53 protein-coding genes are annotated in these 56,300 nt (G+C 72.5%); 29 read left to right on the top strand and 24 right to left on the bottom strand.

The features are described 5' to 3' along the window. Positions 1-689: 689 nt before the first annotated feature. Positions 690-2,165: a glycoside hydrolase family 3 protein gene (locus QSK10_RS03075; RefSeq protein ID WP_285661033.1), complete on the bottom strand. Its 1,476-nt coding sequence runs from the start codon at positions 2,163-2,165 to the stop codon at positions 690-692. 145 nt (positions 2,166-2,310) lie between these two features. On the opposite strand from QSK10_RS03075, the gene QSK10_RS03070 reads away from it, so the two are divergent. After that, complete coding sequence (locus QSK10_RS03070) at positions 2,311-3,483, top strand: ROK family transcriptional regulator (RefSeq protein ID WP_285661032.1); 1,173 nt, start codon at positions 2,311-2,313, stop codon at positions 3,481-3,483. A gap of 64 nt (positions 3,484-3,547) precedes the next feature. Beyond that, a complete protein-coding gene (locus QSK10_RS03065) occupies positions 3,548-4,846 on the top strand; it encodes a golvesin C-terminal-like domain-containing protein (RefSeq protein WP_285661031.1) in 1,299 nt (432 codons plus the stop codon). 596 nt (positions 4,847-5,442) lie between these two features. Here the strand turns inward: QSK10_RS03065 and QSK10_RS03060 are convergent. Together QSK10_RS03060 and QSK10_RS03055 are read right to left on the bottom strand one after the other, a co-directional pair. After that, positions 5,443-6,456 (bottom strand): ABC transporter permease subunit, encoded by a 1,014-nt coding sequence (locus QSK10_RS03060; RefSeq protein ID WP_285661030.1) that lies wholly within the window; start codon positions 6,454-6,456, stop codon positions 5,443-5,445. Beyond that, entirely contained in the window at positions 6,456-7,487 is a 1,032-nt protein-coding gene (locus QSK10_RS03055) for an ABC transporter ATP-binding protein (protein ID WP_285661029.1), read from the bottom strand. The genes QSK10_RS03060 and QSK10_RS03055 overlap by 1 nt, the downstream gene beginning before the upstream one ends. An 80-nt stretch (positions 7,488-7,567) precedes the next feature. On the opposite strand from QSK10_RS03055, the gene QSK10_RS03050 reads away from it, so the two are divergent. Next, a complete protein-coding gene (locus QSK10_RS03050) occupies positions 7,568-8,362 on the top strand; it encodes an ABC transporter ATP-binding protein (RefSeq protein WP_285661028.1) in 795 nt (264 codons plus the stop codon). 54 nt (positions 8,363-8,416) lie between these two features. Beyond that, positions 8,417-9,808: an alpha/beta hydrolase gene (locus QSK10_RS03045; RefSeq protein WP_285661027.1), complete on the top strand. Its 1,392-nt coding sequence runs from the start codon at positions 8,417-8,419 to the stop codon at positions 9,806-9,808. 4 nt (positions 9,809-9,812) lie between these two features. Here QSK10_RS03045 and QSK10_RS03040 read toward each other — a convergent pair whose 3' ends face one another. From QSK10_RS03040 to QSK10_RS03030, 3 genes are read right to left on the bottom strand one after another with little or no spacing between them, the layout of a single operon-like run. Further along, positions 9,813-10,352: a Uma2 family endonuclease gene (locus QSK10_RS03040; RefSeq protein ID WP_285661026.1), complete on the bottom strand. Its 540-nt coding sequence runs from the start codon at positions 10,350-10,352 to the stop codon at positions 9,813-9,815. After that, positions 10,349-10,537: a hypothetical protein gene (locus QSK10_RS03035; RefSeq protein ID WP_285661025.1), complete on the bottom strand. Its 189-nt coding sequence runs from the start codon at positions 10,535-10,537 to the stop codon at positions 10,349-10,351. The genes QSK10_RS03040 and QSK10_RS03035 overlap by 4 nt, the downstream gene beginning before the upstream one ends. A 56-nt stretch (positions 10,538-10,593) precedes the next feature. Continuing rightward, positions 10,594-11,709: a serine hydrolase domain-containing protein gene (locus tag QSK10_RS03030; RefSeq protein ID WP_285661024.1), complete on the bottom strand. Its 1,116-nt coding sequence runs from the start codon at positions 11,707-11,709 to the stop codon at positions 10,594-10,596. Positions 11,710-11,907: 198 nt separating this feature from the next. Here QSK10_RS03030 and QSK10_RS03025 point away from each other — a divergent pair, with 198 nt between their 5' ends. The 6 genes from QSK10_RS03025 to QSK10_RS03000 all read left to right on the top strand — a co-directional run bounded on the left by QSK10_RS03025 (position 11,908) and on the right by QSK10_RS03000 (position 17,154). Further along, a complete protein-coding gene (locus QSK10_RS03025) occupies positions 11,908-12,681 on the top strand; it encodes an enoyl-CoA hydratase/isomerase family protein (RefSeq protein ID WP_285661023.1) in 774 nt (257 codons plus the stop codon). Beyond that, complete coding sequence (locus QSK10_RS03020) at positions 12,678-13,595, top strand: class I SAM-dependent methyltransferase (RefSeq protein ID WP_285661022.1); 918 nt, start codon at positions 12,678-12,680, stop codon at positions 13,593-13,595. The genes QSK10_RS03025 and QSK10_RS03020 overlap by 4 nt, the downstream gene beginning before the upstream one ends. Beyond that, positions 13,592-14,152: an acyltransferase gene (locus QSK10_RS03015; RefSeq protein ID WP_285661021.1), complete on the top strand. Its 561-nt coding sequence runs from the start codon at positions 13,592-13,594 to the stop codon at positions 14,150-14,152. Before QSK10_RS03020 ends, QSK10_RS03015 begins: the two co-directional genes overlap by 4 nt. Positions 14,153-14,161: 9 nt before the next feature. Beyond that, entirely contained in the window at positions 14,162-15,772 is a 1,611-nt protein-coding gene (locus tag QSK10_RS03010; protein WP_285661020.1) for an acetolactate synthase, read from the top strand. Between the two features lie 90 nt (positions 15,773-15,862). Then, positions 15,863-16,633, top strand: a complete 771-nt coding sequence (gene map / locus QSK10_RS03005) for a type I methionyl aminopeptidase (RefSeq protein WP_285661019.1) — start codon at positions 15,863-15,865, stop codon at positions 16,631-16,633. A 17-nt stretch (positions 16,634-16,650) separates the two neighbouring features. Next, the gene (locus QSK10_RS03000) at positions 16,651-17,154 is read left to right on the top strand and encodes a GNAT family N-acetyltransferase (protein ID WP_285661018.1); all 504 of its coding nucleotides are present in this window, start codon (positions 16,651-16,653) and stop codon (positions 17,152-17,154) included. 579 nt (positions 17,155-17,733) lie between these two features. Here the strand turns inward: QSK10_RS03000 and QSK10_RS02995 are convergent. Further along, complete coding sequence (locus QSK10_RS02995) at positions 17,734-18,612, bottom strand: LacI family DNA-binding transcriptional regulator (RefSeq protein WP_285661017.1); 879 nt, start codon at positions 18,610-18,612, stop codon at positions 17,734-17,736. A gap of 117 nt (positions 18,613-18,729) precedes the next feature. Here QSK10_RS02995 and QSK10_RS02990 point away from each other — a divergent pair, with 117 nt between their 5' ends. Both QSK10_RS02990 and QSK10_RS02985 read left to right on the top strand, forming a co-directional pair. Next, entirely contained in the window at positions 18,730-19,656 is a 927-nt protein-coding gene (locus QSK10_RS02990; RefSeq protein ID WP_285661016.1) for an acetylxylan esterase, read from the top strand. A gap of 54 nt (positions 19,657-19,710) precedes the next feature. After that, positions 19,711-21,189 (top strand): MFS transporter, encoded by a 1,479-nt coding sequence (locus tag QSK10_RS02985; protein WP_285661015.1) that lies wholly within the window; start codon positions 19,711-19,713, stop codon positions 21,187-21,189. Between the two features lie 49 nt (positions 21,190-21,238). Here QSK10_RS02985 and QSK10_RS02980 read toward each other — a convergent pair whose 3' ends face one another. Further along, positions 21,239-21,676 (bottom strand): VOC family protein, encoded by a 438-nt coding sequence (locus QSK10_RS02980; protein ID WP_285661014.1) that lies wholly within the window; start codon positions 21,674-21,676, stop codon positions 21,239-21,241. Between the two features lie 112 nt (positions 21,677-21,788). Here QSK10_RS02980 and QSK10_RS02975 point away from each other — a divergent pair, with 112 nt between their 5' ends. Then, a complete protein-coding gene (locus QSK10_RS02975; RefSeq protein WP_285661013.1) occupies positions 21,789-22,838 on the top strand; it encodes a DUF4037 domain-containing protein in 1,050 nt (349 codons plus the stop codon). A gap of 17 nt (positions 22,839-22,855) precedes the next feature. Then, positions 22,856-23,089: a hypothetical protein gene (locus QSK10_RS02970; RefSeq protein ID WP_285661012.1), complete on the top strand. Its 234-nt coding sequence runs from the start codon at positions 22,856-22,858 to the stop codon at positions 23,087-23,089. Here QSK10_RS02970 and QSK10_RS02965 read toward each other — a convergent pair. After that, positions 23,082-24,434: a sensor histidine kinase gene (locus QSK10_RS02965; RefSeq protein WP_285661011.1), complete on the bottom strand. Its 1,353-nt coding sequence runs from the start codon at positions 24,432-24,434 to the stop codon at positions 23,082-23,084. The genes QSK10_RS02970 and QSK10_RS02965 overlap by 8 nt on opposite strands. A gap of 5 nt (positions 24,435-24,439) precedes the next feature. Continuing rightward, positions 24,440-25,126, bottom strand: coding sequence for a response regulator transcription factor (locus QSK10_RS02960; protein ID WP_285661010.1), 687 nt, complete (start codon positions 25,124-25,126; stop codon positions 24,440-24,442). A gap of 185 nt (positions 25,127-25,311) precedes the next feature. Here QSK10_RS02960 and QSK10_RS02955 point away from each other — a divergent pair, with 185 nt between their 5' ends. Genes QSK10_RS02955 through QSK10_RS02945 form a run of 3 tightly spaced genes read left to right on the top strand, consistent with a single transcriptional unit; the run spans position 25,312 to position 28,251 of the window. Further along, a complete protein-coding gene (locus QSK10_RS02955; RefSeq protein ID WP_285661009.1) occupies positions 25,312-26,445 on the top strand; it encodes a LolA family protein in 1,134 nt (377 codons plus the stop codon). After that, the gene (locus tag QSK10_RS02950) at positions 26,442-27,413 is read left to right on the top strand and encodes an ABC transporter ATP-binding protein (protein ID WP_285661008.1); all 972 of its coding nucleotides are present in this window, start codon (positions 26,442-26,444) and stop codon (positions 27,411-27,413) included. The genes QSK10_RS02955 and QSK10_RS02950 overlap by 4 nt, the downstream gene beginning before the upstream one ends. Beyond that, on the top strand, positions 27,400-28,251 hold the full coding sequence (locus tag QSK10_RS02945) for an ABC transporter permease (protein WP_285661007.1): 852 nt from the start codon (positions 27,400-27,402) through the stop codon (positions 28,249-28,251). Before QSK10_RS02950 ends, QSK10_RS02945 begins: the two co-directional genes overlap by 14 nt. Positions 28,252-28,290: 39 nt before the next feature. On the opposite strand, the gene QSK10_RS02940 is transcribed toward QSK10_RS02945, so the two are convergent. The 6 genes from QSK10_RS02940 to QSK10_RS02915 all read right to left on the bottom strand — a co-directional run bounded on the left by QSK10_RS02940 (position 28,291) and on the right by QSK10_RS02915 (position 34,776). Then, complete coding sequence (locus QSK10_RS02940; RefSeq protein WP_285661006.1) at positions 28,291-30,369, bottom strand: right-handed parallel beta-helix repeat-containing protein; 2,079 nt, start codon at positions 30,367-30,369, stop codon at positions 28,291-28,293. 47 nt (positions 30,370-30,416) lie between these two features. Beyond that, a complete protein-coding gene (locus QSK10_RS02935; RefSeq protein WP_285661005.1) occupies positions 30,417-31,706 on the bottom strand; it encodes a glycosyltransferase family 4 protein in 1,290 nt (429 codons plus the stop codon). A gap of 58 nt (positions 31,707-31,764) precedes the next feature. Next, the gene (locus QSK10_RS02930; protein ID WP_285661004.1) at positions 31,765-32,637 is read right to left on the bottom strand and encodes an RpnC/YadD family protein; all 873 of its coding nucleotides are present in this window, start codon (positions 32,635-32,637) and stop codon (positions 31,765-31,767) included. Positions 32,638-32,727: 90 nt separating this feature from the next. After that, positions 32,728-33,795: a protein kinase family protein gene (locus QSK10_RS02925; protein WP_285661003.1), complete on the bottom strand. Its 1,068-nt coding sequence runs from the start codon at positions 33,793-33,795 to the stop codon at positions 32,728-32,730. A 39-nt stretch (positions 33,796-33,834) separates the two neighbouring features. Beyond that, positions 33,835-34,134, bottom strand: a complete 300-nt coding sequence (locus QSK10_RS02920) for a PLD nuclease N-terminal domain-containing protein (RefSeq protein ID WP_285661002.1) — start codon at positions 34,132-34,134, stop codon at positions 33,835-33,837. 6 nt (positions 34,135-34,140) lie between these two features. Next, a complete protein-coding gene (locus QSK10_RS02915) occupies positions 34,141-34,776 on the bottom strand; it encodes a dTMP kinase (RefSeq protein ID WP_285661001.1) in 636 nt (211 codons plus the stop codon). A 140-nt stretch (positions 34,777-34,916) separates the two neighbouring features. Between QSK10_RS02915 and QSK10_RS02910 the strand changes: the two genes are divergently transcribed. From QSK10_RS02910 to QSK10_RS02900, 3 genes are all read left to right on the top strand, one after another. Beyond that, entirely contained in the window at positions 34,917-35,696 is a 780-nt protein-coding gene (locus QSK10_RS02910) for an electron transfer flavoprotein subunit beta/FixA family protein (RefSeq protein WP_285661000.1), read from the top strand. Between the two features lie 17 nt (positions 35,697-35,713). Then, on the top strand, positions 35,714-36,670 hold the full coding sequence (locus tag QSK10_RS02905; RefSeq protein WP_285660999.1) for an electron transfer flavoprotein subunit alpha/FixB family protein: 957 nt from the start codon (positions 35,714-35,716) through the stop codon (positions 36,668-36,670). A 100-nt stretch (positions 36,671-36,770) separates the two neighbouring features. Next, positions 36,771-37,373, top strand: coding sequence for a biotin transporter BioY (locus QSK10_RS02900; protein WP_285660998.1), 603 nt, complete (start codon positions 36,771-36,773; stop codon positions 37,371-37,373). A 96-nt stretch (positions 37,374-37,469) separates the two neighbouring features. Here QSK10_RS02900 and QSK10_RS02895 read toward each other — a convergent pair whose 3' ends face one another. Then, a complete protein-coding gene (locus tag QSK10_RS02895; RefSeq protein ID WP_285660997.1) occupies positions 37,470-38,666 on the bottom strand; it encodes a peptidoglycan DD-metalloendopeptidase family protein in 1,197 nt (398 codons plus the stop codon). A gap of 402 nt (positions 38,667-39,068) precedes the next feature. Beyond that, positions 39,069-39,938: a hypothetical protein gene (locus QSK10_RS02890; RefSeq protein ID WP_285660996.1), complete on the bottom strand. Its 870-nt coding sequence runs from the start codon at positions 39,936-39,938 to the stop codon at positions 39,069-39,071. A gap of 174 nt (positions 39,939-40,112) precedes the next feature. On the opposite strand from QSK10_RS02890, the gene QSK10_RS02885 reads away from it, so the two are divergent. From QSK10_RS02885 to QSK10_RS02875, 3 genes are read left to right on the top strand one after another with little or no spacing between them, the layout of a single operon-like run. Continuing rightward, positions 40,113-41,276, top strand: coding sequence for a cysteine desulfurase family protein (locus QSK10_RS02885; RefSeq protein WP_285660995.1), 1,164 nt, complete (start codon positions 40,113-40,115; stop codon positions 41,274-41,276). A gap of 15 nt (positions 41,277-41,291) precedes the next feature. After that, the gene (gene mnmA, locus QSK10_RS02880; RefSeq protein ID WP_285662903.1) at positions 41,292-42,374 is read left to right on the top strand and encodes a tRNA 2-thiouridine(34) synthase MnmA; all 1,083 of its coding nucleotides are present in this window, start codon (positions 41,292-41,294) and stop codon (positions 42,372-42,374) included. Beyond that, positions 42,367-43,347: a methionine synthase gene (locus QSK10_RS02875; protein WP_285660994.1), complete on the top strand. Its 981-nt coding sequence runs from the start codon at positions 42,367-42,369 to the stop codon at positions 43,345-43,347. Before mnmA ends, QSK10_RS02875 begins: the two co-directional genes overlap by 8 nt. A gap of 247 nt (positions 43,348-43,594) precedes the next feature. Here QSK10_RS02875 and QSK10_RS02870 read toward each other — a convergent pair whose 3' ends face one another. The 4 genes from QSK10_RS02870 to QSK10_RS02855 form a co-directional block, all read right to left on the bottom strand. Next, positions 43,595-44,122 carry a GNAT family N-acetyltransferase gene (locus QSK10_RS02870; protein WP_285660993.1) on the bottom strand — a complete coding sequence of 176 codons (528 nt, stop codon included), beginning with the start codon at positions 44,120-44,122 and terminating at the stop codon, positions 43,595-43,597. Positions 44,123-44,205: 83 nt separating this feature from the next. Then, positions 44,206-45,405, bottom strand: a complete 1,200-nt coding sequence (locus QSK10_RS02865) for a winged helix DNA-binding domain-containing protein (protein WP_285660992.1) — start codon at positions 45,403-45,405, stop codon at positions 44,206-44,208. 133 nt (positions 45,406-45,538) lie between these two features. Beyond that, positions 45,539-46,963: a nitrilase-related carbon-nitrogen hydrolase gene (locus QSK10_RS02860; RefSeq protein WP_285660991.1), complete on the bottom strand. Its 1,425-nt coding sequence runs from the start codon at positions 46,961-46,963 to the stop codon at positions 45,539-45,541. Continuing rightward, complete coding sequence (locus tag QSK10_RS02855) at positions 46,947-47,510, bottom strand: TetR/AcrR family transcriptional regulator (RefSeq protein WP_285660990.1); 564 nt, start codon at positions 47,508-47,510, stop codon at positions 46,947-46,949. The genes QSK10_RS02860 and QSK10_RS02855 overlap by 17 nt, the downstream gene beginning before the upstream one ends. Positions 47,511-47,790: 280 nt before the next feature. On the opposite strand from QSK10_RS02855, the gene QSK10_RS02850 reads away from it, so the two are divergent. The 3 genes from QSK10_RS02850 to QSK10_RS02840 are packed head-to-tail and all read left to right on the top strand — an operon-like array spanning position 47,791 to position 50,520. Then, the gene (locus tag QSK10_RS02850) at positions 47,791-48,648 is read left to right on the top strand and encodes a DMT family transporter (RefSeq protein ID WP_285660989.1); all 858 of its coding nucleotides are present in this window, start codon (positions 47,791-47,793) and stop codon (positions 48,646-48,648) included. Continuing rightward, positions 48,629-49,843, top strand: a complete 1,215-nt coding sequence (locus QSK10_RS02845; RefSeq protein ID WP_285660988.1) for a glycosyltransferase — start codon at positions 48,629-48,631, stop codon at positions 49,841-49,843. Before QSK10_RS02850 ends, QSK10_RS02845 begins: the two co-directional genes overlap by 20 nt. Continuing rightward, positions 49,840-50,520: a DUF998 domain-containing protein gene (locus QSK10_RS02840; protein ID WP_285660987.1), complete on the top strand. Its 681-nt coding sequence runs from the start codon at positions 49,840-49,842 to the stop codon at positions 50,518-50,520. Before QSK10_RS02845 ends, QSK10_RS02840 begins: the two co-directional genes overlap by 4 nt. On the opposite strand, the gene QSK10_RS02835 is transcribed toward QSK10_RS02840, so the two are convergent. Continuing rightward, positions 50,507-52,357: an RNB domain-containing ribonuclease gene (locus tag QSK10_RS02835; RefSeq protein ID WP_285660986.1), complete on the bottom strand. Its 1,851-nt coding sequence runs from the start codon at positions 52,355-52,357 to the stop codon at positions 50,507-50,509. The two genes, QSK10_RS02840 and QSK10_RS02835, sit on opposite strands and share 14 nt — an antisense overlap. Before the next feature lie 122 nt (positions 52,358-52,479). On the opposite strand from QSK10_RS02835, the gene QSK10_RS02830 reads away from it, so the two are divergent. Beyond that, positions 52,480-53,304 (top strand): metallophosphoesterase, encoded by an 825-nt coding sequence (locus tag QSK10_RS02830; protein WP_285660985.1) that lies wholly within the window; start codon positions 52,480-52,482, stop codon positions 53,302-53,304. A 9-nt stretch (positions 53,305-53,313) separates the two neighbouring features. Here QSK10_RS02830 and QSK10_RS02825 read toward each other — a convergent pair whose 3' ends face one another. Next, entirely contained in the window at positions 53,314-53,523 is a 210-nt protein-coding gene (locus tag QSK10_RS02825; protein WP_285660984.1) for a hypothetical protein, read from the bottom strand. Between the two features lie 564 nt (positions 53,524-54,087). On the opposite strand from QSK10_RS02825, the gene QSK10_RS02820 reads away from it, so the two are divergent. Both QSK10_RS02820 and QSK10_RS02815 read left to right on the top strand, forming a co-directional pair. Continuing rightward, complete coding sequence (locus QSK10_RS02820; protein ID WP_285660983.1) at positions 54,088-55,320, top strand: helix-turn-helix domain-containing protein; 1,233 nt, start codon at positions 54,088-54,090, stop codon at positions 55,318-55,320. After that, entirely contained in the window at positions 55,317-55,889 is a 573-nt protein-coding gene (locus QSK10_RS02815; RefSeq protein ID WP_285660982.1) for a flavoprotein, read from the top strand. Before QSK10_RS02820 ends, QSK10_RS02815 begins: the two co-directional genes overlap by 4 nt. The last annotated feature ends 411 nt before the right edge of the window (positions 55,890-56,300 follow it).

Raw genomic sequence — 56,300 nt, 5'->3', positions numbered from 1 at the left:
AAGTACCCACGCAGCCGAGAAGAGAAGCCGGGGTGGGGCGACGCGGGGCGGGGCCGGGACAGGGCAAGGCCGGAGCCGGGCTGGAGCGGGGCGAGGCCGGGGCGACGCAGGGCCGGGACGGTTCGGGGCCGGGGCGGCGCCCCGCTCTCCTTTTTCAAGCGAGTGACACCTGCGGTGCCATCTCGCCTCAGGGCCGTTTTGGTCGGGGTAGCAGGCGCTTCGCCCTGCACCAGACCAGGGCCTTGCCCTGGACCCACCAGGGAACTCCGTCCCCTGGACCCCGGAATCCCACAACATTTCTCCCGAGCCGATGGAAGCCTCCGCTCTTTGGCACACGGTTGCGTCGTGGCCGACCGGGTTGGTTGCGCCGCTGCACGCGCGCGTCTTTCTTAAACACGCGGTCAAGACACTTCTTCTCGCGTGGGTGCTCACCCTCGCGCCTCGGCCTGCGCCTCAGCACTCGCGTCGGCGTGCGCCTCGGCCTGCGGCCTCGCCACGCCCGCCGCCGAATGCGCCGCTCCGCGCGCATCCACCCCCGCCTCCGCATCCGCCTCCGACCCCGCGTCCACCCCCGCCTCCGGCTCGTCCGCTCCCGCCCTCTCCCGTCCTCTCCCGCCTCCGGCGGCAAACCAAAACCCCCGCGCAGGTGTCCGGGTCCACGCGGGGGTCTGGTCAGTGCTCTTCCAGTGCTAGTGCCCCAGCAACGCCTCCGTCGCCGCCTCCGCGTTCACCGGGGCGGCACCGTACGTCGCCACGTACGCCGCGGCTCCCGCCGGGCGCCAGGCCGCCGGCCAGCCCATCTCCACCAGGACCGTGGGGACGCCCGAGGCGGCCACGCCCTCCACCAGGCTGCGGGAGCGCTGGTGGCGGTGGGTGTCGCGGGCTACGACGACCACGGAGCGGCCGTCGGCGCGGGCGGTGACGGCGGTGACGTCGGCGGAGTCGTGGTCGACGTACATGGTCTCGGCGTCGGCGAGGCGCTTGGCGAGGAGCGGGGTGACGCCCCACGGGACGTCGCCGACGGCGATGTTTCCGGGGGTGTCGACCTGGACGATGAGGGCATCGCTCAGGTTGGGCAGGGTGCCTTCGACGTGGACGGCGCGGCGGGCCGCGCCCGCGCCGACACCGGCGGCCTCGGCCGCCGTCACGTCGCCGACGCCGGACAGCCAGCCGCGCAGCTCGTCGCCGCGCTTGGCCGCCTCGTACAGGCGCTCCTCGGGCAGCTCACCGGAGCGCACGGCGGCGACGATCGCGTCCACCGTCGCGTGCACCAGGTCCACCATCGGGCCGTTCTTCTGCTGCTCGCCACCGAAGCACACCAGGTCGCAGCCGGCGGCCAGGGCCAGGGCGACCGAGGCGGGGATGCCGCGCTCGCCGGAGACGCCGCGCATCTCCACCGCGTCGGTCATGACCGCGCCGGTGTAGCCCATCTCGCCGCGGAGCAGGTCGGTGAGGGCGGCGGGGGAGAGGGTCGCCGGGAGGTCCCCGGTGAGGACGGGGACGCGGATGTGGCCGGTCATGATGACCTTGGTCCCGGCCTCGATGGCCGCGGTGAAGGGGACCAGCTCGCGTTCCCGCAGGACGTCGAGGGGCACGTCCACGGTGGGGAGGGTGTGGTGGGAGTCGTCGACGGTGGCGCCGTGGCCGGGGAAGTGCTTGGCGCAGGCGGCCACGCCGGCGTCCTGGAGTCCGGCCACGGCCGCCGCGGCGTGCCGGGCGACGAGCCGCGGGTCGCGGCCGAAGGAGCGGGTGCCGATGACGGGGTTGTCGTCGGCGACGTTGATGTCGACGGCCGGAGCGCAGTTGACCGTCACGCCGACCGCGCGCAGCTCGTCGCCGATGGCGCGGTGGACCTTGCGGGTGAGTTCGACGTCGTCGACCGCGCCGAGCGCGGCGTTGCCGGGGTAGGGGCTGCCGGCGGCGTGGTGCAGGCGGGTGACGTCCCCGCCTTCCTCGTCGGCGCCGATGAGGGCGTCGGGCCGGACCGCGCGCAGCTGCGAGGTCAGCTCGGCGACCTGCGCGGGGTGGGCGATGTTGTACCCGAACAGGATGTAGCCGCCGAGACCTTCATCGAGAAGCTCCAGCGCCCACTTGGGGGCGCTGGTACCGGCGAAACCCGGCAAAAGCGTGCGGAGCGCGAGAGCGCGCAGGTCCACATCGGTCATAAGGGACACCAATCGCGAGCGGTACTAGCAGGAAAGTTGCCTATAAGAATAGTCGGTCCACGCCACCTATCGCCGCCCTCGACGCAATAGGCAAAGATGCAGGTTAGAAACCCAGCCCCCTGACCATGACGAAGGGCGACCACCTATGGCGACTCGCCGATCTCCGGGCATCCCCAGCCTGCTGCGTGTGCTCAATGACCGGGCCGCGCTCGAACTGCTGCTCCACAACGGCCCGATGACCAGGGCCGAGCTGGCCGCGGAGACCTCGCTGTCCAAGGTGACCGCCTCCCAGATGGTCGAGCGGCTCGAAGCGAGGGGCCTGGTCACCGTCGTCGGCAGCCGCCCCGGCGGACGGGGACCCAACGCGACGGTCTACTCGGTCGTGCCCGGCTACGCCTACGTTGTCGGCGTGGACGTCGGCCCGCGCAGCGTGACCGCCGCGATCGCCGACCTCACCGGCAGCGTGTGCGGGCGCGTCCGCATCGACACCGGCGAGGGCGACGACCCCGTGCAGGTCGTGCACCGCGCGGTCTTCGACGTCGTGGCCGCCGCCGACGTGCCGCCCGAGCGGATCCGCCGCATCGTGTGCGGCACGCCCGGCCTGGTCGAGCCCGACTCCGGCGACCTCGGCTTCTCCTGGGAACTGCCCTCCTGGCACCACGGGCTGCGCGCGGCGCTCACCGAGGACCTGAAGCGGCCGGTGACCTTCGAGAACGACGTGAACCTGGCCGCCGTCGCCGAGCACCGCGACGGCGCGGCCACCGGCGTCGACGACTTCGTCTACGTCTGGTTCAGCCGCGGCCTCGGCGTCGGCGTCATCCTGAACGGCCGCCTCCACCGCGGCGCCACCGGCGGCGCCGGCGAGATCGGCTACCTCCCCGTCCCCGGCGGCCCTCTCCCCGCCGGGTCGGTCGCGCGCCGCGCGAAGGGCTCCTTCCAGCAGCTCGTCGGCGCCGACATCGTCCGCAACCTGGCACGCGAGCACGGTTTCGAGCGCGTCAACGTGGCCAAGTCCGTCCGCGCCGCCGTCGCGGCCGGAGCCGAGGGCGAGGCCTTCCTCGACGAGCTCGCCGCCCGCATGGCCCTCGGCGTGGCCTCGGTCAGCGTCGTGCTCGACCCGGGCCTGGTCGTGCTCGGCGGCGCGGTCGGCTACGCCGGCGGCGACGTCCTCTCGGCCCGCGTGGCCGAGCAGGTCACCCGCCTGGCGCCGGTGCGCCCGCGGGTCGTGGTCGGCACCGTGTCGGAGGACCCGGTGATGCGCGGGGCGATGTTCATCGGGCTGGACGCCGTCCGCGAGGAGATCTTCGACGAGGAGTGAGTCCATTTTGGGTGAACGGTCCGAATGGTGAAAAATGGACGGGTACTCGCATATCGTGTCCGATATGCGACTCGTCACACGTGCGGCCGCGGCGGCCATCGCCGCGGCCCTCCTCTTCACCGCGACGCCCGCAAACGCCGATCAGCACCGTGACGGCGGTTCCGGCCTCGCCGATCCGCCCGCCGCGACGCCCGGCGCGCGCCCCGACCCCGAGGCGTCCTCGGTGGACTACGGGGGCGCCGACTGGGCCGCGGCGAGCACGAAGAACTACACGGTGGCCGACCGGCCCCGCGACCACAAGATCAAACAGGTCGTCATCCACGTCATGCAGGGCACCTACGAGGGCACCAAGTCCTGGTTCCAGAACCCGAAGGCCCAGGTCACCACGCACTACATCATGCGCGCCAAGGACGGCCACGTGACGCAGATGGTGCGCGAGAAGAACATCGCCTGGCACGCCGGGAACTGGGACGTCAACACCGAGTCGATCGGCATCGAGCACGAGGGCTGGATCAGTGAGTCCAAGTGGTTCACCGACACCGTGTACAAGTCCTCGGCGGCCCTGGTGCGCGACATCTGCGACCGCTACGGCATCCCCCTCGACCGCGACCACATCATCGGCCATGTCGAAGTGCCCGGCGCCGACCACACCGACCCCGGCAAGTACTGGGACTGGGACCGCTACATGTCCTTCGTCCGCGCCGCCGGTGACGACGGCGGCAGCGGCGGCGACGACGGCGTGATCGTCGACGACGCCACCACCGGCCGCATCACCGCCTCGGCGACGTGGAAGTCGGCGACCATGAGCGGCCAGTACGGCAGCGGCGTCCACGTCGCCGACCCCGTGAAGGCCTCCGACCCCCTGTGGTTCAAGGCCGCCCTGCCCACCACCGGGAAGTACCGCGTCTACGCCTGGCACCCGGCCGACGCGGGCAACAACGACAAGACGCCCTACATCGTGCACACCACGGGCGGGAACGTGTCGGTGTACCTGGACCAGAGCGTGTCGGGCGGAACCTGGCGGCTGCTGGGTGAGTTCGCGATGGCGGCGGGGGATTACGACGCGGTCGCGGTGAGCCGGTGGACCGGCGGGAGCGGGAGGATCGTGGCGGACGCGGTGAGGTTCGTGGGGGTGTTAGGGGCGGTGGAGAGGGACGCGAGGGCCCGGCGGAAGCCGGGCCTTTCGTGTTTGTGGGCACGCGGCGGTATGGCCGAGGGGCGAAGGCCGAAGGCCGAAGGCGCGAGGGGGACCACCCACGCGGGGGAGGGGGAGGGTTTTGATCGCGTGTCGAAGAATGGCGCGCGCGTGCAGCGGCGCAACCAACCCGGTCGGCCACGAAGCAGCGGGTGCCGAAAAACATAGCCCGCCTCCGGCTCGGGGGAAGTGTTGTGAGTTCCCGGGGTCCAGGGGACGGAGTTCCCTGGTGGGGGTCCAGGGGGCAAAGCCCCTTGGGCACCACGCGGAGAAGACGACAGGCCACGGCCGCAAGCCCCACGCACCCGAGAAGAGAAGCCGGGGTGGAGCGGGGCCAGGGTGACGCGGGACGGAGCAGGGCCGGGGCGGGGCGAGGCCGGGGCGGCGCCCCGGCCCTCCCTTTGAGCGAGTGACACCTGCGGTGTCACCTCGCCTCACGACCGTTCGGATCGAGGTAGCAGGCGCTTCGCCCTGCACCAGACCAGGGCCTTGCCCTGGACCCACCAGGGAACTCCGTCCCCTGGACCCCGGAAGTCAAAACACTTCCCCCGAGCCGGAGGCGGCCTTTGTTCCTCGGCACACGGTGCGTCGTGGCCAACCGGGCTGGTTGCGCCGCTGCACGCGCGCGCCCAGCTTCACCACCCGATCAAGACACTTCTCTCCCGCTGGGTGGTCACCCTCGCGCCTCGGCACGCGCCTCGGCACGCGCCTCGCCGTGCGCGTCGGCGTGCACCCCGCCCTGCCGCCTCGTCTCGTCCGTGGTGTTAGCCGTTCGCCACATCCCGCCGCTTGAACACCCAAGCCGCCGCCCCCACCAGCACCAGCGTGAACAGCAGCAGCACGATCGATCCGCCGACGCGGTCGATGGTGATCGTCGTGGGTTCGACGTAGTCGCCGTAGTTGGAGTAGCTCGACCCGTAGTCCACGATCTCGTACCTGCCGATCAGCCAGCCGATCACGTACGGCGACAGGGTGAACAGCTCCAGGAAGTACAGCCCGGGGATGAACTGGCCGATGATGCGCAGCCCGAACTCGAAGACCACGGCGTAGGCGGCCAGCGCGCCCAGGGCGGCGGCGGTGCGGCGGCCGAGCATCGCGATGGAGAAGCCGACGACGGTCAGCATGACCGGGAGGGCCGCCATGCGCAGGACCTGCTCCACGAACTCGCCCAGCCAGGTCGAGTTGACGTCGCCGACGTAGCCGCCCACCGAGGTGATCACCCACATCAGCAGCAGGAACACGCCGGTCAGACCGAAGGCGCCGGCGGTGATGGTGATCAGCGAGGCCCCGAGCTTGGAGAAGAAGACCTCCATCCGGCGCGGTTTCCACAGCAGCAGGTTCGTCATGCCGCCGGTGGGCCACTCGGCGCCCACGAAGGAGGCGGCGGTGACCATGCCCGCCATCGCGATCAGGCAGCCGAAGACGTACATGAGCGGCGGGACGTCCTGGGTGAAGGACACCGAGCCGTACAGGTAGTTCGCCGCGTCGATGAGGTCCGGGTCGTACTGGGCGCAGTCCTGCCCGGACAGCCAGTTCTCCTCACCGTCGACGACGGCGGGCAGCGGCGACATGCGCTGGCACTCGTCGAAGCGGGGAGCCATGTCGATGCGGGCGGCGGCGGCCTCCGACTCGGCGTAGGCGATCTCGTCGGCGCTCGGCTTGTGCGAGTTGGCCATCGCGATGATCAGGATGACGGCCATCGCCGCCACCGTCGCCAGGGACATGACCATCCCGAAGCGGCGGGTGAAGAAACGGCGCAGCTCGACCTTGAGCAGCATCAGGCCGGACCTCCGGACTCGGGCGTGACCGTGATCGTCTCGGCGACCGGCGCGGACACGGGAAGGGGCGGGGGCGGGACGCGCACCGAGTCGTCCACCTGCGGGTAGCGCCCGGCGACCGGCGCGGTGCCGGTGAGCTGGAGGAACACCGTCTCCAGGTCCGGCTTGAGCTGCACCAGCTCGGACACCCAGATGTCCTTCTCGCCGAGGGTCCTGGTGACGAACGCCGGATCGTTCATGCGCGGGACGACGATGTGCTCGTTGACGCGGTGGGCCTCCAGGCCCGCCTCGGCCAGCACCGGCAGCGCGGCCTCCGGGTCGGCCACCAGCACCCGCACGTCCCCGGTCGACTGGGACGCGATCACGTCGGCCACCTTGCCGGTGTGCACGCGGCGGCCCCGCGACACGATCGTCACCGTGTCGCACAGCTGCTCGACCTCGCCCAGCAGATGCGAGGACACCAGCACCGTCACGCCGTTGGCCGCCAGGCTCTGCATCAGCTCGCGCATTTCGCGGATGCCGGCCGGGTCCAGCCCGTTGGCCGGCTCGTCCAGGATCAGCAGCTCCGGCTTCTTCAGCAGCGCCGAGGCCACCGCCAGCCGCTGCCGCATGCCCAGCGAGTACGCCTTCACGTTCTGCCGCGCGCGGTCGCGCAGGCCCACGATCTCCAGGACCTCGTGCACGCGCGCGTCGGGGATCCCCACCGACGACGCCAGCAGCCGCAAGGTCTGGAACCCGGTGAAGTTGCCGAAGAAGTTCGGCGCCTCCACGATCGCCCCGACCCGGTTCACCACATGCGGCAACCGCTCCGGCAGCGGTTCACCGAACACGCGCATGATCCCCGCGTCGGCCCGGACCAGCCCCAGCAACGCCCGCAGCGTCGTGGTCTTGCCGCAGCCGTTCGGGCCGAGGAACCCGTGCACCTCACCCCGGTGGACCACCAGGTCGAGACCGTCCACGGCGACCACGGGCCCGCGGCGCAAGGTCCGAAACGACTTGCGAAGTCCGCTGATCTCGCAGACGACTGTCACCTGCATCACCTCCGAATGCCACACCTTACGACGCACCGGCCAGCTCCAGGGGTCCCGAGACGACGTGGTTGGATGGGTACGTGCCAGAGCCGACAGACCTCGTGATCTCCGTGGACTCCGCGACCGTCCGCCGTGGACGCGCCAAGCTCCTGACCGACGTCAGCTGGCACGTCGAACTCGACGAGCGATGGGTCGTCCTCGGCCCCAACGGCGCCGGGAAGACCACCCTCCTCAACCTCGTCGCCGCCCGCACCCACCCCACCGCCGGGACCGTGCACCTCCTCGGCGAGCGCATGGGCGCCGTCGACGTCTTCGAACTGCGCCCCCGCATCGGCCTGGCCACCGCCCTGCTCGCCGAGCAGATCCCCGCCGACGAGACCGTCGCCAACGTCGTCGTCACCGCCGCGTGGGGCGTCGTCGGCCGCTGGCGCGAGGAGTACGACACCCTCGACGAGGAACGCGCCCTGGCGCTGCTGTCCCAGCTGGGCGTCGCCGAACTCGCCGGACGCCTCTACGGCACCCTCTCCGAGGGCGAGCGCAAGCGCGTCCAGATCGCCCGCGCGCTCATGACCGACCCCGAGCTGCTGCTCCTCGACGAACCCGCCGCCGGACTCGACCTTGGCGCCCGCGAATCCCTCGTCCAGCGGCTCTCGGCGCTGGCCCTCGACCCCGACGCGCCCGCCATCGTCCTGGTCACCCACCACGTCGAGGAGATCCCGCCCGGGTTCACCCACGCGCTGCTGATCGCCGACGGGGGAGTCGTCGCCTCGGGCCTCATGGATGACACGCTGACCGGTGAGAATCTCTCGAAGACCTTCGGGATCCCGCTGGAGCTCACCCGCAACGGAGACCGGTACACCGCACGCGCCGTGTAAAGGCGTGCACCGGATGTCGTGACCAAAACCGCCCGCCCGGTGTTAAATGACCGGGTGACCACGTGGCGGGCACAGGTCGAAGCACGGCTGCGACAGGCCGTGCTGGTGGCGCTCGCCGCCGTCGTGGTCGTCGGGGTCCCGTCCATCGTGTACCCCCTCACCACGCCCGTCTCCGCCGAACCCGGCGCGGCCCCGCTGCCGCCCGCCGAGACACCGGACGCGCTGGTCGCGGCCGTCGCGCCCGGCCTCGCCGGGCTCACCGCGTCCGCCGCCGCCACCCGCGTCGCCCTCGACCCGCGCCTCGTGGTCGCCGCCGCCGGGCGCGACCCCGCGTCCTACGACGACCCCGTCGCCGAGGCCCTCACCCGCCTCGCCGGGCAGGACCCGGCCGTGGTCCGCGCCTTCTTCGCCGGGCTGCCCGCCGCCGTCACCGAATGGGCGGCGGTGCTGTTCCCCTCCGCGATCGGCAACCTGGAGGGCGCGCCCTACCCCGCGCGCATCGCCGCCAACCGCCTGCGGCTCACCGCCGAGACCGTCCGCCCCAGCACCCCCGACGTGCCGATGTGGACGCCCCCGTGGGCGCTGGCCGGGACGCCCTACGCCGACTTCTTCGCCGGAGCCGCCGACCGCGGGCACGACCTGATCTACTTCGACCCCGTCGCCAACAACGGGCAGGGCTCCTGGGCCGAGGTCATCGGCGACCTGACGAGCGCCACCCGGGTGGGGATCCTCGTGCCCGGCGGCAGCGCGTCCGTCGTCAGCGACAACTTCATCCGCTACGCCCTGCGCGCGCGGTCCTTCGTGGACGCCCCCGAGGCCGCCGGGAAACTCGCCGTCATCGTGTGGGCCGGTGCGGACTTCCCCTCCGGCTGGCTCCAGGAGGGCCTGGCCGGATACGCCGAGAAGGCCGCGCCCCGGCTCGCCTCCTTCAGCCGCGACCTGCGCGCGCGGCTCGCGCCCGGCGTCCCCGTCATCGCCATCGGGCACTCCTACGGCGGGCCCGTGGTCGGGCTCGCCGAGACGCGCGGACTCGACGCCGACGTGATCCTCCAGCTCGCCTCGGCCGGATCCGGGCACGGCGTGACCGACGTCCACCAGTACGACGCGCCCTGCCGCACGCGCTACTCGATGACCGCGCCCGCCGACCTGATCGGCTACGTGCAGGGCAGCGGCGACGCGCCCGGCATCGGGCACGGGCTCGATCCCGACGAGATGCCCGGGACGATCCTGCTGGACAGCGGCTTCCACGTGGCCGACCCCAACGCGCCCGACGACATCGGACGCCCGATCGGCGCGCTCGCCGGGACCGAGATCCGCGGGATCCACGCGCACTCGGAGGTGTTCAACCCGAGGTCGGACGCGTGGGTGAACATCCTGGCGGTGCTGACCGGGGGCGCGGTGGTGCTGAAACCGGGCGGGCAGCCGCCGGCGGTGGAGGGGTGCTGAGGCGTCAGAGGACCAGGTCGGCGGGGCGGACGGTCACGGGGAAGGGCAGGGCGACCGCCAGCTCGGCGTCACCGGAGACCCGGCCGGTCTCGGTGTAGTTCTCGCCGTCGCGCTCGTGGGTGACCAGCTCTTCGGCCTCGGGATCGAAGATCCAGTACGACTGGATCCCGCTCTGCGCGTAGGCCTTGCGCTTGAGGTTCAGGTCGACCAGCGCGGTGCCGGGGGACAGGACCTCGACGGCGAGAACGGGCGGGTGCGTCAGGTTCTTCTCGCCGATGTCCTCGACACGGGCGACCATCAAGTCGGGCTGGAAGCTCCGCTGCGGCGTGGGGCGGAACTCGATGGGGCCGAGCAGCGTCCGCAGGTGCGGAGGGCATGCCGGGCCCAGGATCAGCGCGAGTTCGAACAGGGCGTGCTGATGGTGGGGCGTGCGGCTCCCGCTCACCAGGAGCACGCCGTCGGCGAGTTCGTAGCGCAGGCCGTCGTCCGGCAGGCCGTCGAGATCGGCGGCCTGCCACTCGGTACCGCTTCCCGGCCCGATCACGGCATGCCGAGTTCGCGCACGGCCCGGGCGGCCGCCGCCTGACGGGCCGCCCACTCGTCGCCGATGAGGCCGTGGCTCCGGATCAGCGCCGCGTCGTGGGTGATGCCCCGCCGGTACGCCTCGTGTGCGAGGGCACCGGCGGATGCGGCCGCCGAGGTCGCGGCTTTGGGTGGGTCGGGGGTCATGACCGGCCTCCCTTCGGGCTCACCCGGTTCAACGACTGGACCGCCCTCCGGTGACGTCAGCCCGCCTCTCGCGCCGCCGCCTCCACCAGTGCCGCCACGAAGCCGTCGTTCTCCACGGCCCCGCCGCCGGGCGGGAAGTGGAAGCGGCTGCGGCTGTAGCCGTAGGCCAGGCCGAGGCCGGGGTCGGCGAAGCCCTGCGCGCCCGCCGCGCCGGAGTGCCCGAAGGCGTGCCGGGACAGTCCCGGGTAGCGCAGGCCCTGGGCCTCGAAGCCCAGTGCGAAGGCGTGGTCCTCGCCGGTGACCAGGTCGATGCCGGTGGAGTACGGCTCGGCGAAGGCCGCCACCGTCTCCGGGCGCAGCAGGGGCTCGGTCCCGTCGGCGCCGATGGCGGCGGCGTAGACGCCGGCGATGCCGCGCGCGTTGCCGACGGCGCCCGCCGAGGCGGGGCCTTTGGCGCGGGCCTCGCGGGAGTTGAGGAAGGTCTGGATGTCGGCCGGCGGGTCGGTGTGCAGGTTGAACGCGACGGCGATGAGGCTGTCGCGCGGGGGCAGCCCGGACTCGCCGAGGGCGGGCAGCATCGGCGTGAACCGGTTCTCCTCGCGGGCGGGCAGCCCGAGGAAGAGGTCGAGCCCGCGGGGCGCGCGGACGCGCTCCTCGTAGATCTCGCGGACGGTGCGGCCGGTCGCGCGCAGGACCACCTCGCCGACGAGGGCGCCGATCACGTAGGCGTGGTAGCCGTAGCCGTCACCGGGGGTCCAGTACGGCTCGGCGGACGCCAGGCGCGCGGCCAGGACGCGGTCGTCGGCCAGCTGCGCGGGCGTGAAGCCCTCGGGGACGCCGACGAGGCCGGAGCGGTGCCCGAGCAGCTGCCGGACGGTGAGGGCCTTCTGCCCGAACTCCGGCCAGTAGGAGGCGACGGTCGCGTCGAGGTCGACGCGGCCGTCCTGCACCACCAGTGCCGTGACCAGCGCGGTCACGCCCTTGGCGACGGAGTAGAGGCCGGTGAGGGCGTCGCCGTCGGGGCCGTTCCAGAGGTCGGCGACCAGGCGGCCGTGCGCGTAGGCGGCCAGGTGCGCGTTCTGGTTGCCGGGCTCGGCGTCCAGCGCCTCGGCGAAGGCCTCGCGGACGGGCTCGTAGCCGGGGGCGGTGTATCCGGCGATCGGGGTGCTCATGCCCGCATCAAGTCGCGCCGGTGGCCGGGTCTTCCGGAAGCGGACGTGGATCACACACCGCGCCCGCCGCGAGCAGGGGTTTCCCTCGGTTCGGCGGGGTTCGTCCCCGCCGGAGCCGGTGATCGCGTCGCGACGCGGCCGAATCCGCCGAAACCGGCCCTGGCCCCAGGCGGCGTACCGCCCGGTAATCTCCCCAGCATGACTGAGTTCGTACGCCTTGAGGTCGACGGCGGCATCGGTGTGATCCGCCTGTCGCGGCCGCCGATGAACGCGCTGAACACGCAGGTCCAGGAGGAGCTTCGCGCCGCCGCCCACGAGGCGACCGCGCGCGAGGACGTCCGGGCGGTCGTCGTCTACGGCGGGGAGAAGGTCTTCGCCGCCGGAGCCGACATCAAGGAAATGGCCGACATGGACTACGTCGGCATGTCGGCGCGGGCGCGCGACCTGTCGTCGGCCTTCGACGCGGTGGCGCGGATCCCCAAGCCGGTCGTCGCCGCCATCACCGGCTACGCCCTGGGCGGCGGCTGCGAGCTGGCGCTCACCGCCGACCTGCGGGTGTGCGCCGAGGACGCCAAGCTCGGCCAGCCGGAGATCCGGCTCGGCATCATCCCCGGCGCCGGTGGCACGCAGCGGCTGCCGCGCCTGGTCGGCCCGGCCAAGGCCAAGGACCTCATCTTCACCGGCCGCATGGTCGACGCGAAGGAGGCCCTGGAGATCGGGCTGGTCGACAAGGTCGTGCCCGCCGACCAGGTGCTCACCGCCGCCATGGAGATGGTGAAGTCCTACGCGAAGGGCCCGGCGCAGGCGCTGCGCGCGGCCAAGGCCGCCATCGACGGCGGCCTGGAGATGGACCTCGCCTCCGGCCTGGCCTGGGAGTCGCAGCTGTTCGCGGGCCTGTTCGCCACCGCCGACAAGCAGATCGGCATGGACGCGTTCGTGGCCAAGGAGAAGCCGGAGTTCACCGGCAAATGAGCCTCTACGACGAGCTGCGCGACGACCCGAAGGCCGCCAACATCGCCTACCACGACTGGGAGGCGGAGACCTACGACGAGAAGTGGTCGATCTCCTACGACGAGCGCTGCATCGCCTACGCCCGCGACCGGTTCGCGGTGATGGCGGGCGAGGCGGGCTGGCCGTACGGGGGCGCCCTCGAAGTCGGCTGCGGGACGGGGTTCTTCACCCTGAACCTGATGCAGGCGGGCGTCATCGAGCGCGGGCACGTCACCGACATCTCCCCGCGCATGGTCGAGACGGCCGTGCGCAACGGGAAGGCCCTCGGCCTGGACGTCTCGGGCCGGGTCGCCGACGCCGAGGAGATCCCCTACGCCGACGATTCCATGGACCTGGTGGTCGGGCACGCCGTCCTGCACCACATCCCGGACGTCCCGCTGGCCTTCAAGGAGGTCCTGCGGGTCCTCAAGCCCGGCGGGCGGTTCGTCTTCGCCGGTGACCCGACCCGGGTCGGCGACTTCTACGCCCGGCGGCTGGGACGGCTCACCTGGTGGGCCACCACGAACCTGACGAGACTGCCGGGGCTGGAGGGTTTCCGGCGGCCGCAGCAGGAGCTCGACGAGTCCTCCGAGGCCGCCGCGCTGGAGTCGGTGGTCGACCTGCACACCTTCGTGCCGGGCGAGCTGCGCGAGATGGCGGTCGCGGCCGGGGCGTCCGATGTGGAGGTCAAGACCGAGGAGCTGACGGCGGCGCTGTTCGGCTGGCCGGTGCGGACCTTCGAGGCCGCGGTGCCGCGCGAGCGGCTCGGCTTCGGCTGGGCGAACTTCGCCTACCGCTCCTGGCAGGCGCTGTCCAAGGTGGACGACGTGCTGGCGGCGGTGCTCCCGCGCGATCTCTTCTACAACGTGCTGATCACCGGGCGGAAACCCGAGTGAGGGCGTGGCGGTGGACGGTCTGGGCGGCGCGCTACCTGCGCGTCCGCCTGACCTCCCCGCGCGTCCGGATCGCCTGGCCGGTCCACCTGGGACGCGGCGTGCGCCTGCATGCCCGGCGCGGTTACGGGCGGCTCATCATCGGCCCGCGCGTGCACATCGGCGACGGGACGGCGATCCGCGCGCACGAGGGCACCGTCCGGATCGGCGCCGGTTCGGTGCTGGCCGCCCGGGTCACCCTGAACGCGTACCTGGACATCCGCGTCGGCGTGGACTGCCTGATCGCCGACGAGTGTTACCTGATCGACTTCGACCATCGCATCGGCGACCTGGACCGGCCCATCAAGGACCAGGGCATCATCAAGTCGCCCATCGAGATCGGCGACGACTGCTGGCTGGGCACCAAGGCCATCGTCACCCGGGGCGTCCACATTGGACGCGGTGCGGTGGTGGGCGCGGGCGCGGTGGTGACCCGCGACGTGCCCGAACGCGCCATCGTCGGGGGAGTTCCGGCCCGGCGAATCGGGCACCGCGCGCCGGAGGGCGGCCTGAACGCGTAGTCTGCCGGAATGGAAGGCACCGGTGGCGACCTGGCCCTGGCGACCCTGCGGGGCCACGGCGTCCGGGAGATGTTCACTCTGTCCGGCGGGCACGTTTTCCCGCTCTACGACGCGGCCGTCCAGCAGGGCGTGCCCATCTACGACGTCCGCCACGAGCAGACCGCCGTCTTCGCCGCCGAGGCCGTCGCGCGGCTGACCCGCCGCCCGTCGCTGGCCGTGCTGACCGCCGGTCCCGGTGTCACCAACGGGATCTCGGCGATCACGACGGCCGCGTTCAACGGCTCGCCGGTGGTGGTGCTGGCCGGGCGCGCGGCGATGTGGCGCTGGGGCGCCGGGAGCCTCCAGGAGCTCGACCACGTCCCGATCGTGGCCCCGGTGGCCAAACGCGCCGCCACCGTCACCGACCCGCAGCGGGTGGTGTCCGATGTGGACGCCGCCGTGCGCGAGGCGCTCACCCCGCATCGCGGGCCGGTCTTCCTCGACCTCCCGCTGGAGGTGGTCTTCTCCCGCGCCGAGTCCGAGATCGCCGTCGGCGAACCGGTTCGGGTGGTCGAGCCCGACCCCGAGGAGGTCGACCGGGCGGCGTCGCTACTGGCGCGCGCCGAGCGTCCGGTCATCATCGCCGGATCCGACGTGTACGCCGCCGACGCCTTCGCCGCCCTGCGCGAATGCGCCGAGGCTCTGCGGGTTCCCCTGTACACCAACGGCATGGGCCGGGGCGCGCTCCCGCCGCGGCACGATCTGGCCTTCGCCCGCAGCCGCCGCCACGCCCTGAAGAACGCCGACGTGGTCGCCGTGATCGGCACCCCACTGGACTTCCGGCTCGGTTTCGGCGACTTCGGCGACGCGCAGGTCGTGCACATCGTGGACGCCGAGAGCCTGCGCGCCACCCACGTCACTCCCGCCGCCGCGCCCTGCGGCGATCTGCGCCTGGCGCTGACGCAGCTGGCGTCCTACACCGGCGTCCGCGCCGAGCACGAGACCTGGATCGCGGCCCTGCGGCAGGCCGAGCGCGCCGCCACCGCCAAGGCCGAGGAGGAGATGGCCGCCGAGTCCGACCCGGTCCGGCCCGCGCGCGTCTACGGCGAGCTGCGCAAGGTCCTGGCCGAGGACGCCATCACCATCGGCGACGGCGGCGACTTCGTGTCCTACGCCGGGAAGTACCTCGAACCCGCCCGGCCCGGCTGCTGGCTGGACCCCGGTCCCTACGGCTGCCTCGGCACCGGCCTCGGCTACGCGATGGGTGCGCGCGTGGCCCGCCCCGACCGGCAGATCTGCCTGCTCCTCGGCGACGGCGCCGCCGGGTTCTCCCTGATGGACGCCGAGTCGCTGGCCCGCCAGAACCTGCCGGTGGTCATCGTGTGCGGCAACAACGGCGTGTGGGGGCTGGAGAAGCACCCCATGAAGGCCATGTACGGCCACACCGCCGCCGCCGACCTCACCCCCGGACTCCGCTACGACCGCGTCGTGGACGCCCTCGGCGGCGCCGGGGAGACCGTCACGAAGGCCGCCGACCTCGGCCCGGCGCTCGACCGCGCCTTCGCCTCGGGCGTCCCGTACCTGGTCAACGTGCTCACCGATCCCGCCGACGCCTACCCGAGGTCGGCGAATCTGGCCTAGCCGGGGTTCGATGGACGAGGCGTGCGAACGGCGCATACCGTGTACTCGACGACCGCCGACCGTGGGCGGGCGACTAGGGGAGAGAACACCATGGTCGAACTGAAGAGCGCCGGCGAGATCGAGTACATGCGCGAAGCCGGCCGTGTCGTCGCCCGCTGCCTGGCGGCCACCCGCGAGCAGGCCAAGCCCGGTGTCACGCCGAAGGAACTCGACGACCTCGCCGCCTCGATCATGGTCGAGGAGGGCGCCAAGCCCGCCTTCCTGAACTACGTGCCCAGCTTCGCCAGCACCCCCTACCCGGGCGTCACCTGCATCAGCGTCAACGACGCCATCGTGCACGGCATCCCCAGCGCCGTCCCCCTCGCCGAGGGCGACCTGGTGAGCATCGACTGCGGCGCCTTCGTCCAGGGCTGGTGCGCCGACGCGGCGGTGTCCTTCACTGTGGGCGAGCGACCGTCCGAACAGGACCGGATCCTCCTCGACGCCACCGAGCGCGCCCTCCACGCCGGTATCGCCGCCGCCGTCCCCGGCGCCCGCATGGGCGACGTGTCGGCCGCCATCGGCGCCATCGGCCGCGCGGGCGGCTTCGGCCTCCTGGCCGGCTACGGCGGCCACGGCGTCGGCCGCAAGATGCACGAGGACCCGCACGTCCCCAACGAGGGCAAGGCGGGCCGCGGCATGAAACTCAAGCCCGGCCTGGTCATCGCCATCGAGCCCATGTTCAACCTCGGCGGCCGCGACACGTCCACACTGGACTCCGACGGCTGGACCATCCGCACCGTCGACGGCACCCGCGCCGCCCACTTCGAGCACACCATCGCCGTCACCGCCGACGGGCCGCGTATCCTCACTGCCCTATGAGCACCCTTCCGAGCGATATGACCATCCGCCCCACCACCGAGGCCGACATCCCCGGCGTGATCCAAATGGGCGACGACGCCGTGGCCTGGCTGGTGGAACAAGGCCGCACCGGCCAATGGGGCACCCGCCCCTGGAGCGAGAACCCCGAGCGCGCCAAGACCATGATGGACCGGCTCACCAGCACCGAGTTCTTCGTCGCCGAGATCGGCGGAAGACTCGCCGGAGCTCTCGCGGTGGCCACCCACCCCCAGGAATACGCCCCCGCGATCGACGAGCCGGAGCTCTACGTCCACTTCCTCATCACCGCCGGAGACTTCCGGGGACGGAATGTCGGCGCCCGCCTCCTGGACCACGCCCGCGACCGCGCCCGCGAACTCGGCATCGGCCTGATCCGCGTGGACTGCTACGGCGGCGCCGACCGGAAACTGGTGGCGTACTACGAGTCGCAGGGCTTCACGCCCACGGCGGCCTTCACGGTGAAGGACTGGCCGGGACAGGTGCTGGAGCAGCGGCTCGGCTAGCAGCCAGTCAGTACAGGCCCAGGCCCCACGCGGCTTGAAGCCGGGGAAAGTGACTGGCCGGCAACGGGGTCAGGACACGGGCAACAGGCGGAGCTGGTTGCTTTAGACCCGGGCGAAGTGACTGGCCTGCAACGGGGTCAAAACCCGGGCACGGACAAAGGCTCGTTGTTTTAGACCCGGGCAAGGTGACTGGCCTGCTACGGGGTCAGAACCCGGGTGGGGTCGAGAGCCTGTTGTTTTAGAGCCCCACCGAGACGGCCCGCAACCCGCCGACAAACAGCGCCCCCGAGACCAGATCCGCTGAAGCTGTCTCGGGAAAGGAGAGGATCCTCCCTCGGTCGGCCGACGGGTCATAGAACGCAGGTTCTGGGGGTGTCAAGACAGCTCTTCCGTCTTGACACCCCCAGGTTCTGCGTTCACCGTCCTCAAAGCCGAACGCGGGTGGAGCCTCCCGAGAGAGGTCCGGCGTCCAGGGGCCGCACCCCTGGTCGGGTCCAAGGGGTGAAACCCCTGTCCAGAGGGTGACCCCCACCCACCCCCAACGCAGGCAAGAGAAGACGGCCGATCCGCGGGAGAGCCCTAAGGCGCCAGAAGAGTAACCCCCGGCCCCCCCTTCCCCTCCAACGCCGCCATCAACACTCGCACCGCCTCGCCCCCCAGCGCATCCGCCGACTCATCCGACCGCACCGCCACGACATCCCCCTGCCCCCCGAGCGCCGCCTGCATGTACCGCGCACAAGACTCGTCCTCCACGGCGAACCCCGTGATGTCGTCCTCGATCAAGGCCTCCACGCAGTCGTGCAGAGCCCGGGGTTCTTCTGGCCACTCCACCGTCACCGCCGTCGCCCCCCGATCCCGAGCCTGCTCCAGAAACCCCGACCGCGTCCGCGAATCCACCGGCCCCAGCAGCGCCAGCACCGAGTGCCCAAGATCCGCGAGCCGGTCCGCGCAGGCCGCCCCCGCGGCGGTCCGGTCCAGGTCCACACAGGACACTCCGGGGTTGTCCGCGCAGTGCCCGATGAGGATCCCGGCCATGCCCACGGCGCGCAGCACGCTGACGAGGGCGGGCTCCATCAGGATCAGCCCGTCCACGATGGACCCGGCGGCCAGTCGCCGGACCCCGTCCTCCCCCGCGGAGGACGGCACCAGCAGGACGTCGTAGTCGAACTCGCGGACGGCCGCGGCCACCGCGGTGGTGAAGCGCGCGGTGTGGGCGTCGGCGTGCGCCGGGAGGATCAGCGCGATGAGGCTGGAGCGGTTGCTGGCCAGGGACCGCGCGCCCGCGTGGGGGTGGTAGCCCAGGGCGCGGATCCCGGCCAGGACCCGCTGGCGGGTGCTCTCGGAGATGACCCGCTTGCCACTGAGCACATAGGACACCGTCGAGACGGACACGCCCGCGTGGCGGGCCACCTCGGAGATGGTGACCGAGCTGGCGCGGCGGCGCGGCGTCCCGGTCACCGGAGGACCGGCGGAACTGCTGCGGTGAACGACATTCGCACACCGTACTCACCTGGGAAAAACGCCGGTACTGCGCGTCGGGCGGCGATCACGCAAGGCGGGATAGGCTCTCTCTCCATGTGGTTCGACTACTCGCTGGACAAGCTGCGCGAATATCGACCGGAGCGGGAGGAACCCGCCGACTTCGACCGCTTCTGGACGGCCACTCTCGTCGAGGCGCGGACGGCGCCGGTCGCCGCCGAGTTTGCCCCCTACGACTCGCGGCTGGCCACCGTCGAGGTCTTCGACGCCTCGTTCGCCGGTTACGGCGGGCGGCGGGTCCGGGGCTGGCTGATCGTGCCGCGCGGGATCGGCGGCCCGCTGCCTTGTGTCGTCACCTACGTCGGCTATGGCGGGACGCGGGGCAGGCCGCACGAGTGGCTGTTCTGGTCGGCGGCCGGTTATGCCAATTTCGTCATGGAGACCTGGGACCAGGGTGGGCGCGGCTATGACGCCGACTGCGTCACCCGGGGCATCGAGGCGCCGGAGGGCTACTACTACCGGGGTGTGTACACCGACGCCGTGCGGGCGGTGGAGGCGGTCCGTTCGCACCCGATGGTCGACGCCTCGCGCGTGATCGTGGCCGGTGGCAGCCAGGGCGGCGGGATCACCCTGGCGGTGGCGGGCCTGGTGCCGGACGTGGCGGCGGCCCTGCCGAACCTGCCGTTCCTGTGCGACTTCCGGCGGGCCACCACGCTGCTGGACGAGGCGCCGTACAACCAGATCGGGCGGATGCTGAAGCACCGCCGCGACCTGGTGGACACCGTCTACAGCACACTGTCCTATTTCGACGGGATGAACTTCGCGGCCAGGGCCATGTCCCCGGCGCTGTTCTCGGCCGCCCTGGCCGACCGGGTGACCCCGCCGTCGACGGTCTTCGCCGCCTACAACCACTACGCGGGGCCGAAGGACATGAAGGTGTGGCAGTTCAATGGCCACGAGGGCGGCGGCGCGTTCCAGCAAGAGGCGGAGCTGGAGTTCCTGGAGAAATCCGGTCTGCGATAACTCCCGGAACCTTGCGGACCGAAGTTGTCCGCAAGGTTCCATAGAGTCGTTCGTATGACAAGCAACCGCTTCCGGGCCCTCGGGCTCGCCGCCGTGATCGCCGCCTGCGTCATGGACCTCCTCGACTCCACCGTCGTCCAGCTCGCCGCCCCGGCGATCCGGGCCGAGCTGGGCGGGTCCTACTCCTCGCTGCAGTGGATGACCGCCGGATACACGATGGCGATGGCGGTCGCCCTGCTGGTCGGCGGCCGCCTCGGCGACATGTTCGGCCGCCGCCGCGTCCTGCTGGCCGGCGTCGCCGGGTTCACCCTCGCCTCGGTCGCGTGCGGGCTGGCCTGGGCGCCCGAGGCGCTGATCGGCGCGCGCGTCCTGCAGGGCCTGTTCGGCGCGGTGATGCTGCCGCAGACCTTCGGGCTGATCCGCGAGCTGTTCGGGCCGAACGACATGGCGAAGGTGTGGGGCGTGTTCGGGCCGGTCATGGGCCTGTCGGCGCTGCTCGGGCCGATCCTGGCCGGGGTCATCATCGACGCCGACGTCTTCGGCACCGGCTGGCGCATGATCTTCCTGCTGAACGTGCCGGTGGGCCTGTTCTCGCTGCTGGCCGGGCTGCGCTTCCTGCCGAAGTCGGCGCCGACGATGCGGGGCGCGCGGCTGGACGGGCTCGGCGTCCTGGTCGCCGCGGCCGGCACGTTCCTGCTGGTCTTCCCGCTGGTGCAGGGCCGCGAGCTGGGCTGGCCGATGTGGACGAAGCTCTCGCTGCTGGTGGCGCTGCCGGTGCTGGCCGGATTCGGCTGGTACCAGGTCGCCCGCAAGCGCGCCGGGCGCGTGACGCTGGTCGAGCCGGGCACCTTCAAGAACCGCTCCTACACCTTCGGCGTGGTCCTGGCCGTGGTCTTCACCGCCGCGATGGGCGGGACGATGCTCCTGCTGAGCGTGCTGATGCAGCTCGGCCTCGGGTTCTCGCCGCTGCGGGCCAGCCTCTCGTCGCTGCCGTGGGCGCTCGGCACGGTCGTCGGGACCATGCTCAGCGGGCAGCTGATGGCGCGCTTCGGCCGCAAGCTCCTGCACGTCGGCTTCGCGGTCATGGCCGCCGGTCTGGTCTCGCTGCTGGTGGTCTTCAAGCTGGTCGGCGCCGAGATGGGCGGCTGGGACTTCGTCCTGCCGACGGTCCTGGGCGGCATCGGGATGGGCATGATCTTCGGCCCGCTCTTCGACATCATCACCGCGAAGGTCACCGACGAGCAGGTCGGCTCGGCCTCGGGCGTCCTGCAGTCGGTGCAGCAGCTGGGGATGTCGCTGGGCATCGCGGTCCTCGGCACCGTCTACTTCGGGCACGCCGCGGACCGGGCGGCGGCCGGCGCCGGGCACCGCGAGGCCTTCCTGGACGCCGCGCAGCTCACTGGCGTGATCACGGTGGCGATGCTGGCCCTGGCCTTCGGGCTGGCGTTCCTCCTGCCGCGCAAGGCCCGCCAGCACGCCGCCCCCGCCACCGAAGAGGTGGTGGAGGAGGAGCGCGAGCTGGTGGCCGTCTGACCCGCGCGCGAGTGAGAGCCCGCCCTTCCGGGGCGGGCTTTTCGCCGTCCTAGGGCAGGCGCGGACGCCCGTCGGCCCCGATCGGCCAGCCCGGGTTGTGCGCCAGTTCCCACAGGTGCCCGTCGGGATCGGCGAAGTAGCCGGAGTAGCCGCCCCAGTCGGTGCGCTCCGGCTCCTTGACCACCGTCCCGCCCGCCTCGCGGACCACCGCGAACGCGTCGTCCACATCGGACGGCGTGTCGAGGTTGGCGGCCAGCGTCATACCCCGGAACGGATGCGGCCCGGTCGGGTTCTGCACCCCGGCGTCCTTGGCCAGGGCGTAGACGCCGAAGAGGGCGAGGATCCCGCCGTCGGTGCGGAAGAAGCTCACCTCACCCGGCACCGAGGCCTCCGACAGCGGCCAGCCGAGGGCCTGGTAGAACGCCGTCGAGCGGGTCAAGTCGGCCACGCCGAGGGTGGCGAGACTGACGCGTGGAGCGATCGGCATGACATCACCTCCACCGCGATCATTCCAGGCATGGCGCGCGGGTGGTGCCGAACGCGAGTGGGACGGCCGTGACGGGGGAGAAACCTGTTGCGGGAGTTCGTAATCTTGCCGTGTGTCCGGACGCGAACTCTCCCGGCGGTTCTACGAGGCCGCCGTCCGCCCCCTCCTGGGCGATTTCCCGCACGCCGCAGCCCTGCTCGGCGAGGGCTCCGAGGTCCTCGGTTTCGACGACGGCGTCTCGCCCGACCACGACTACGGCCCGCGCTGCCAGATCTTCACCGACGGCCCCGCCCCCGATCTCGGCGGGCTCCCCGGCACCTTCGACGGGTTCCCCGTCCGCTTCGCCTACCACGGCGAGGAGCCCCGGCACCGGGTCGAGGTGATCGCCCCCGGCGAGTACTTCCGGGCCCGCCTGGGCTTCGACCCCGCCAACGGCGTCACCCTCGCCGACTGGCTGCTCACCCCCACGCAGCGGCTGGCCACGTTCACCGAGGGCGCCGTGCACGCCGACCCGCACGGCCTGCTCACCGGACGCCGCGCGGCCCTGGCGTGGTACCCCGACGACGTGTGGCGCTACGCCATCGCCTGCTCGTGGCTGCGGATCAGCCAGGAGGAGTCCTTCATCTCCCGCGCCGGCGAACGCGGGGACGCCCTCGGCGGCTCGGTGATCGCCGCCCGGCTCGCCGGTGAGCTGATGCGCCTGGCGTTCCTGGTCGAGCGCCGGTGGGCGCCCTACCCGAAGTGGTTCGGCAGCGGCTTCGCCCGCCTGCCCATCGCCGCGAAACTGGAGCCGCACCTCACCGCCGCCCTCACCGGCGCCGGCTGGCGCGAACGCGAGGCCGGGGTGTGCGCGGCGGGCTCGGTCCTGGCCGCCGCCACCAACGCGCTGGAACTGGCCGAGGCCGTCGACCCGGAGCCGCGCCCGTTCTTCGGCCGGGCCGGGACCGTCATCGGCGGCGAGCGGCTGACCGTCCCGCTGCTGGCCGCGATCACCGATCCGGAACTGAACGCGCTGATCGACCGGTTCGCGCGTCCCGGGCGCGTCGGGCGCCTGCCGGGCACCATCGACCAGGCCGTGGACAGCGTGGAGATCCTCGCCCACGCCGAGGCCTGCCGCGCGGCCGCTCCGCTGCTCGGCGTGCCCCCACAGTGGACGGTGTGAGGCGTATCGTCTCGCGCATGACCGACTGGGAGCACCTGGGCAGCGCCGAGGCCGTCCGCCGCGAAGTGCAGGCGGCCCTGCCGATGGGCAGCACGGCCGAGGAGATCGTCTCCTTCACCACCGCCGCGCGGTTGCGGCACACCCGCACCGACGGCGTCATCCACGCCGAGGCGGCGGGCGGCTGGACCATCCGGTTCCACGTGCCGCGGGGCGCGCTGACCCGGCTCGACATCGACCGGGCGGCTACTTAGGACGCGGCAGCACCACGTCCGCGCGCAGCCCCGGCGGCGTGCGCCCCGGCGCCGCGTCGTGCAGCGTGACCGTCCCGCCGTGACGCGCCACCAGCTCGCGGACGATCGCCAGGCCCAGCCCGGTGCCGCCCTTGTCGCGCGAGCGGGCGCCGTCCAGGCGCGTGAAGCGCTCGAACACGCGCGCCCGGTCGGACACGGGGACGCCCTCGCCGTCGTCGGTGACGCTGACGCGGACGCCGTCGGGGTGCGCGTCGGCGCTCACCACCACCCGGGTGGCGGCGTGCCGGACGGCGTTGTCCACGAGGTTCGAGATCGCCCGGCGCAGGCCGTCCACGTCGCCGTCCACCCACAGTGGAGCGTCCTCGGGCGGCGGCACGCAGGTCACCGGCACCCGCGAGCCGGTGTAGCGCTGGCAGATCGCGGTCAGCAGATCGCCGACGTCGACGCGCTCCTTCTTCAGCCGCAGCCGCTCGGGATCGTCGGCGCGCGCCAGCAGCAGCAGGTCGTCGGTGAGCCGGCCCAGCCGCTCCACATCGGACAGCAGGTCGTCCAGCAGCTCCGGGGTCGGGCCGATGCGCGCGGCCACCTCCAGCTCGGTGCGCATGTTCGCCAGCGGGCTGCGCAGCTCATGGGCGGCGTCGGCGACGAAGGACCGCTGCTTGTCGCGGGCCCGCTCCAGCCGCTCCAGCATCGTGTTAAGGGTGACCGCCAGCCGGTGGATCTCGTCCTCACCGCCGTGGGGGACGACCAGCCGCTCGCCGCCGCGCACGTCCTCGGCGCTGCGGCGCAGCGTCTCCACCGGGCGCAGGGCCATGCCCACGACGTACCAGATGGCCAGCCCGAGGACCACGATCAGCACCGGGATCAGGATGAACAGGCCGGTCTTGAAGTAGTGCACATTGTGCTGCATCTCGGCCAGCGGCACGGCCACCAGCACGATCCGGTCGGCGGCCGCGACCGCCCCGACGCGCAGGAAGCCCTCGTAGGTGGCCTGGTCGGCGCGCACCGTCAGCTTCTCGCCGCGGGCGAGCGCGGAGCCGATCTCGTCGGGCCGCAGCACCGTCACCAGGCGGTCGCCGCCGGCCGAGACCCGGTCGATGGTGTAGTCGGCGCGCAGGACCTGGATGATCGTGTTGCCGCTGGAGGGGATCAGGTCCGGCAGGCGGCCGGTGCGGATCATCCCGGCGATCTCCTTGCCGGTCTGGTCGATGCCGGTGTCGACCGAGCCGAGCAGGCTCGACTGCAGGACGCTGACCAGCGTGAAACCGCCCACGCCGAGGGTCAGCGTGAGCCCGAGGACCCCGATGACGACCACCCGCGCGCGCAGCGACATGCGCTGCGACATCCGGCTCACGGCTGTCCGGGCTGGTCGGGCACCAGCCGGTAGCCCGCGCCCCGGACCGTGCGCACCGAGCGGCGCCCGAAGGGGTGGTCGATCTTCTTGCGCAGGTAGCCGATGTACACCTCGACCACGTTCACGTCGGTGTCCACCGGCGCGCCCCACACGTGGTCCAGCAGTTCGACCTTGGACAGCACCTGGTCGGGGTGCCGCATGAGGTACTCCAGCAGCGTGAACTCGCGCGTGGACAGCGAGATCTCCACGTCGCCGCGGCGGACGCGTTGCGCGGCCGGGTCCAGGCTCAGGTCGCCCACGGCCAGGACGGCCGGGCGCGCCCGCACGCCCCGCCGCAGCAGCGCCCGCAGCCGGGCCAGCAGGACGACGTAAGAGAACGGCTTGGTGAGGTAGTCGTCGGCGCCCAGGTCGAGGCCGTCGGACTGGTCGTACTCGCCGTCCTTGGCCGACAGCATCAGCACCGGGACCCAGTTGTCCTCGGCGCGCAGGCGGCGGATGACCTCGTAGCCGGACAAACCGGGCAGCATGACGTCGAGTATGACCGCGTCGTACTCGCCGAAGCGCGCCGACTCCAGTCCGCTCTTCCCGTCGTGCACGACGTCCACGGCGAAACCGTCGGCGGTCAGGCCGCGCGACAGCGCGGCGGCCATCCGCTCCTCATCCTCGACCACGAGCAAACGCATGTCACCGAAGGTAGCGGGCTTCCTGGCAAAGCGCTCAGCCGTTCTCAGCCGGGTCACAGCGCACCATCAGCACCATGGAGTCGTCGGCGGGAGTTCAGGGGGCTCGCCGGAGCGAGACAAAAGGGGAAACTTGAATGGCCGGAGCGCGCGGAAGCGCACCGGCCCGGAGAGAGGAACAAGGGGCGATGACGAAGACCGCGACACTGCGGCGCTGGGCCGTACCGGCCGCGATCGGCGCGGCGGTGGTTGCCACCGGCGTCGGCGCGACGCTGGTGCAGGCCGGGAACGGGCCCTCCCTCCCGGCCAAGACGGCGGCCGAACTCCTGACCGACGTGCAGAACTCCTCGGTGCAGGGCCTGTCCGGCACCGTCGTGACCAGCGCCGACCTGGGCCTCCCGGCCCTGCCCGGCGTGGGTGGCGGCGGTGGCGCCGACGTGGCCTCACTGCTCGGCGGCAGCCAGACCATGCGCATCTGGTACGCCGCGCCCGACAAGGTCCGCGCCGCGGTCCTGGGCAGCATGGGCGAATCCGACATCATCCGCAACGGCTCCGACGTGTGGTCCTGGAACAGCCAGGAGCAGACCGCCACGCACACCACGCTCGACCCGCAGCTCGGGTCGGCGCCGATGTGGCCGCCGCGGGCGCTGGCCGGTGAGCCGGTGACCCCGCAGAAGGCCGCCGAGGAGGCCCTGGCCGCCATCAGCGGCACCACCGAGGTCACCACCGACGGCACCGCCGAGGTCGCCGGACGCGACGCCTACGAGCTGGTGCTCGCGCCGAAGGACAAGGCGTCCACCATCGCCGAGGTCCGCCTCGCGGTGGACGCCGAGACGGGCGTCCCGCTGCGGACCCGCGTCATGGCGGCCGGCAAGAGCGACCCGGCCTTCGAGATCGCGTTCGCGCGCATCTCCTTCGAGGTCCCGCCCGCCGAGCACTTCACCTTCACGCCCCCGCAGGGCACCAAGGTCACCGAGTCCACCCAGCCCAAGCTGGAGGAGTCGAAGGCCGAGGACGTGGAGAACAAGGGCGACCTTAAGGTCGTCGGCGAGGGCTGGACCGCGGTGGCGGTGCTCACCAACGGCGACTTCTCGTCCCTGCTCAGCGGCAAGGGCGAGGAGTGGAAGGACGCTCCGGCCGAGGCCAAGGACGGCCTGGCCAGCGCCCAGACCTTCCTGACCGGCCTGCCGCAGGTCAGCGGCGCGTGGGGAAGCGGCCGGGTCTTCACCTCGACCCTGGTCAACGCGCTGATCACCGATGACGGCCGGATCCTGATCGGTGCGGTCACCGTCGACAAGCTCGTCGAGGTGGCCGGCCGGTGACGAAGGCGACCTCGGTCGCCGCGGCGCGGGAGCCCGGCTCCCGCGCCGTACGGACGCGCGGCCTGTCCAAGAGCTACGGCAAGGGCGTCCTGGCCGTCGACGGGCTCGACCTGGACGTCCCGTACGGCGCGGTCTTCGGGTTCCTCGGCCCCAACGGCTGCGGCAAGACCACCACGATCCGGATGCTCCTGGGGCTGATCGCGGCCACCGACGGCACCGCCGAGGTCCTCGGCGAGCCGGTGCCCGAGCGCTCGGCGGTGGCGCTGCCCCGCGTGGGGGCGCTCGTGGAGGGCCCGGCGTTCCACCCGTACCTGTCGGGCGCCGACAACCTGCGGCGCCTGGACGCCGTGGACCGCACCACCGACCCCGCCACCGCCGAGGAGCGGGTGAGTGCCGCGCTGGACCGCGTGGGGCTCGTGGCCGCCGCGCGCAAGCGGTACCGCCAGTACTCGCTGGGCATGAAGCAGCGGCTGGCGATCGCGGGCGCGCTGCTGCGGCCCCGCGAGCTGCTGATCCTGGACGAGCCGACCAACGGCCTCGACCCGCAGGGCACGCGCGAGGTGCGCTCGCTGATCGCGCAGCTGGCCGCCGACGGCGTCACGGTGATGCTGTCGACGCACCTGCTGAGCGAGGTCGAGCAGGTGTGCAGCCACGTGGCGGTGATGCACAAGGGGAAGCTGATCACCCAGTCCTCGCTGGCCGACCTGCGGGCCTCGGCGGTGCCGGGCGTGCGGGTGGAGACGGCCTCGCCGGAGGCCGCCGCCGAGGTGCTGCGCGAGGAGGGCCTGGCCGACGTGGCCGTCGCGCCCGGCGCGGCGACGGCGCTGCTGGGCGGCGCCGAGCCGGAGAAGCTGGTGGACGCGCTGGTGCGCGCCGGGGTCCCGGTGCGCGGCTTCGCGGTGGTCCGGCCCGATCTGGAGGACCTGTTCGTCTCGCTGACCGGGGAGGGCTTCGATGTCAGTGGCTGAGGCGTCCACGTGGCGCCCGCACCGCCGGTTCAGCACCCGTTTCTACCGCTCGGAGCTGCGGCTGATGTCGCTGCGGCGCCGCAACATCGCGGGCGTGGCGGCGCTGGCGGCGCTGCCGATCGTGATCGCGATCGTCATGTTCGCCACGAAGCCCGGTCCGGGCGAGGGCCCGCCGCTGTTCGCGGGGATGCTGGACAACGGCCTGATCGCCGCGCTGGCGGGGCTGGGCATCGAGCTGGCGCTGTTCCTGCCGATCGCGGTCTCGGTCATCGCCGGGGACACCATCGCCGGTGAGGCCAACATCGGGACCCTGCGGTACCTGCTGACCACGCCGGTGGGACGCGTCCGGCTGCTGGCGGTGAAGTTCGCCTCGCTGGTCACCTGGATCTTCGCGGTGGTCGCGATCGTCGGGTTCACCGGCGGCCTGACGGGCGTGATCCTGTTCGGCACCGGCGACATGGCGACCCTGTCGGGGACGACGATCCCGTTCGGGGAGGCGTTCCTGCGGGTGCTTGAGGCCGCCGTCTACATGGCCCTGTGCCTGGTGGCGGTGGGCGCGATCGGCATGTTCGTCTCCACGCTCACCGAGCAGCCGATCGGCGGCGCGGTGGCGATGATGATGTTCGTGATCATCAGCCAGATCCTGGGCGCGATCACGCAGCTCGACTGGCTGCACCCGTACCTGATCTCGCATTACTGGACGTCCTACATCGATCTGCTGCGCGATCCGGCCGCCTGGGACCAGGTGGGCATGGGGTTGCTGTCGGCGCTGCTGTGGACGGCCCTGGGGCTGTCGGCGGCGTGGGCGCGGCTGACCACGAAGGACATCACGAGCTGAGCGGGAGGGGGACGTCCACCGGACGTCCCCCTTCTTCGCTCAGACCCCGGCCGGGATCTTCTCCCGCACCGGCGCCGGGTCGGCCGGTGGCGGTTTCCGCCGCCACATCCGCCGCCCGAGGGCGATGAGGACCGCCACGCCGAGCACCGCCGAGGCCAGCAGCTGGAGCCACGCGGGCGGCACCGGGATCAGCGGCAGCATCCACAGGCCGCGGTCGACGGCGTCCAGCAGGCAGAGCACGCCGAGGGTCCAGGCGAGCGCGCCCAGGCCCCCGCGGCCGGTCACGCGCCAGCAGCGCCCGTAGGCGATCCAGCCCGCGCCCGCGATGATCAGCCCGAGCGGGGAGAGCCACGGCTGGTTCAGGTAGGCGGCCAGCACGCCGGTCACCGCTCCGATCGCGATCGTGGCGAGCCCGAGGACGGCGGTCTGCCGGACGGGACGCCCGAAGGCCCGCTCGGGACGGCGTTGCCGCATCCCGAGGGCGAGCCAGGCGAGCAGGGCCAGCCCGACGGTGGCCGCGCCCTTCCAGGCGGCCAGGTGGAACTCGATGCGCCCGGTGCCGCTGGCTCCGTACCAGTCGCAGCTCGCGGGGACGTTCCGCGCGCGCTGGTCGTACTCGGCGCAGTGCAGCAGCTTGAAGAGCTTCGTCGGGTCATTGAGCACCCGCTGGGTGCCGAAGAACGCGTCGCAGCCGGGCAGTGTGATCGGGTCGGCGCCGCTCTCGGCGGGCTGCCAGCAGTTGCCGCCGCCCTCGCCGTCCCACCAGAAGTCGATCCGGTTCGGCAGCGCCTCGCCGGTGGGGGAGACGCCGAGGTGGTTGTCGCGGTACCAGTTGTCGTGGGAGGTGTCGGCGAGCTTGCCGAGGGCGTCCTCGCCGCGCACGAAGGCCGGGACCCAGAACAGCATGAACGCGGTCATGTCGTGGTCGTAGACGTAGTTGCCCTGGAACAGGTTCACGTTGCCCCCGGCGGTCAGGACGCCGGTGCCGACGGGGACGCTGGTGGCCGGGCACACCACGCCCCGCTCGTAGCCGCGCTCGGCGTAGGGCCTGGCGCAGGTACCGTCGCGCACGTACGGGTTGTAGTCGGAGTTGTTGGCGCGGATCACGTTGTTCTCCAGCCGCAGGTGGTTCTGCGGCAGGCCCGGGTGGAACGGGAAGGCGGAGTCGGTGGAGATGCCCGCGGAGTTCTCGTAGAACTCGTTGTCGTGGACCCACACCGAGTCCCCGGCGGTCCCGGAGTAGCCGAGCAGGTTGTGGTGGCTCTTGCAGCCCCTGATCTCGATGGCGTAGCGGGGGACGTCGTGTCCGCGCCCGTCGTTGATGTTGCTGGCCGAGCCGGGGTAGACGCCGGAGTCGCCGTTGCCGTAGGCCTCGCAGCCGGTGTAGAGGCCGTGGTCGGAGCCGAAGGTCAGGAAGCCGTACTCGTCGTTCCAGCGCCCGATCAGGTCGTCGATGACGAAACCGTCGGTGGCCAGGATGTAGACGGCGTTGAAGGTGGTGCGCTGGGCGGTGAAGTTGCGCAGGTAGAGGCCGTTGGACATGTCGCCGCGCAGCCCATTGAGCTTGGTGTAGGCGGCGTCCAGGACGACGTCGCCCGGCGTGGCGCCGGTGCCCTCGATCTGGAGGTCCTTCTTGCCGATGACGGCGACGAGGTTCTGGTTGTGCGGGCACTGCTTCTGCTGGTCCAGCGAGAGGATCTGGTGGCCGAGGGCGGCGCGCGGCGCCTGCAGGCCGGCGCAGTCGCCGGCCGGGTCCGGGCGCGAGGGCAGTTCCTCGTACAGCCCGGGCAGGACGAGGATGCGCATCCCCGGGGTCTGCACGGCGTCCACGGCCGCCTGGATGTCGCGGAAGCCCGAGGTGAGGCACTCCCGGTAGAGGGTTTCGTTGCGGGACTTCAGCTCGGCGGGGAAACCGGCGACGCGCTGCGCGAAACCGGCGTCGTCCTCTTTGCACACCGTCAGGTAGGGGCCGTCGGTGCGGTACACGGGCACCGAACCGGTTCCGTCGGGGAACGTGATGGGGCGTTCTTCGTGGGCGTCGGCGGGGGCGGGCGAGGCGATGAGCGCGAGGAGGGCCGCGGCGAAGAGCGCGGCCGCGCGCCGGACTCGTCGTAACATGCCTCCGGATTCTAGAGTGATTCCGGCCACAGGTTACCGGTTGGTTTCTAAGCGTCGCGGCTGAGCAGGTTTCCCTCGGGTATGTCCAATGTGGGCAGCGCGCGGACCCGCATGGCCCGCTCGTCCCCGGCGGCCTTCGCGTAGGCCCCGGCGGTCGCCTCGGCGATGTCGTCCCAGCCGTAGCGGTTCAGCACGAGCTCGTGCGCGGCGGCGGTGATCCGGCGGGACAGCAGCTCGTCGGACAGCACCGACGAGACCGCCTCGGTGAGCGCGGCGACGTCCCCGGGCGGGAACGACAGGCCGGTCACGCCGTCCTCGACGATCTCGGCGAGACCGCCCACGCGCGAGGCCACCACCGGCGTGCCCGCCGCGGCCGCCTCCAGCGCGACCAGCCCGAAGGGCTCGTAGCGGCTGGGCACCACGAGGCAGTCGGCGGCGGCGTAGAGCGCGGGCAGGTCGCGCGGGCCCGCGAAGCCGATGAAGTCGACGTCCTTGCCGACTCCGGCGTGCTCGGCGTGGTCCTTGAGGTCCTCGGCGTGCGGCCCGTCCCCGGCGACGATGACGCGCAGCCCCGGGTGGCGCTCGCGCAGCGCGACGGTGGCGTCCAGGAGGTCCTGCACGCCCTTCTCGAAGACCAGGCGGCCCGCGTACAGGACCATCGGCCCGTCCGGCGCGTGCTTCTCGCGCTGGGCCCGCACGTCGGCGGGCGCGGCGGCGAAGGCCTGCGGGTCGACGCCGTTGCGGACGACCTGCGTCTTGGCCGCCGGGAGCTCGAAGAGCCGGGAGACCTCCCAGCGCATGTCCGCCGAGCAGACCAGCACCCGCCGGGCCTCGTAGGTCAGCCACCATTCGATGGAGTGGATCGACCGGTTCAGCTCCGCCGGGAGCCACCCCCGGTGCCGTCCCGCCTCGGTGGAGTGCACCGTCGCCACCAGCGGCACCCGGTGGTGGTGCTTCAGCGTCACGGCGGCGTGGTTGACGAGCCAGTCGTGGGCGTGCACCACGTCGTACTCGCCACCGGCGACCAGCGCGGCCCGGGTGAGCGAGTGGTTGAGCGACATCGTCCACGCCAGCAGCGTGTCGGTGGTCAGCGGCAGCATCGGCGGGTCCTGCGGCGCCCGCAGGATTCGCACCCCCTCGACGACCTCGTCGAGCGCCGCGGGCGTCCCGTCGGCGTGCTCCCCGTACCGCGTCACAACCGTGACGTCGTGCCCCGCCCGCACCAACGCGGTGGCCAGCGCGTGCACATGCCGCCCGAGCCCACCGACCAGGACGGGCGGGTACTCCCAGGAGAGCATGAGGACACGCTGGCTGCGGGGGAGCGGTGATCGGCGCACGGGGGGATTCTACTGGCGGGTAAGTGGGGGAGGGGTGGGGTGAGGGGGTACGGGGTGATCAGTCGAAGAGGGCTTCGGCGGTGGTGACGGTTGCGGCCTTGCGGATCCAGTGGTCGAGGATGTGGACGTTGTCGCAGGCGCGGATGCGCTCGGCGACCTCATCGGACACGTACAGGCCGCGTGCGTCGAGGAACACGAAGAGCGCCTGGGTCTTGATCTCCCGGGCGGCTTCGTTCCGGCCCTCCTCCTTACCGCTGTTGAACATGTATTCGAGCCCGGTCTGGTACTCGTGCGCGGCGGCGGTCATGATCTTCTCCCAGATCTTCCTTGCCCTGGCGGGAAGTACTGCGAACAGGTCTTCAGCGTAGCTTTGGGCGGCTTCGATCGGACTCCGCGCGAGGATGTCCCCCAGCGCGGCGAGGATCTCGGGCGCGTGGTCGCCGCGGGCGTGAATGAACGCCGCGAGAACCGCGTAGTCCTCGGCTCCCTCGTAGCTTTCGGCATCGTCGATCACGGGCATCGAATCGGGTGACAGGACCGACGCCTCGATCGTGCCCGCCGGGCCGACGTCGATCGGGGCGGAAGCCCAGCTCGCCGTCCGGTGATCCGGCGTCACGACGAGCAGAACGGTGGGAACGCCGTAGCGGTCCCATACGTCGCCGACATAGCGAGGCCAGGTCCGGAGCTTGTCCTTGTCGGGACGGAGCTGCACCTCGACGATGACCGCCATGACCGCTTCACCGTCGACTCGCAGCAGCGCGAGGCCATCGACATAGCGTTCGGTGGGGCGGATCTCGGTGCAGTTCTCCGAGACCATGACGATCTCGACTTCGTCCGCGTGCGGCAGGCCGACCACGTCGAGCATCGGCAGGATCAGTTCTTTGTGCCGCTTGAGAAGACCAGTCGGTGCCTCATGGGCATGGGTGACCAAATCTCACCCTCCTTTCTGCATCTGCAAGACGCGGGGGCATCTTGCTATGGCAGAAAGTAGTCGAGTGATCACTCTCGATATGTGCCGGGGTTAGTCATTCTGTTCGAAAGCCGGATACATCCACCGCCCCAGCGCTCCCCAGCGCCCCTCCAACCCCTCCGCGACCTCCCCCAGCCACCCCGCCAGCTCCGGCCACCACTCCCCACCCGCGACCGCCGCCGCCCGCAACGCCGACACCAGCTGCCCGCGCCGGGAGAACCCCATCGGGTGGGGCGCGTCCATCGCCTCCAGCTTCGGGATCCGGATCGCGCGCAGCACCGCCCACGCGATCGACCCCAGCGCGGCGGCGCGCAGGGTGTCGCCCTCGGGCGCGAACTCCGCCCGGTGCGCGGCCAGCAGCCGGGGGACGAGGTCGGCCGGGAGCTCGCCCCAGCAGGTGCAGGCGGGGAAGGGCATGAGCAGTCCGGCGAGGTCGAGGCCGGGGTGGCGGAAGGCGGCGCCGTCGAAGTCGAGGAAGCGGATCTCGCCGTCGACGATGCGGGTGTTCTGGGGGCAGGCGTCGCCGTTGGACAGCGCGAGCCAGGGGCGGGGTTCGGCGAGTTCGGCGAGCAGGTCGTGCCATTGGGCGCGGGCCGCGCCGGGGACGTCCGGCAGGTGGCCGCGGGCTTCGGTGAGGGCGGTGAGGGTGCGCCAGGACTCGGCGAGGGAGTGGCGGACGAGGCTGATGCGCTCGTACATGCGCCGGGGCCGGGGGTGGAGGGCGTAGTACTCCTCTTCGCGGCCGGTGGTGGACGCGTGCAGGCGGCCCAGGGCGGTGGCGTAGGCCAGCAGCGCCTCGGTGGCGGTGGCGGGGTCGGCGCCGAGCAGGACGGTGTCGAGGGAGGGGCCGGTGCCGAGGTCCTCCATGATCACGACGCCGTCGGTGGCGGCGTAGAGGCGTGGCGCGAGGCCGCCGTCCAGGAAGCGCAGGGCGGCGGTCTCGTTCATGAGGAGGCTCGGGTCCTCCTCGCGGGCGGTCTTGGCGATCGCGGTCCATGGGGGACCGGCGAGGGTGAGCCGGGTGAGCCAGGGCTGGTCCTCGGTCCAGCGGCCGGTGTCGCGGGTGAGGGGGACGCGGTCGGTGACGGTGACGCCGAGGAGGGCGGATAGCTGGTCCACGGTGCCCGAGGGTAGGCCAGTGCGGAGAGTGGGCGGCCGCTAGGAGCCGTCGCCCTTGAGTTTGCGGTCGAGGTCGCGCAGGAAGTCGGGGTCGTCATCGGGCGCGCGGGTCGTGCGCGGGGGCGGGGCGGGAGTGTCGGCCGAGCCGCCGAAGAGGGGTTTGGGACGCCCGGTGGCGAACCACAGGACGGCGCCGACCAGGGGCAGCGCGAGGATCACCAGCGCCCACAGGGGACGCGGGAGGTGCTTCGGCGGCAGTTCGCCGCCCAGGCAGTCGGCGAGCGCCGAGATCACCAGGGCGACGTAGACGATGAACATGAACAGCGCTACCCGGATCACCGGCGCTCACCCGCTTTCGTCGAGGTCCGGGAGCCCGAGTTCTCCCGTCTCCAACAGTTTGTCAACCCAGGCGTCGATTCGCACGCCTACGTCCTCGGCGGTTCCGGTCGCGTCGACCAGGGTGAAGGTCTCGAACTCGGGCAGGGAGCGGTAGGCGGCCGACAGGGCGCGCAGCCGTTCGACGGGTTCGTCGTCGATGCCGCGCTTGGTGACGCGGTCGCTGGCCAGCTCGGGCGGCATGTCGAGGAAGAGGGTGATGGCGGGACGGGGGATGCCGCGCATCGCCTTGCGCACCCACGGCTCGATCTCCGGGCAGAGCATGCGGGTGCGGGCGAACTGGCAGTAGCTGTAGCGGTCGGCGATGAGCAGATCGGCGCGCAGGCTCCAGGAGAGGTTGAGGCGGCGCATGGCCGTCTCGGCGCGCAGGGCGAGGTTGGCGCCCAGCAGTTCGACGGAGTCGCCGGCGCCGAGGCGTTTGGCCATGTTGGACAGGACGCGGCGGCCGCTGGCCGCCAGGTGGTAGTCGGCGGGGATTCCGCGCTCGGCGAGTCTGGCCGTCAGGCGGCGCGCCTGCGTGGTCTTGCCCACGCCGTCCATGCCGACCAGGGCTATGACGGCGCCGCGGGGCTCGGTGTCGTCCACCTCTAAAGGGTAGAGGCTCAGCTCACCCGTTCTTACTACTCGTGAGTAACATGGCTCGGGAGACCCTGGTGTGTCAGGCTCGTCCGGACCGCGCGAGGATAGGGTCCTGAACGCACGTTAAGTAGGAGGTATCCGGCTCGATGAACATCGTTGTCCTGGTCAAGCAGGTACCGGACTCCGGCGCCGAGCGCTCGCTCGCCGGTGACGGCTGGTCCGTCGACCGCTCCGGCGGCACCAACGTCATCAACGAGATGGACGAATACGCCATCGAAGAGGCCCTCCGCCTCAAGGACGAGACCGGCGCGCAGGTGACCCTGCTCACCGTCGGCCCCGACCACGCGGTCGACTCCATCCGCAAGGCGCTGTCCATGGGCCCCGACGCCGCCGTCCACGTCAGCGACGAGGCCGTCGCCGGCTCGGACGCGCTCGGCACCGCGAAGGTCATCGCCGCCGCCCTGGGCACCCTTGAGTACGACCTGATCCTGTCCGGCGCCGAGTCCACCGACGGTGGCGTCCAGGTCCTGCCCCACCTGCTGGCCGAACTGCTGGACATCGCCGCCCTCACCGGCGCGCGCAAGGTCACCGTCGAGGACGGCGGCCTGCTCGTCGAGCGCCAGACCGAGGACGGCTACGAGGTCCTGCGCGCCTCCGGCAAGGCCATCGTGTCCGTGTGGGACACGATCAACACCCCGCGCTACCCCTCACTGAAGGGGATCATGGCCGCCAAGCGCAAGCCCGTCACCACGCTCACCCTCGCCGACCTCGGCGTGGACGCGGCGACCGTGGGTCGCTCCGGCGCCGCCACCACCGTGCTGTCGGCCGAACCGCGCCCCGCGCGCGGCGCCGGCGTCAAGGTCGCCGACAACGGGGACGGCGGCGACCAGCTCGTCGCGTACCTCACCGCCGAGAAGTTCGTCTGAGGAAGGGGATTAACGCAATGGCAGAGGTTCTCGTCGTCGTCGACGCTTCCGGCGGCACCGTACGCAAGGTCACCCTCGAAATGCTCACCATGGCCCGCGCCCTGGGTGAGCCCTCCGCCGTGGTCCTGGGCGCCCCCGGCACCGCGGCCCCGCTGACCGCAGCCCTCGGCGAGTACGGCGCGGCCAAGGTCTACGTCGCCGAGCACGACGACCTGGACGGCTTCCTCGTCGCCCCCAAGGCCGAGGTCCTGGCCGCGCTGGTCGCCGAGAAGTCCCCGGCCGCCGTCCTGCTGTCCAGCGGCCAGGAGGGCAAGGAGATCGCCGGGCGCCTGGCGGTCAAGCTCGGCAACGGGCTGCTCACCGACGTGTCCGCACTGGACGCCGACGGCACCGCCACCCAGAGCGTCTTCGCCGGCTCCTGGGTCGTGAAGTCGAAGGTCACCACCGGCGTCCCGCTGGTCACCGTCCGCCCGAACTCGCTGACCCCCGAGGCCGCGCCCGCCGCCGCCGAGCAGGTCGGCGTCGAGGTCGCGGTCTCCGACAAGGCCAAGAAGGTCGCCGTCGTCGAGCGCGTCACCGCCCAGAAGTCCGCCCGCCCCGAGCTCACCGAGGCCTCCGTGGTCGTCTCCGGTGGACGCGGCGTGGGCAGCGCGGAGAACTTCGCGCTCGTCGAGGAGCTCGCCGACCTGCTCGGCGGCGCGGTCGGCGCCTCGCGCGCGGCCACCGACGGCGGTTTCTACCCGCACAAGTACCAGGTCGGCCAGACCGGCTCGACGGTGTCCCCGCAGCTGTACATCGCCCTGGGCATCTCCGGCGCGATCCAGCACCGCGCGGGCATGCAGACCGCCAAGCGCATCGTGGCGGTCAACAAGGACGACGAGGCCCCGATCTTCGACCTCGCCGACTTCGGCGTGGTCGGCGACCTGTTCAAGGTCGTCCCGCAGGCCGTCGAGGGCATCAAGAACCGCCGCTGATCGCTGATCGACGGCTTTTGATCTCTCCTGAGGGGTGCGCTAATGTGAGCGCGCCCCTCATCTTTGTGGGAACCCCCCAAACCCCTTTGGAGGATGCCGCATGGCGACTCAGTCAGCAGTGATCGGCCGCCGCGTCCTGGCGGACCTCATCCCCGGTACTCGCGCGATCGCGTGGGCGCGCGAGGCCGCCCTCGTCCTCGGCGGCGCGGGCCTGGTGGGCCTGTCGGCTCAGGTGTCGATCGAGATCCCCGCGATCTCCCCGGTCCCGTTCGTGGCGACCACCCTCGCCGTCCTGCTGCTCGGCGCGGCCTACGGCCCCGTGCGCGCCACCGCGACCCTCGGCCTGTACCTCGCGGCCGGCATGGCGGGCGTCCCGTGGTTCACCGGCGGCAACTCCGGCACCGGACTGGTCAGCCTCGGTTACGTCATCGGCTTCATGCTGGCCGGGCTCCTCGTCGGCGAGCTGGCCCGCCGGGGCGGCGACCGGACGCCGCTGCGCACCGTCGGCACGATGATCCTGGGCAACCTGGCGATCTACGCCGTCGGCGTGCCCTACCTGATCGCGGCCACCGGCATGGACGTGTCCACCGGCATCAACAAGGGCGCGGTCGTCTTCATGGTCGGCGACCTCATCAAGCTGGTCATCGCCGCCGCGCTGCTGCCCGGCGCGTGGGCCCTGGTCCGCCGTTTTAAAGGCGAGTAGAGCAAAGGTGAGTAGAGCAAGACTTAAGTAGGGAACCGGCCCCGTGTCCTGGCGACTGGACGCGGGGCCGGTTCGTTCGGGGGCGGACCCCGCCGGTCAGGTGCAGGCGGGTACCACCGGTGTGTCGCTGCCGGTGTCGACCCAGGCGTCGGAGACGTAGTTCCCGTCATCGAGCCGGTCCCAGGCCTTGCTGGTGTTGTTCCACGGGCCGGTCATGGTGTCCCCGTTGACGTAGCAGACGAGGTTCACCGTCGTCCCGGAGGCGACCGAGCGCACCACGGTGGCCGTGGAGGACGGTCCGCTGCGGATGTTGACCGAGCCGTTCGGGTTGTAGACCGGAGCGCTGACCCCGGACCCGGGGTCGCCGGGGCCGTAGTTGGTCAGGCAGCAGTCGGAGTTGTTGATGCGGGTGCTGCCGCGCACCGCGTACCCCTGGTAGGCGGTGGACTGGGCGTACCACGTCCAGCCGCCGATCTCCTTGCCGTTGACGCCGACGGCGGTGTTGCCCTTCCACAGTGTCCAGTGCACGTGGTCGCCGTTGGCGCGGCCGCCGCAGGGCAGCTGCTCGCCGATCTCGCCGATGTAGGCGCCCAGGGCGACCTGCGAGCCGTCGGCGACGGTGGTCTGGTTGTAGGTGTGGTAGTACCCGGTGGTCCACCCGTTGTCGTGGACGACCTTGATGTACGGGGTCGAGGTGCCGCAGAACCGGTAGAGGCGCCCCGGGGCGGCGGCCCGCACGTAGCGGTCCCCGCCGTAGAAGTCGATGGCGTTGTACGGGGTCGAGGTGCCGGAGTCGCCGTGGACGCCCCAGTGGCGCCAGTTGCCGCCGTTCGCCTTCCAGGGGAGGGCGAGGCCGGTGGCGGCGGAGTCGGCGAACGTTTGAGGAGCGGCGGTGGACGCGAGGGTGGCGCGCTCACCCGCTCCCATCAGGTCGGCGGGCGCGTCGGCGGAGGCCCTGGCGAAGGCCTCGCTGCCCTCCAGCGCGATCTCCCAGCGGCCATTGGCGAGGTGGCCGAAGAAGAGCGCGGTGACGGGCCCGGCGTGAGTGGTCGTGGGGACGCGGAAGGCCGCGCCGCCGAAGACCCACCGGCCGTCCTTCGACGTCCGGTCGGGTTCGACGATGGTGGCCAGGCCGGCGGCGGGGGCCAGCTCGTAGATCGAGCGGGCCTCGGCGCCCTTGGCGGCGCCCATCGCCTGGGTGACGGCCTGGTCGAGGCTCGGCTTCGCCGCCGCGGGGGCACCGAACGCGGTGGACGCGACCAGTGTGGCGAGGGCGAAACCGGCGGTTAACAAGGTGTGGCGGGGTGGTCGCTTCACGGTGTTGCTCCTTGCAATGGAGTGTCGCTCCTGGGTGGGGCTTGAAGTGATCGAGACGCTAGACCCCAGGTCGGGCGGCACACCAGTGAAAGAAACTCACTTAACGCGGGCGTAGATAACGCTTAATCGGCCCGCGGGCACGGCTGTAGCGCGTGCCCGCCTGGCGGGCACGCGCGCCGACAAGACTATGGATGTCAGTGAACCGGCAAGGCCGTCCGCGCGGGCCGGGCCGGCGCGAGGCGGTGGCCGCCGCGTTCCCGGGACTCCGCGCCGCCAGGGGCGCGGGTTCCGGTGGAACCCGGTGAACTCGCCGCGGCCGCGCCGCGACCGGTGAGACGGGCCTTGAGTGGGTACCGGTTCACCTTCATCGTTTGTGCCTTACTCCCAGTCCCAGCCGATGCCGATGGCGCCCGGCTGCACGTTGGTCGCCACCAACTGCACCGTGTGCCTCGACGACAGCGCCAGGTCGCCGGTCTCGTGCCGGTTCTTCGCCAGCTTGGCCTGGGCGAAGCTGTAGCAGCGGACGGGGAGGGCCGTGGGATCGAACCGCACCTGCAGGACGAACTGGTCCACCTGCGCGCGGAAGCCGCGCCCGTGCCCGGTGGTCAGCGCCGTCCCGTCCTGCACCTCATAAGAGAACAGGTGGGTCTCGCCCTCGGCGAGGTGCTGGCCGAACATCAGCTCCGCCAGCAGGATGGGCCGTTGGTCGTGCCGGACGACGCGCCCGACCGAGGAGTCACGGCCCGCCAGGACCTTGACCTGCTCGATCTCGCAGCCGGGGTCGCCGCGATAGGCCGCGATGTAGCGGTCGATGCCGCCGCGCCGCGCGCGCACGAGTAGTTGGGTGACGAGCCGGGCCTCTTTGCGCTCGGCGTCGATGTGGACGGTGACCTGCTCGCTGAGGACGTCGACCCGGTGCTCACGGGCTGCCGGGAATTCGTCGCACAGCTCCCGCATCGCCGCGCCGCCACCCAGCACCACTTCCGGCCGCTCACGTTCGGCGCGGATGGTGCGGGGGCCACGGGCCCTGCGGGGACCTAGCAGGGATACCAGCGCGTTCGCCGGGACCCCGAGGATCTCCTCAAGGACGCCGACGGCGGCGATGGAGTTGGGCTTCTCCGGTTGGGTGCGGCCGTGCTGCCAGTAGCTGAGACTCGTGGTCGAGACTCGCAGGCCGCGCTCGGCCAGCCTGTGCTGCAGGCGGTCGAGACCGAGACCACGGGCGTCGATCGCGGCCCTGAGGGCCACGTGGAACGGACCGTGCCGTAGTACATCGGCCAGAGGGTGAGTCTGGTCGGTTCGTGTTGCCGTCGCCATGGGCAACATCGTGTCGGAGCCGGGGCCCAGGCGCAATGGTGGAAAGGCCATCCGCCGCGCGGCTGGCGTCAGTCCGTGACCTCCTCCCGATAGGCTGTCGAGGCGATGGCATACCTTGATCACGCCGCTACGACACCCATGCTTCCCGCCGCCCTCGACGCCTATGTCACGGCCGCGGGACACCTCGGCAACGCCTCCGCCCTCCACGCCCACGGGCGCGGCGCGCGACGGCTCGTCGAGGAGGCGCGCGAGTCGGTGGCCGCCGATCTCGGCTGCCGCCCCAGCGAGGTGATCTTCACCGGCGGGGGCACCGAAAGCGACAACCTCGCGGTCAAGGGCATGTTCTGGGGCCGAAGGGACGCCGACCCGCGCCGCCGCCGGGTGATCGTCTCCGAGATCGAGCACCACGCCGTCCTCGACGCCGCCGACTGGCTCGGCCGCCACGAGGGCGCCGTCATCGACCGCCTCCCGGTCGACGGCAGGGGCCGGATCAATGCGGACGTACTGGCCGGTATCCTCCGCGAGTCGGCCGACGAGGTCGCCCTCATCACGGCCATGTGGGCCAACAACGAGGTCGGGACACTCCAGCCAATCAGTGAAATGTCGGCCCTTTCGGCCGAGTACGGTGTGCCATTGCACACCGACGCCATCCAGGCCATCGGACAGGTCCCCGTCGACTTCACCGCCTCGGGCGCCACCGCCCTCACCGTCACCGGGCACAAGCTCGGCGGGCCCGCCGGCGTCGGTGCGCTCCTGCTGGGCCGCGACGTCCCCGTCACCCCGATCCTGCACGGCGGCGGGCAGGAACGCGACGTGCGCTCCGGCACCCTCGACGTCCCCGGCATCGTGGCCTTCGCCACCGCCCTGCACATCGCCGTCACCGAGCAGGACGCGCTCGCCCGGCGGCTCACCGTCCTGCGCGACGACCTGATCGCCCGCGTCCGCGAGGCCGTCCCGTGCGCCGTGCTGAACGGCTGCACGGAGGCGCGGCTGCCCGGCAACGCGCACTTCTCGTTCCCCGGCTGTGAAGGCGACGCGATCCTGATGCTGCTGGACGCCGCCGGGATCCAGGCCGCCACCGGCTCGGCGTGCAACGCGGGTGTGGCGCAGCCCTCCCACGTGCTGCTGGCCATGGGCGCCACCGGCGACACCGCCAGCTCCACCCTGCGCTTCAGCCTCGGGCACACCTCCACCGCCGAGGACGTCGACGCCCTCGTGGCCGCGCTGCCCACGGCGGTCGAACGCGCCCGCGCCGCGGCCGCGACGTAACCTTCCAGGGTGAGCTTGAAGGTACTTGCCGCCATGTCCGGCGGCGTCGACTCCGCCGTGGCCGCCGCGTTCGCCGCCGAGGCGGGCCACGACGTCACCGGGGTCCACCTGGCCCTCTCGCGCAACCCGCAGACCTACCGCACGGGTGCGCGCGGTTGCTGCACCCTGGAGGACTCCCGCGACGCCCGCCGCGCCGCCGACGTCATCGGCATCCCCTTCTACGTGTGGGACATGGCCGAGCGCTTCCACGAGGACGTCGTCGACGACTTCGTCGCCGAGTACGCCGCCGGGCGCACCCCCAACCCGTGCCTGCGCTGCAACGAGAAGATCAAGTTCGCCGCGGTCCTCGACCGGGCCGTCGCCCTCGGCTTCGACGCCGTCGTCACCGGGCACCACGCGCGCCTCGACGAAGGCGTTCTGCGCCGCTCGGTCGACATCGGCAAGGACCAGTCCTACGTCCTGGCCGTGCTCAACCGCGACCAGCTGTCCCGGGCGATGTTCCCCCTCGGCGGCATCACCAAGGAGCAGGTCCGCGAGGAGGCCGCCAAGCGCGGCCTGGGCGTGGCCGACAAGCCCGATTCGCACGACATCTGCTTCATCGCCGACGGCGACACCAAGGGCTTCCTCGCCGAGCGCATCGGCGCCAAGACCGGCGACATCGTCGACTCGGCCACCGGCGAGGTCCTCGGCAGCCACGACGGCGCCTTCGCCTACACCGTCGGGCAGCGGCACGGCCTCGGCCTCACCCGGCCCGCCGCCGACGGGCGGCCCCGCTACGTCCTGTCCATCACCCCGGTCAGCAACACCGTCACCGTCGGCCCCCGCGAGGAGCTGGAGGTGACCGTCGTCCACGCCGACAAGCCCGTGTGGACCTCCGGTACCGCCCGCACCGAACCGGTGGAGTGCGTCGTGCAGCTGCGCGCGCACGGCGAGACCCACGCCGCCGTCCTCGTCGCCACCGAAGACGGACTCACCGCGCACCTGCGGACCCCCGCGCGCGGCGTGGCCGCCGGGCAGGCCCTGGTCGCCTACCTCCCCGACGCCGACGGCGACATCGTCCTGGCCAGCGCCACCATCTCGGGCTCGGCCCGTGATTGAGCTGCCGGAGGGTTCGTCCACCGGCATCGGGTCGCTGCCCGGCACCGACGTCATCGAGGCCACCCGCGTCGTCCTCGGCGAGCTGAACCTCCCGCACCTGCCGGAGCTGCCCGCGCGCGGCCCCGGCGCCGACATGATCGGCCGCGGCGCGGCGTTCCTCGTCGAGCTGCCCGTCGAGCTCTACGTCGCCCGCTGGCAGCTGACCGGCCGCCCCGGCCGCGACCTGCGCCGCACCCTCGACTTCCTCGACCGCGACCTGGACGCCCTCACCGAACTCACCGACGGGTACACCGGCCCGCTCAAGGTGCAGGCGACCGGGCCGTGGACGCTGGCCGCCGCCCTCCAGAAACCCACCGGCGGCGCGATCCTGCGCGACCCCGGCGCCGTCCGCGACCTCACCGACTCCCTCGCCGAGGGCCTGGCCGCGCACGTCGCCGACGTCCGCGCGCGCGTCCCCGGGGCCTCGGTGATCCTCCAGCTCGACGAGCCCTCGCTCCCGGCGGTCCTCGCCGGGCACATCCCCACCGAGAGCGGCTTCTCCCACTACCGGCCCGTCGAGGCGCCCGTCGCCGCGACCCGCCTGCGGCACCTCATCGGCCGCGTCGGCGCGCCCGTGGTCGTGCACAGCTGCGCGCCCGACGTACCCGTCGCCCTGCTGGCGGGCGAGACGGGCGCGGCCGGGATCGCCCTCGACCTCGGCCTGCTCGACCTCGACCGCGCCGAGAGCATCGACCCCCTCGGCGAGGCCCTCGACGGCGGCCTCACCCTCTTCGCCGGAAGCGACGCCGCCGACCCCGGCGACGCCGCGCGCGGACTGTGGCGGCGCCTCGGCCTCAGCCCCGCCAAGTTGCCCGCCCAGGTCGTCGTGACGCCCTCGTGCGGGCTCGCCGGTCGGACGCCGGAAGCCGCGCGCAAGGCCATGGCGGCCTGCCGCGAGGCGGCCCGGCGGCTCGCCGACGACCCGGAGGGCTAGGAACCGCTCCGCGTGACCCGGTGCCCTTTCGGCACCGGTCTCCCGGCCACGTACGACACCGGTACGGGGCCGGAAGACCGGCTTGCGATCAGGAATGCGGCCGACTCCGTCTTCGCGCACCCGCGAGATCCACAGGACACGCTCTAGGCCACCGGTGGCGGCCGACGCGTTTTCGGCGAACCCGGTGCCGCTCCTCGCGGCACCGGGATGAGGGCGCGATGCTCACGGCGCGCCCACCGGACGAGCCCTAGGCCACCGGCCGCAGCACGCCGAACCACTGCTCGGCGCCGAAGGCCTCGAAGCGCTCCACCTCGGTGAAGCCGAGCTTGGCGGCCAGGCGGACCGAGGGCTCATTGGCGGTCTGGGTGTAGAGGACGACCGCCTCGCCGGGTCGTTCGGCGGTGAAGCGGGCGAGCACCGCCGCGCAGGCCTCGGCCGCGTATCCGTGTCCCCACGCCGCCGGCAGCAGCAGGTAGCCGAGCTCGACGGCGCCGGCCTCGCGGCGGTGGGAGTCGGGGGTGTGCGGTGCGAGTTTGACCATGCCGACCATGGCCCCGTCCCGCTCGATGGTGAGGACGCCGGGCTTGGCGGGGTTCTCCGGCATCCGCTCTTCCAGCGTCTCGCGCGGCTGCGGGCCGCCGAGGTAGGCGTTCACCTCGGGGGAGGAGAACAGGTCGATGTACCCCGCGCGGTCGCGGGCCTCGGGTTCGCGGACGACGAGCCGCTCGGTGACGATCGGGTCGGGCGTCCAGGCGGCGTTTCCGGCTTCGGTCATGGCGGGCAACCTACCCCGGGCCGCCGTCAAGATCCACCCCGTGTGGTGCGGGGCCGGGCGCCGAAGCCCGGCCCCGCTTCGCCTCAGCGCTCGACGCCCAGGCTCACCGGCGACATGAACGTGTTGCGGACGCCGTCGGCCAGCGCGCCGCGCTCGGCGGCCCACTCCACGTCCACGTCGGCCGCGCCGACCGAGCGCGCCAGGCGCTCCGCCTCGGCCTCGATCTCGCCGCGCCGGTCCCCGGCGGCACCGGAGAACAGCGCGACGGAGACCACCAGCGCCCCCGGCAGCCGGTCGTAACCGGCCTGCCAGACCCCGGCGGCCTCGCCGTCGACGAGGACCATCGAGGTCGCGTTGCCCACCGGGTCGATGACGCGGGGATGCAGCGCGGGCGGCACGACGCGGCGGCGGTCCTTGTAGCCCATGGGATAGGCGTCCCAGACCGGCAGCAGCCGCACCCCGGGGTCCACGGTGGACGCGCGCAGCTCGTCCAGGTCGGCGGTCAGGACGTGGGCGGGCACCTCGTCGTCGGGGGCCTCGTACCCGAGGCGGATCTCGGTGAGCTCGTCGCGCAGGGCGAACAGCACGGCCTTGGTCTCCCCGGCCGTCCAGCCCGTCCACCAGCGCAGGTCGTCGGCGGTGGCGGGGCCGAGGGCGGTGAAGTAGCGGCGGGCCAGGGCGGCCCGCGCCTCCCCGGTGTCCACGGTGGACACCGCCTCGCCGATCCAGTCGCCCCAGCGGGCGTAGCCGTAGGAGTCGCTGCGCCAGGTGCCGCGCGGGCGGGTGCGGACCAGGCGCGTCTCGCGGGTCATCAGCGCCACGACGAGCCGCGCGTCGTCGACATCGGGCGCCGCCTCCTTGATCGCGGCCAGCGTCATGGGTTCATGCCCGGCCATGGCGGTCTCGACCTTGTGGGCCATGCGCTCGTAGTCGGTGTAGGTCGCGTTCAGCTGCCGCAGCGCCGAGGCGCGGCCCCGCCGGCCGGGCTCGGCGGCGGCGAGGATCCACGGGAGGTCCTCGACGGGCTGGACGTAGGCCATCTGCCGCTGCGCCCGCAGGCGCACCAGACGGCGGGTCTCGTACAGCTCGTCCTCCAGGTCGTCGATGGTGAAACCGGTGACGCGGGCGGCCAGGGAGAGGTGGCAGGTCGGTGAGGAGCTGTAGACGCCGCCGGTGCCGCGCACGGCGTCGACGACGGTGGCGAAGCCGGGGCCCGACAGGCCCTGGCGGCGCAGGCTGAAGGCACGGGTCGCGGGGAGCGGAATCACGTCTGCGGTGGCCATGACCTGAGCTTATGCGCGGGGTACGACAGAAAAACGGGTCCGGGATGGAGCTCGGGCCGGTCGCCCGAAGGCACGGTACGGGCCGCGAAAACCGGCCCGCGCGAGGCGCGGGCCGGTCCTCCGGGAGGAGGTTTCAGGAACGCCGGAACAGGCTCGCCACCGCCAGCCCGGACAGCGCCAGGGCGGTCCAGGCGAACCAGTCCCCGAGCACCGAGTAGACCGTCCACAGTGGCTCCACCGAGACCGGCCGGACGAGCGGCGTCCCGTCGGTCTCCCACACCTCGCCGTACGGGTCGCTCACCAGCGCCTCGCCCAGCTCGGCCGTCCGCACCAGCGACATGCCCTGCTCCACGCCCCGGAACACCGCCATGCGGTCGTGCAGCCAGGAGTCGTCGTCGAAGTCCAGGGCGGGCGCGAGCAGGACACCGGCGCCGGTGTCGCGGTCGCGCGCCACCAGGTCGGGGAAGTCCAGGTCCTTGCAGATGATCAGCGCGTAGGACCCGAAGCCCGCCAGCGCGTCGCCGGGCGTCAGCTCGGTGCCCTCGCCCGGCGCGACGTCGACCTCCAGGCCCGGGATCATGTGGTGCTTGCGGTAGATCACCGGCTCGCCGCCGTCGGCGGGGAAGTACACCGCCGCGTTGGACACCACGCCGCGCTCGCCGAGGTGGACGCCGACGACCACGCCGATGCGGTTGTCCTTCGCCGCGGCGCCCCACCGCGCCAGGAATCCGGGCGCGTCGGCCTCGGGCACCAGGAACAGCTTCTCGGGGAACACCGCGATCTCGGCCCCGGCGGCGGCCAGGCCGGGCAGCGCGCCGAGGTAGCCCGCGACGCCCTGGACGCCCTGGGGACCGTCGTAGTCGTCCTCGATGTGCGGGCCGGGCAGCGCGACCGAGGCGACCTTCGGCCCGCGCGGCTCATCGGAGGTGACCAGCCGCAGCGCGCCCAGTCCCAGGGGCAGGACGAGCAGCAGCGCGGCCAGCACGGCCGGGGCGAGGTACCGGCGTCCGGGGACGAGCGCGGCGGCGACCGCCGAGGGCACGGCCAGCAGCAGGAACGACACGCCCCACACCCCGGCCACCGAGGCCGTCTGCACCACCGGCAGCAGATCGGCCTGCGTGTAGGCCAGGCTCCAGTACGCGCCGTGCGGCGCGAACAGGCGGACCAGGTACTCCAGCGACACCCAGATCGCGGGCACCGACAGGGCGGCGGCGATCAGGCGGCCGCGCAGGGCGAGGGTCCGGAACAGCCACACCGCCAGGGCCAGCACGATCGCGGGGACGATCAGCAGCCCGGCGGCCAGCGGCACCGGCACGAGGATGTCCACGGTGTAGTAGTGCCACATCGGCGCGGCGCCGCCGAGGTAGCCGAGCCCGGCGGCCAGCGCGGCGAGCGGCGCGGGGACGCGGGTGGCGGCCAGCAGGACGGGAAGAACGGCCAGCCAGGTGAGGTAGGGGACGGGGTGGAGCCCGGTGCCGAAGGCCCAGAGGACGCCGGAGGCGGCGGCCGCGAGGGCGGCGGCGCCGTAGCGGGCGGGACGGCTAAGCGCCGATTCCATGGATCAGCCTTTCGAGGCTTGCCCGGCACAGCTCGCGGAACTCCCCGTCCGGCAGGCCGATGCGCCCGCCGAGGTGGAGCCCGATGAGCCCGTGCAGGTGAGAGGTGATGGCCAGACCGACCAGCCAGGGGTCGTCCTCGCGGAGGAGACCGGCGCGCATGGCGGCGGCCACGGCCCCGGTGACGAGGTTGAAGGTGGGGGAGCGCCCCTCGCGCAGCTCGCCGACGGCGCGGGCGCCGTCGCGGGCCTCCAGGAACAGGAACGCGTAGACCTTCGGCTCGCGCAGCGCCAGCGAGATCATCTCCTCGACGCCGGCCGCGATCGGGTCGGGTGCGGTGAGGATCGGGGCCCACTCCGCGGCGAGCCGGGCGAACCACTCGTCGGCGACCCGGGCCAGCAGCGCCTCCCGCGAGGGGTAGTGGCGGTAGACGGCCATGGCGGACAGTCCGATGTGCGCGCCGATGCGGCGCATGGTGACGGCCTCGCTGCCGTCGGCGCGCAGGATCTCGGCGGCGGCCTCGGCGGCCCTCGTTGGCGTGTCGGTCATGTTTACAGCGTAAACACTCAGGGGCGCACGACGCCATCGGGCGATTCCCCTCGGGGAAAAATCGGGGTCGAATGGGGGGTTAGACCCCCTGGCGGAGAACGGAACCACCGCTATGGCGCGCGTTTCTCCAGCACCGTCTCCAGTGGATGACCGAACGGGTGAAGCCGCCGGTACAGCCCACGCTACCCGCCACCCGGGCCCGCCACTAGGGGAGATCTAAGGGGACGGCGGGGGGATAACCCCCCTGCGCAAAAACGCCTCCGACAGGAGGCTCTAATGCATGACCTGGCCGATTCTCACGGCCCTCGCCGGGGCCCTTCTCCTCGCGTTCGGCGCGGCGCTCCAAGAGGGCGCCGCCGTCGCAGCCGAGGGACGCGCCCGGCCGCTGCTCGCCCTCGCCCGCCGCCCCCGCTGGCTGCTCGGCGCGGGCTTGTCGGCCGCCGGAGTCGGACTCCACCTGCTGGCCCTGTCCGCCGCGCCGGTCACCCTCATCCAGCCCCTCGGCGTCAGCGGCCTCCTCTTCGCCGTCGCCGCCGCCGCGATGCTGGCCCGCCGCCCCGTCCGCCCCGCCGAGATCGCCGGCGCGCTCCTGGTCACCGCCGGGCTCATCGCGCTCGTCCTCTCGCTGCCGCACCGGACGTCGGCCGCGCCCACCCTGGACGCCCGCGCCGCCCTCGGCCTCGCCGCCGTCGCCGCCGCGGCCGTCCTCACCGGACTCCTGCTCGCCGGGCGCCTCACCCCCACCTGGCGCGCGCTGACCCTGGCCACCGCCGCCGGGATCTCCTTCGGCGCCGTCTCCGCCTTCGCCCGCGTCCTGGCCACCGCCGCCCGCGGCGACGCCACCGCGCTCCTGCACTGGCACACCGCCGTCGCCGTCGCCCTCGCCGCCCTCGGCGGCATCGCCCTCCAGCACGCCTACCGCAGCGGACGCTTCTCCCTCGCCTTCGCCGCCCTCCTGCTCGCCGACCCGATCGCGGCCGCCGCCATCGGACTGGCCGTCCTGAACGAACCCCCGCCCGCCGCCGGCGCGTGGTGGCTCGTCCTCGCCGCCGCCGTGATCGCCCCCGGCGTCACCCTCCTCGCTCGAACCCGCCATCCCCGCACCGAAGGAGCACCCCATGTCGCTGCTGGCCATTGATCCCATCCACGCCACCGCCCCCGCCGTCACCGGCCAGCGCGTCCTCATCGGCGCCGACACCTACCCGCCCGACGTCAACGGCGCCGCCTACTTCGCCCACCGCCTCGCTCTCGGCCTGGCCGCGCGCGGCAACGACGTCCACGTCGTCGCCCCCTCCGGCACCGGGCCCGCCGAGGTCCAGGAGATCGACGGCATCACCGTCCACCGCCTGCGCTCACGTGCCATACCCGTCCACAAGCAGATGCGCTACAGCAACCCGCTCGGCCTGTCCGACACCATCGCCGACCTCATCGACCGGGTCCGGCCCGACGTCGTCCACGTCCAGAGCCACTTCATCGTCGGCCGCGCCGCCGTCCGCGCCGCCCGCCGCTCCGACGTGCCCCTGGTCGCCACCAACCACTTCATGCCCGACAACCTCCTCCACCACGCCAAGGTCCCCCAGCGCCTGCGCGAACGCGTCTCCCGCCTCGGCTGGCGCGACGCCGCCCGCGTCTACGGCCGCGCCGACCACGTCACCAGCCCCACCGAGATCGCCGCCCGCCTCTTCGAGGCCAAGGGATACAAGGGCGACGTCGAAGCCGTCTCCTGCGGCATCGACCTGCGCCGCTTCGCACCCGGACGCGCCACCCGCGCCGGAGCCCGCGCCCACCTCGGCCTCGCCGACAAACCCACCATCGCCTTCGTCGGCCGCCTCGACCAGGAGAAGCGCCTCCACGAACCCATCGAAGCCGCCGCCCGCCTCGGCGTCCAGATCGCCCTGGCCGGCACCGGACCGCAGCGCGAGGAACTCCGCGCGCTCGCCGAGAACCTGGGCGCCGACCTGAAACTGCTCGGCTTCGTCCCCGACGAGGACCTGCACCTGGTCTACGCCGCCGCCGACGTCTTCGTCATGCCCGGCGTCGCCGAGCTCCAGAGCATCGCCACCCTGGAGGCGATGGCCAGCGGCCTCCCCGTCGTCGCCGCCGACGCCGTCGCGCTGCCCCACCTCGTCCGCGAGGGCGAGAACGGCTTCCTCTACCGGCCCGGGGACGTCATGGAGCTCACCGGCCACCTGCGCGCCATCCTCAACGACGACCTCGCCCGCCGCCGCATGGGACACCACAGCCGCTCCATCGCCGCCGGGCACGACGAGCAGCGCTCGCTGGCCCGCTTCGAGCAGATCTACCGCGAGGTCCGCGCCGGAGCCCTGCGATGAGCGCCGGACTGTGGACGCCGGCGCGCGTCGAGGTCGCCACCCCCGCCGCCGTCCCGGTTCGGGCGAGCGCGGGCCGCCGGGCGAGCCTGTTCGCCATCGCCGCCTCCATCCTCGCCGTGCTCTGCCTGGGCTACCTGCACATGGTCCCCAGCGACGTCGATCCCATGCGCGACCCGGTGTCCAGCTACGTGCGCGTCGGCGGCGGCTGGCAGTTCACGCTCGGCGTGACCGCGATGGCCGCGGCCTGCTACGTCCTGGCCTCGGCCGCGTTGCCGGGGCCGCGGACGGCGATGCTGCGCGGCGTCCTGGCGATCGCGGGGGCGTCGTTCCAGACGGCGGCGGTCTTCCCGACCGACGCGGGGGCCTCCGTGGTCACCGCGTCCGCCGAGATCCACCGGTGGGCGGCCGGGATCGGCATGGGCGCCATCCCCGTGGCCGGGCTGCTGTTCCTGACCGTGCTGCGCGGCTCGGGACGCCCGCAGGCGGCCAAGTGGCTCGGCGTGACCGTCGCGGTGAGCGTGTTCCTGCTGGCCGTCACCGTCATCGGCACGTTCCTGCCGGACTTCATGCACTCCGGCGACTGGCGCGGCCTGCCGCAGCGGGTCCTGCTGTTCGCCGAGCTGACCGTGGTCCTCGCGCTGGCCTTCGCCGCCGGGACCCGCCTCACCCGTCGCTGACGGCGGCGCCGTCGATCTTCTCCCGCAGATCGGCGGCCGCCGCCGTCTTGGCGGCCTGCTTGGCCCCGGCCGTGCCGGTGCCCGACATGGGCAGCCCGGAGGCGGCCAGCACCGCCGAGGCGGTGCACGTGAAGACCGGCTCGTGCGGTGTGCCGTCCCGCTCGTAGTCGAAGGCGAGCCCGCTGATCACGCCGAGCTGCGCGTACTCGTTGACCGCCATCACCGGATGCCGGTCGGCGGGCACCTGCCGGGCCCGTTCGGCGGGGGAGGGCGGTTCGGGGACGTCGTCGCGCGCGTCGTGGGACCGGTCGGCGATGCCGGCCAGGGCGCACACCAGGGCGAGGGCGGCGTGCGAGCGGGCGTCCTTCTTGGAGGCCGCGGTCCGTCCCGGCGACTCGTGGGCGACGCTGCCCAGCCGCAGCGCGACCCGCGCGGTGAAGCGCGGCAGCTGCGCGGTGCCGGTCGCCTCGACCGCCCACACCACGTGCTCCTCGGAGATGGGGCCGCCCACGACGTCCTGGGCGTAGACGCTCAGGCCCGTGACCGCCCGGGAGGGCTCCTCGGCCAGCCAGTCGCCCAGCCGGTCCTTGACCGCCAGCCACGACGGGCCCTCGGCGTCGAACAGGACGTGGCAGACGTCCCGCAGCGGCAGCGCCCCCTCGTCCAGGCGGCGCAGGATCTCGGCGGACAGGTCGGAGCGCGGCTCGGACTCGGTCACGCCCAGTTTCAGCACCCGCCGGAAGGTCTCGGCGTCCATGCGCTCGAAGGACGAGTCGTCCAGCGCGCGGCGGGTCTCCTTGCGGGCCTCGGTCCGGTAGCGCTCGGCGGTGCGCAGCCGCCGCTCGCGGATGGCGGCGTTCACTTCCTCGCCGAGGGCGACGAGTTCCTCGAAGGTGTAGGGCGGGGGAGCGCCGTCGGCGGCGGCGAACAGCATCCGCTGGGTGACCAGGTCCGGGTAGCGGCGCAGCGGCGAGGTGGCGTGGGTGTAGGCCGGGAGGTTCAGCGCGTAGTGGCCGGTGACGGTGGGGGCGTAGGTCGCCGGGCGCATCAGCATCGCCAGGCGCTTCTCCACCAGGACCCGGTTGCCGATCTGGGCGGCGAAGGACGACAGGTCCTCCAGGAGCTCATCGCGGGAGGGCGCCACGGCCGAGGCGCGGTGGTTGCGGAACAGGATCGGCACGTCGTTCTCGGCCGCCCACAGCGCCACCGCCTCGTTTGCGGCGATCATCAGCTCCTGCACGATCATGTAACCGGCGTTGCGGAGCGCGCCGCCCAGCCGCACCAGGTTGCCCTCCTCGGTGGTGGCGAAGCCCTGGAGCAGGTCGTAGAAGGCCAGGGCACCGGCCGCGCGCCGCCGTGACAGCAGGACGCGGGAGAGCTCGTGGGCGTCGGCCAGCATCGCGTGCAGCGGGTCGTTCGGGTCGCGCAGCGCGGCGGCGGCCTGCGGGTAGGTGCGCGCGAAGCCCTCGGCCAGCACACCGCGGCCGACCTCGGAGGCGATCGCCTCGCCGTCGGCGTCGAAGCGCACCGAGACCCGCAGCGTCGGCTGCGCCACGCCCTCGCGCAGCGTCGCGTGCGCCTCGCCCGCCCCGATCATCGGGATGTGCCTGCCCTCGGGCAGGTAGCGGGTGGTGATCATCCGCCGCGCCTCGGCGTCGGCGTCCCCGCCGGGCGGGACGATCGCCGCGACGTCGGCGATGTGCGCGGTGAGCGACCAGCCCGCGCCGTGGCGGGCGACCCAGACGGCGTCGTCCCGGTCGGCCGTCTCCGGCCCGTCGATCATCACCCCGCGCGTCACCTCGGCCACCTGCGCCGCCTCCCGCCCTCTTGTCGACACTCCTTCGCACCCTACTGCCCGGCGACCCGGGAGCCCGGCCGAGCGGGCCGCGCGCACTGCCCGAGAGTGCCGCGGCGCCGGGGAAGCGCGTGACCTTGATCGGCGCGTCGTACGATCGTGCGATGGTGCCACCCAGTGAGGACAGCAGAACCCCGCTCTACGTCGTCTCCGACCTCCACGGTCACCGCGAGCAGTTCACCGCGGTGCTGCGCGAGGCCGGGCTCATCGACGACGACGAGCGGTGGACCGGTGGCGGCGCGCGCCTGTGGTGCCTGGGCGACTTCACCGACCGCGGCCCCGACGGGGTCGGCGTCATCGAGCTCGTCATGGACCTGGCCAAGCAGGCCGAGGAGACCGGCGGCCGCGTCGACGCGCTCCTGGGCAACCACGAGATCCTCCTGCTGGGCGCCCACCGCTACGGCGAGGAGGAGGTCCCCGGCGAGGACCCGCCCAAGCAGTTCACCGCGTGGTGGGTGCTGAACGGGGGACGCGACACCGACGCCGAGCGCCTCACCGACGAGATCGTGGAGTGGCTGTCCACCCGCGACGCCGTGCGCGTCGAGGACGGGCACCTGCTCATGCACACCGACGCGCCCACGTACCTCAACTACGGCGGCACCGCCGACGAGATCAACGCCAAGATCCGGGGTGTGCTGGCGTCGGACGACCTGGCCGCCTGGTGGGACCTGTTCCGCCAGATGACCGCCCGTCGCGCCTTCCACGGCGAAGGGGACCAGGGGGTCCGCACCGCGCGGGCGGTGCTGGACGCGCTCGGCGGGGAGCGGATCGTGCACGGCCACAGCACCATCCCCGACCAGTTCGGGGTCGACCCGTCCACCATCGAGGGCCCCCGCGTGTACTGCGAAGGGCTCGCGCTCGCGGTGGACGGCGGTGTGTACCAGGGCGGGCCGTGCCTGCTGGTGAAGCTGCCTTACACGGAGGAGTAGCCCGGCCGCTCAGGCCGAGAAGAGCTGCGTGAACCGGCCGGCCTCGGCGGCGTCCTCGCGGGAGCCGGGCAGCGCGGCGGACTCGGCGCGGGCGCGGGCGGCGGGACGGCCCTCGACGAGGGCGGTCACCGCGAGCGCGGCGATGATCAGGACGAAGAACCATCCGGCCAGTCCGGACAGCGCCAGGGCGAAGCCGATCCCGGCGGTCACCGCGATCATTCCGGAAACGGCCAGGGCCAAGCCCCAGGTGGGGAGATGATGGTGCTGGTGTGTTCGCATAACCTGTCAACGACCCGACAGTGGCCGCGTCACCCTGCAGCTGCAAGTATCACCCGAACCGGGGAATGCTGACGCTTCGTATGCGCCCTCAGGGCGGATCAAAGCGTCATTTCGGCGTGAAAACACCCCGCCGCAGTCGTTTCCTGCAGCTGCGATCCGCCTATGTCGAAAGATCGAACGTCACCTAATCGCGTTCTGCTCGTTGCGTGTAGCAGAGGACCGGTGTAGACAGAGCTTTACGAAAGGTGGAATGCGACGAGTTCACCGGCTTCGCACCGAGTGGCGGCTCCTTTCCGACTCGGGTACCGCCACTCCCCGGCGGTGACCCGGGAGCGGGACACCGGAGAGGGACGCGACGGGCGCGGGGCGCGGTGGAGCGGCATCCCGGCCCCTCCAAGGCACGGCCCGTCTTCCCGGGCACGCCGGGTGAGGAGCGCGCCGGTACCCGCGACACGCACCGGAAAATCCTCGATCCAGCGGATTGCTTCGACGGTGGGGGTCGACGTGACGGAAGAACTTCCCATTGGCCGCCGGGTCGCCTACTGGCGGCAGCGGCGCACCATGTCCCAGCAGGTCTTCGCCGATCGCATCGGCAAATCGAAGAGCTGGGTGGACAAGATCGAGCGGGGTGTGCGCCGGCTCGACAAGTTCTCGGTGCTGCACGACATCGCCGACGTGCTCCAGGTCGACGTGCAGCTACTCTTGGGCCGCGACCCCGAGCGCAGCTCCGAGGCCTTCAACTGCGTCGACCAGGTGGAGGTCGAGGACATCAGGCAGGCCCTGGAACGCTACGAGCGCCTGGGCACCCTCTTCGAGGCCGCGCCGATCCAGCCGATGCCGCTGGACGACTTCGCCAAATCGGTCAGCCACGCGTGGATGACCTTCGAGGCCGCCAACTACGCCGCCCTCGCCCGCTCGCTCATCACCCTGCTCAAGACCGGCCCGGCGGTGGAGGAGGAGGCCGCCGACCCGCAGAAGACCCGCGCGGCCAACCTGCTCAGCCAGGTCTACCAGATCGCCTCCTCGGTGCTGCGCAAACTCGGCGAGCCCCAGCTCGCCTGGCTGGCCGCCGACCGCGCCATCAGCGCCGCCCAGCGCGGCGACGACCCGCTGCTCATCGGCACCGCCACCACGCGCGTGGCCAACGCGCTGCGCTCGCTGGGCCGGTCCTCGGCCGCCCTCGACCTCAACATCCAGGTCGCGCAGAAGGTCCTCGCCCAGGGCGGCGCCGACCCGGGCGCGGCGGCCCTGTCGGTGCACGGGCAGCTGCTGCTCCAGGGCGCCATGGCCGCCGCGCAGTGCGGCGACCTGCCCACCGCGCGCGAGCTCCTGCGGTCCGCCGACGGCATCGCCGATCTGGTCGGCGACGGCCACAACCACTACTGGACCAGCTTCGGCCCGACCAACGTCGCCCTGCACCGCGCGGCCGCCGCCGTCGAGCTCGGCGAGGGCCGCATGGCGGTCAACACCCACGTCCGCATCGACCCGGAGGCCTTCGCGCGCCTGGTCCCCGAGCGGCGCGCGCACCACTACGTCGACGTCGCCCGCGGCTACAACCAGATCGGCGACCACCACGAGGCCGGGCGGCTCCTCGTCGAGGCCGGACGCGTCGCGCCGCTGGAGATCCGCTGCCGCCCGCTCGCCCACCAGGTCATCAGCGACGTGCTCCGCCGCAGCCGCGGCGCGGCCCCCGCGCCCCTGATCGCCATGGCAGAGGAACTGAGGCTGGCCGCATGACCTCCGGCGAGCCCGGCCGGTCACCCGTCCTGCACCTGCTGGTCTGCGGCTCGCCGCTGGCCCGCGACGTCCGCAAGCTCATCGGGCCCGCGATCGCCGACGGCTGGGACGTGTGGGTCGTCGCCAGCCCCGACGGGGTGAAGTTCCTCGACGTGGCCGCCGCCGAGGCGGCCACCGGGCACACCGTCCGCAGCCGCTACCGGCACCCGTCGGAGTCGGGCGACCTGCCGGTCCCCGACGCGGTGGTGGTCGCGCCCGCCACCTGCAACACGGTCAACAAGTTCGCCGCCGGGATCTGCGACACCCTCGTGCTGGGGCTGCTCGCCGAATCCCTCGGCCGTGGCCTGCCGGTGGTGCTCGCGCCGTACACGAACTGGGCCCACGCCGCCCACCCCGCCTTCGCCGAGAGCGTGACGAGACTGCGCGGCTGGGGTGTGACGGTGCTGTACGGCGAGGACTTCTTCCGCTTCCACGAACCCGGCCGCGGTTACCTGACGCAGCACCTGTTCCCCTGGCCGCGCGTCTGGGGCGAGGTGACCCAGCGGCATGTGGTGACGTGCCCGCCGTGAGGATCAGGATCGTGCGGGGCCATGGTGCTTCGCGATGGCTCCCGCCGGTCGCCCGGCCCGGGCTGCTGCCACCTCACCCGCCATCTCACGTGGCACTCGGCTCTGCCCCGGGCGTGGTGGCCGCGTGTGTGGGCTGGGGTGGCTCGGTGGCATGTGACCCGCCCGCCGTGGGCATCGGCGTCGTGCGGGGTCATCGTGCTTCGCGATGGCGGCTGCCGGTCGCCCGGTCCCGGCCACCGCCACCGCACCCGCCACCCCACCCGCCACCAGGCTCCGCCCCCGCCTCCGTGGCCGCGCGTCCGGGCCAGGGCGGTCGGGGTGGCCCGGCGGCATGTGATCCGCCCGCCGTGAGTGTGGGTGGCGCCCGGCTGCTGCCAGCTGACGCGGCACCCGGCGCGCGTGTGGGCCGGG

It is taken from the genome of Actinorhabdospora filicis (assembly GCF_030269765.1).
GTDB classification, from domain to species: Bacteria; Actinomycetota; Actinomycetes; order Mycobacteriales; family Micromonosporaceae; genus Actinorhabdospora; species Actinorhabdospora filicis.
The sequence above is the reverse complement of the archived record's forward strand: the minus strand, read 5'-3'. Positions and strand labels throughout refer to the sequence as shown.

Bases quoted from the DNA above. Each gene is read 5' to 3' on its own strand.
- QSK10_RS03075 (WP_285661033.1), bottom strand. From the start codon at position 2,165: ATGACCGATGTGGACCTGCGCGCTCTCGCGCTCCGCACGCTTTTGCCG.
- QSK10_RS03070 (WP_285661032.1), top strand. From the start codon at position 2,311: ATGGCGACTCGCCGATCTCCGGGCATCCCCAGCCTGCTGCGTGTGCTC.
- QSK10_RS03065 (WP_285661031.1), top strand. From the start codon at position 3,548: ATGCGACTCGTCACACGTGCGGCCGCGGCGGCCATCGCCGCGGCCCTC.
- QSK10_RS03060 (WP_285661030.1), bottom strand. From the start codon at position 6,456: ATGCTGCTCAAGGTCGAGCTGCGCCGTTTCTTCACCCGCCGCTTCGGG.
- QSK10_RS03035 (WP_285661025.1), bottom strand. From the start codon at position 10,537: ATGACCCCCGACCCACCCAAAGCCGCGACCTCGGCGGCCGCATCCGCC.
- QSK10_RS03030 (WP_285661024.1), bottom strand. From the start codon at position 11,709: ATGAGCACCCCGATCGCCGGATACACCGCCCCCGGCTACGAGCCCGTC.
- QSK10_RS03025 (WP_285661023.1), top strand. From the start codon at position 11,908: ATGACTGAGTTCGTACGCCTTGAGGTCGACGGCGGCATCGGTGTGATC.
- QSK10_RS03020 (WP_285661022.1), top strand. From the start codon at position 12,678: ATGAGCCTCTACGACGAGCTGCGCGACGACCCGAAGGCCGCCAACATC.
- QSK10_RS03010 (WP_285661020.1), top strand. From the start codon at position 14,162: ATGGAAGGCACCGGTGGCGACCTGGCCCTGGCGACCCTGCGGGGCCAC.
- map (WP_285661019.1), top strand. From the start codon at position 15,863: ATGGTCGAACTGAAGAGCGCCGGCGAGATCGAGTACATGCGCGAAGCC.
- QSK10_RS03000 (WP_285661018.1), top strand. From the start codon at position 16,651: ATGACCATCCGCCCCACCACCGAGGCCGACATCCCCGGCGTGATCCAA.
- QSK10_RS02990 (WP_285661016.1), top strand. From the start codon at position 18,730: ATGTGGTTCGACTACTCGCTGGACAAGCTGCGCGAATATCGACCGGAG.
- QSK10_RS02985 (WP_285661015.1), top strand. From the start codon at position 19,711: ATGACAAGCAACCGCTTCCGGGCCCTCGGGCTCGCCGCCGTGATCGCC.
- QSK10_RS02980 (WP_285661014.1), bottom strand. From the start codon at position 21,676: ATGCCGATCGCTCCACGCGTCAGTCTCGCCACCCTCGGCGTGGCCGAC.
- QSK10_RS02970 (WP_285661012.1), top strand. From the start codon at position 22,856: ATGACCGACTGGGAGCACCTGGGCAGCGCCGAGGCCGTCCGCCGCGAA.
- QSK10_RS02965 (WP_285661011.1), bottom strand. From the start codon at position 24,434: ATGTCGCAGCGCATGTCGCTGCGCGCGCGGGTGGTCGTCATCGGGGTC.
- QSK10_RS02960 (WP_285661010.1), bottom strand. From the start codon at position 25,126: ATGCGTTTGCTCGTGGTCGAGGATGAGGAGCGGATGGCCGCCGCGCTG.
- QSK10_RS02955 (WP_285661009.1), top strand. From the start codon at position 25,312: ATGACGAAGACCGCGACACTGCGGCGCTGGGCCGTACCGGCCGCGATC.
- QSK10_RS02945 (WP_285661007.1), top strand. From the start codon at position 27,400: ATGTCAGTGGCTGAGGCGTCCACGTGGCGCCCGCACCGCCGGTTCAGC.
- QSK10_RS02940 (WP_285661006.1), bottom strand. From the start codon at position 30,369: ATGTTACGACGAGTCCGGCGCGCGGCCGCGCTCTTCGCCGCGGCCCTC.
- QSK10_RS02910 (WP_285661000.1), top strand. From the start codon at position 34,917: ATGAACATCGTTGTCCTGGTCAAGCAGGTACCGGACTCCGGCGCCGAG.
- QSK10_RS02905 (WP_285660999.1), top strand. From the start codon at position 35,714: ATGGCAGAGGTTCTCGTCGTCGTCGACGCTTCCGGCGGCACCGTACGC.
- QSK10_RS02900 (WP_285660998.1), top strand. From the start codon at position 36,771: ATGGCGACTCAGTCAGCAGTGATCGGCCGCCGCGTCCTGGCGGACCTC.
- QSK10_RS02885 (WP_285660995.1), top strand. From the start codon at position 40,113: ATGGCATACCTTGATCACGCCGCTACGACACCCATGCTTCCCGCCGCC.
- QSK10_RS02870 (WP_285660993.1), bottom strand. From the start codon at position 44,122: ATGACCGAAGCCGGAAACGCCGCCTGGACGCCCGACCCGATCGTCACC.
- QSK10_RS02865 (WP_285660992.1), bottom strand. From the start codon at position 45,405: ATGGCCACCGCAGACGTGATTCCGCTCCCCGCGACCCGTGCCTTCAGC.
- QSK10_RS02860 (WP_285660991.1), bottom strand. From the start codon at position 46,963: ATGGAATCGGCGCTTAGCCGTCCCGCCCGCTACGGCGCCGCCGCCCTC.
- QSK10_RS02855 (WP_285660990.1), bottom strand. From the start codon at position 47,510: ATGACCGACACGCCAACGAGGGCCGCCGAGGCCGCCGCCGAGATCCTG.
- QSK10_RS02850 (WP_285660989.1), top strand. From the start codon at position 47,791: ATGACCTGGCCGATTCTCACGGCCCTCGCCGGGGCCCTTCTCCTCGCG.
- QSK10_RS02845 (WP_285660988.1), top strand. From the start codon at position 48,629: ATGTCGCTGCTGGCCATTGATCCCATCCACGCCACCGCCCCCGCCGTC.
- QSK10_RS02840 (WP_285660987.1), top strand. From the start codon at position 49,840: ATGAGCGCCGGACTGTGGACGCCGGCGCGCGTCGAGGTCGCCACCCCC.
- QSK10_RS02830 (WP_285660985.1), top strand. From the start codon at position 52,480: ATGGTGCCACCCAGTGAGGACAGCAGAACCCCGCTCTACGTCGTCTCC.
- QSK10_RS02825 (WP_285660984.1), bottom strand. From the start codon at position 53,523: ATGATCGCGGTGACCGCCGGGATCGGCTTCGCCCTGGCGCTGTCCGGA.
- QSK10_RS02815 (WP_285660982.1), top strand. From the start codon at position 55,317: ATGACCTCCGGCGAGCCCGGCCGGTCACCCGTCCTGCACCTGCTGGTC.